This is a genomic window from Polaromonas sp. P4_H1 (assembly GCF_056400945.1).
Genome location: NZ_JBFUKG010000004.1, coordinates 56706 through 113116, shown reverse-complemented (window position 1 = coordinate 113116; position 56411 = coordinate 56706). Strand labels below are relative to the sequence as shown.

At 63.2% G+C, this 56411-nt stretch carries 52 protein-coding genes and 2 pseudogenes (2 of these 54 cut by a window edge); 25 read left to right on the top strand and 29 right to left on the bottom strand.

The genetic code is table 11. From position 1 onward, the window contains the following. From ilvA to AC1DS5_RS07470, 8 genes are all read left to right on the top strand, one after another. Window positions 1-474 carry the end of a threonine ammonia-lyase, biosynthetic gene (gene ilvA / locus AC1DS5_RS07505; protein ID WP_477717627.1) on the top strand. The gene continues 1149 nt to the left of window position 1, outside the view, so only the last 474 of its 1623 coding nucleotides appear in the window; its start codon lies off the left edge, out of view; it ends in the stop codon at window positions 472-474. A 12-nt stretch (window positions 475-486) separates the two neighbouring features. Beyond that, a complete protein-coding gene (locus AC1DS5_RS07500) occupies window positions 487-750 on the top strand; it encodes a cysteine-rich CWC family protein (protein WP_477717626.1) in 264 nt (87 codons plus the stop codon). Further along, window positions 747-1832 (top strand): nicotinate-nucleotide--dimethylbenzimidazole phosphoribosyltransferase, encoded by a 1086-nt coding sequence (gene cobT / locus AC1DS5_RS07495; RefSeq protein ID WP_477717625.1) that lies wholly within the window; start codon window positions 747-749, stop codon window positions 1830-1832. Before AC1DS5_RS07500 ends, cobT begins: the two co-directional genes overlap by 4 nt. Window positions 1833-1894: 62 nt before the next feature. Further along, on the top strand, window positions 1895-2743 hold the full coding sequence (locus tag AC1DS5_RS07490) for an adenosylcobinamide-GDP ribazoletransferase (RefSeq protein WP_477717624.1): 849 nt from the start codon (window positions 1895-1897) through the stop codon (window positions 2741-2743). Window positions 2744-2999: 256 nt separating this feature from the next. Further along, window positions 3000-3548: a histidine phosphatase family protein gene (locus AC1DS5_RS07485; protein ID WP_477717623.1), complete on the top strand. Its 549-nt coding sequence runs from the start codon at window positions 3000-3002 to the stop codon at window positions 3546-3548. A gap of 174 nt (window positions 3549-3722) precedes the next feature. Then, on the top strand, window positions 3723-4709 hold the full coding sequence (locus AC1DS5_RS07480) for a 5'-nucleotidase (protein WP_477717622.1): 987 nt from the start codon (window positions 3723-3725) through the stop codon (window positions 4707-4709). Further along, entirely contained in the window at window positions 4706-6571 is a 1866-nt protein-coding gene (locus tag AC1DS5_RS07475) for an ABC transporter ATP-binding protein/permease (protein ID WP_477717621.1), read from the top strand. Before AC1DS5_RS07480 ends, AC1DS5_RS07475 begins: the two co-directional genes overlap by 4 nt. Window positions 6572-6626: 55 nt before the next feature. Then, window positions 6627-8237: an MFS transporter gene (locus AC1DS5_RS07470; RefSeq protein ID WP_477717620.1), complete on the top strand. Its 1611-nt coding sequence runs from the start codon at window positions 6627-6629 to the stop codon at window positions 8235-8237. A 37-nt stretch (window positions 8238-8274) separates the two neighbouring features. Here the strand turns inward: AC1DS5_RS07470 and queC are convergent, their stop codons facing one another. Continuing rightward, on the bottom strand, window positions 8275-8973 hold the full coding sequence (gene queC, locus AC1DS5_RS07465; protein WP_477717619.1) for a 7-cyano-7-deazaguanine synthase QueC: 699 nt from the start codon (window positions 8971-8973) through the stop codon (window positions 8275-8277). 18 nt (window positions 8974-8991) lie between these two features. Beyond that, complete coding sequence (locus AC1DS5_RS07460; protein ID WP_477717618.1) at window positions 8992-10170, bottom strand: fumarylacetoacetate hydrolase family protein; 1179 nt, start codon at window positions 10168-10170, stop codon at window positions 8992-8994. Window positions 10171-10449: 279 nt separating this feature from the next. Here AC1DS5_RS07460 and AC1DS5_RS07455 point away from each other — a divergent pair, with 279 nt between their 5' ends. The 3 genes from AC1DS5_RS07455 to AC1DS5_RS07445 all read left to right on the top strand — a co-directional run bounded on the left by AC1DS5_RS07455 (window position 10450) and on the right by AC1DS5_RS07445 (window position 12945). Further along, window positions 10450-11604 (top strand): patatin-like phospholipase family protein, encoded by a 1155-nt coding sequence (locus tag AC1DS5_RS07455; protein ID WP_477717617.1) that lies wholly within the window; start codon window positions 10450-10452, stop codon window positions 11602-11604. Between the two features lie 345 nt (window positions 11605-11949). Continuing rightward, window positions 11950-12489, top strand: coding sequence for a phasin family protein (locus AC1DS5_RS07450; protein ID WP_477717616.1), 540 nt, complete (start codon window positions 11950-11952; stop codon window positions 12487-12489). A 228-nt stretch (window positions 12490-12717) separates the two neighbouring features. Then, window positions 12718-12945, top strand: coding sequence for a hypothetical protein (locus AC1DS5_RS07445; RefSeq protein WP_477717615.1), 228 nt, complete (start codon window positions 12718-12720; stop codon window positions 12943-12945). Window positions 12946-13106: 161 nt separating this feature from the next. Here AC1DS5_RS07445 and AC1DS5_RS07440 read toward each other — a convergent pair whose 3' ends face one another. The 10 genes from AC1DS5_RS07440 to AC1DS5_RS07395 form a co-directional block, all read right to left on the bottom strand. Continuing rightward, window positions 13107-13760 carry a response regulator gene (locus AC1DS5_RS07440; RefSeq protein WP_477717614.1) on the bottom strand — a complete coding sequence of 218 codons (654 nt, stop codon included), beginning with the start codon at window positions 13758-13760 and terminating at the stop codon, window positions 13107-13109. Continuing rightward, on the bottom strand, window positions 13757-15043 hold the full coding sequence (locus AC1DS5_RS07435) for an MEDS domain-containing protein (RefSeq protein ID WP_477717613.1): 1287 nt from the start codon (window positions 15041-15043) through the stop codon (window positions 13757-13759). The genes AC1DS5_RS07440 and AC1DS5_RS07435 overlap by 4 nt, the downstream gene beginning before the upstream one ends. Window positions 15044-15412: 369 nt before the next feature. Further along, on the bottom strand, window positions 15413-16135 hold the full coding sequence (locus AC1DS5_RS07430) for a ribonuclease activity regulator RraA (RefSeq protein ID WP_477717612.1): 723 nt from the start codon (window positions 16133-16135) through the stop codon (window positions 15413-15415). Window positions 16136-16274: 139 nt separating this feature from the next. Then, window positions 16275-16616 carry a cytochrome C oxidase subunit IV family protein gene (locus AC1DS5_RS07425; RefSeq protein ID WP_477717611.1) on the bottom strand — a complete coding sequence of 114 codons (342 nt, stop codon included), beginning with the start codon at window positions 16614-16616 and terminating at the stop codon, window positions 16275-16277. Window positions 16617-16639: 23 nt separating this feature from the next. Then, window positions 16640-17335 carry a heme-copper oxidase subunit III family protein gene (locus AC1DS5_RS07420; protein WP_477717780.1) on the bottom strand — a complete coding sequence of 232 codons (696 nt, stop codon included), beginning with the start codon at window positions 17333-17335 and terminating at the stop codon, window positions 16640-16642. Between the two features lie 45 nt (window positions 17336-17380). Next, window positions 17381-17995 (bottom strand): cytochrome c oxidase subunit 3 family protein, encoded by a 615-nt coding sequence (locus AC1DS5_RS07415; protein ID WP_477717610.1) that lies wholly within the window; start codon window positions 17993-17995, stop codon window positions 17381-17383. Then, window positions 17992-19758, bottom strand: a complete 1767-nt coding sequence (gene ctaD, locus AC1DS5_RS07410; protein ID WP_477717609.1) for a cytochrome c oxidase subunit I — start codon at window positions 19756-19758, stop codon at window positions 17992-17994. The genes AC1DS5_RS07415 and ctaD overlap by 4 nt, the downstream gene beginning before the upstream one ends. A gap of 26 nt (window positions 19759-19784) precedes the next feature. Then, complete coding sequence (locus AC1DS5_RS07405; RefSeq protein ID WP_477717608.1) at window positions 19785-20954, bottom strand: cytochrome c oxidase subunit II; 1170 nt, start codon at window positions 20952-20954, stop codon at window positions 19785-19787. A gap of 33 nt (window positions 20955-20987) precedes the next feature. After that, window positions 20988-21476 (bottom strand): hypothetical protein, encoded by a 489-nt coding sequence (locus AC1DS5_RS07400; RefSeq protein WP_477717779.1) that lies wholly within the window; start codon window positions 21474-21476, stop codon window positions 20988-20990. A 63-nt stretch (window positions 21477-21539) separates the two neighbouring features. Beyond that, a complete protein-coding gene (locus AC1DS5_RS07395; protein WP_477717607.1) occupies window positions 21540-22055 on the bottom strand; it encodes a DUF1269 domain-containing protein in 516 nt (171 codons plus the stop codon). Between the two features lie 314 nt (window positions 22056-22369). Here AC1DS5_RS07395 and AC1DS5_RS07390 point away from each other — a divergent pair, with 314 nt between their 5' ends. Beyond that, window positions 22370-23299 (top strand): LysR substrate-binding domain-containing protein, encoded by a 930-nt coding sequence (locus AC1DS5_RS07390; RefSeq protein ID WP_477717606.1) that lies wholly within the window; start codon window positions 22370-22372, stop codon window positions 23297-23299. 180 nt (window positions 23300-23479) lie between these two features. Further along, entirely contained in the window at window positions 23480-25681 is a 2202-nt protein-coding gene (locus AC1DS5_RS07385) for a CHASE2 domain-containing protein (protein ID WP_477717605.1), read from the top strand. Between the two features lie 15 nt (window positions 25682-25696). Here AC1DS5_RS07385 and AC1DS5_RS07380 read toward each other — a convergent pair whose 3' ends face one another. After that, entirely contained in the window at window positions 25697-27655 is a 1959-nt protein-coding gene (locus tag AC1DS5_RS07380) for a TolC family outer membrane protein (RefSeq protein ID WP_477717604.1), read from the bottom strand. A 215-nt stretch (window positions 27656-27870) separates the two neighbouring features. Between AC1DS5_RS07380 and AC1DS5_RS07375 the strand changes: the two genes are divergently transcribed. Then, entirely contained in the window at window positions 27871-28059 is a 189-nt protein-coding gene (locus tag AC1DS5_RS07375; protein ID WP_477717603.1) for a hypothetical protein, read from the top strand. A 66-nt stretch (window positions 28060-28125) separates the two neighbouring features. Here the strand turns inward: AC1DS5_RS07375 and AC1DS5_RS07370 are convergent, their stop codons facing one another. Together AC1DS5_RS07370 and AC1DS5_RS07365 are read right to left on the bottom strand one after the other, a co-directional pair. After that, window positions 28126-28584 carry a FecR family protein gene (locus tag AC1DS5_RS07370; RefSeq protein WP_477717602.1) on the bottom strand — a complete coding sequence of 153 codons (459 nt, stop codon included), beginning with the start codon at window positions 28582-28584 and terminating at the stop codon, window positions 28126-28128. Window positions 28585-28752: 168 nt separating this feature from the next. Then, window positions 28753-30975: a cyclic nucleotide-binding domain-containing protein gene (locus AC1DS5_RS07365; protein WP_477717601.1), complete on the bottom strand. Its 2223-nt coding sequence runs from the start codon at window positions 30973-30975 to the stop codon at window positions 28753-28755. Between the two features lie 488 nt (window positions 30976-31463). On the opposite strand from AC1DS5_RS07365, the gene AC1DS5_RS07360 reads away from it, so the two are divergent. From AC1DS5_RS07360 to AC1DS5_RS07350, 3 genes are read left to right on the top strand one after another with little or no spacing between them, the layout of a single operon-like run. Next, the gene (locus AC1DS5_RS07360; protein ID WP_477717600.1) at window positions 31464-33083 is read left to right on the top strand and encodes a ShlB/FhaC/HecB family hemolysin secretion/activation protein; all 1620 of its coding nucleotides are present in this window, start codon (window positions 31464-31466) and stop codon (window positions 33081-33083) included. A gap of 21 nt (window positions 33084-33104) precedes the next feature. Beyond that, complete coding sequence (locus AC1DS5_RS07355; protein WP_477717599.1) at window positions 33105-35489, top strand: two-partner secretion domain-containing protein; 2385 nt, start codon at window positions 33105-33107, stop codon at window positions 35487-35489. Between the two features lie 12 nt (window positions 35490-35501). Beyond that, window positions 35502-36314, top strand: coding sequence for a FecR family protein (locus AC1DS5_RS07350; protein WP_477717598.1), 813 nt, complete (start codon window positions 35502-35504; stop codon window positions 36312-36314). A 291-nt stretch (window positions 36315-36605) separates the two neighbouring features. Here the strand turns inward: AC1DS5_RS07350 and AC1DS5_RS07345 are convergent, their stop codons facing one another. Together AC1DS5_RS07345 and AC1DS5_RS07340 are read right to left on the bottom strand one after the other, a co-directional pair. Next, a complete protein-coding gene (locus AC1DS5_RS07345) occupies window positions 36606-36812 on the bottom strand; it encodes a tautomerase family protein (RefSeq protein ID WP_477717597.1) in 207 nt (68 codons plus the stop codon). A 139-nt stretch (window positions 36813-36951) separates the two neighbouring features. After that, window positions 36952-37686, bottom strand: a complete 735-nt coding sequence (locus AC1DS5_RS07340) for an SDR family NAD(P)-dependent oxidoreductase (RefSeq protein WP_477717596.1) — start codon at window positions 37684-37686, stop codon at window positions 36952-36954. Between the two features lie 180 nt (window positions 37687-37866). On the opposite strand from AC1DS5_RS07340, the gene AC1DS5_RS07335 reads away from it, so the two are divergent. Then, window positions 37867-38835, top strand: a complete 969-nt coding sequence (locus AC1DS5_RS07335) for a LysR family transcriptional regulator (protein WP_477717595.1) — start codon at window positions 37867-37869, stop codon at window positions 38833-38835. A 50-nt stretch (window positions 38836-38885) separates the two neighbouring features. On the opposite strand, the gene AC1DS5_RS07330 is transcribed toward AC1DS5_RS07335, so the two are convergent. From AC1DS5_RS07330 to AC1DS5_RS07305, 6 genes are all read right to left on the bottom strand, one after another. Next, window positions 38886-39824: an aldose 1-epimerase gene (locus AC1DS5_RS07330; RefSeq protein WP_477717594.1), complete on the bottom strand. Its 939-nt coding sequence runs from the start codon at window positions 39822-39824 to the stop codon at window positions 38886-38888. A gap of 23 nt (window positions 39825-39847) precedes the next feature. Further along, complete coding sequence (locus tag AC1DS5_RS07325) at window positions 39848-41050, bottom strand: mandelate racemase/muconate lactonizing enzyme family protein (protein WP_477717593.1); 1203 nt, start codon at window positions 41048-41050, stop codon at window positions 39848-39850. Window positions 41051-41087: 37 nt separating this feature from the next. Next, window positions 41088-41876 (bottom strand): ABC transporter permease, encoded by a 789-nt coding sequence (locus AC1DS5_RS07320; RefSeq protein WP_477717778.1) that lies wholly within the window; start codon window positions 41874-41876, stop codon window positions 41088-41090. A 70-nt stretch (window positions 41877-41946) separates the two neighbouring features. Beyond that, window positions 41947-42828 (bottom strand): ABC transporter permease, encoded by an 882-nt coding sequence (locus AC1DS5_RS07315; RefSeq protein WP_477717777.1) that lies wholly within the window; start codon window positions 42826-42828, stop codon window positions 41947-41949. Beyond that, window positions 42828-43919: an ABC transporter ATP-binding protein gene (locus tag AC1DS5_RS07310; RefSeq protein WP_477717592.1), complete on the bottom strand. Its 1092-nt coding sequence runs from the start codon at window positions 43917-43919 to the stop codon at window positions 42828-42830. Before AC1DS5_RS07310 ends, AC1DS5_RS07315 begins: the two co-directional genes overlap by 1 nt. An 18-nt stretch (window positions 43920-43937) precedes the next feature. Further along, a complete protein-coding gene (locus AC1DS5_RS07305; RefSeq protein WP_477717591.1) occupies window positions 43938-45131 on the bottom strand; it encodes an extracellular solute-binding protein in 1194 nt (397 codons plus the stop codon). Window positions 45132-45379: 248 nt separating this feature from the next. Here AC1DS5_RS07305 and AC1DS5_RS07300 point away from each other — a divergent pair, with 248 nt between their 5' ends. Then, the gene (locus AC1DS5_RS07300) at window positions 45380-46312 is read left to right on the top strand and encodes a dihydrodipicolinate synthase family protein (RefSeq protein WP_477717590.1); all 933 of its coding nucleotides are present in this window, start codon (window positions 45380-45382) and stop codon (window positions 46310-46312) included. A gap of 5 nt (window positions 46313-46317) precedes the next feature. After that, a complete protein-coding gene (locus AC1DS5_RS07295) occupies window positions 46318-47019 on the top strand; it encodes a FadR/GntR family transcriptional regulator (RefSeq protein ID WP_477717589.1) in 702 nt (233 codons plus the stop codon). Window positions 47020-47043: 24 nt separating this feature from the next. On the opposite strand, the gene AC1DS5_RS07290 is transcribed toward AC1DS5_RS07295, so the two are convergent. From AC1DS5_RS07290 to AC1DS5_RS07280, 3 genes are all read right to left on the bottom strand, one after another. Then, entirely contained in the window at window positions 47044-47457 is a 414-nt protein-coding gene (locus AC1DS5_RS07290; RefSeq protein ID WP_477717588.1) for a DoxX family protein, read from the bottom strand. A 104-nt stretch (window positions 47458-47561) separates the two neighbouring features. Further along, window positions 47562-49214: an AMP-binding protein gene (locus AC1DS5_RS07285; RefSeq protein WP_477717587.1), complete on the bottom strand. Its 1653-nt coding sequence runs from the start codon at window positions 49212-49214 to the stop codon at window positions 47562-47564. After that, window positions 49211-49960, bottom strand: a complete 750-nt coding sequence (locus AC1DS5_RS07280) for a nitroreductase (protein ID WP_477717586.1) — start codon at window positions 49958-49960, stop codon at window positions 49211-49213. Before AC1DS5_RS07280 ends, AC1DS5_RS07285 begins: the two co-directional genes overlap by 4 nt. A gap of 114 nt (window positions 49961-50074) precedes the next feature. On the opposite strand from AC1DS5_RS07280, the gene AC1DS5_RS07275 reads away from it, so the two are divergent. After that, a complete protein-coding gene (locus AC1DS5_RS07275) occupies window positions 50075-50953 on the top strand; it encodes a Crp/Fnr family transcriptional regulator (protein WP_477717585.1) in 879 nt (292 codons plus the stop codon). Window positions 50954-51456: 503 nt separating this feature from the next. On the opposite strand, the gene AC1DS5_RS07270 is transcribed toward AC1DS5_RS07275, so the two are convergent. Beyond that, on the bottom strand, window positions 51457-52491 hold the full coding sequence (locus tag AC1DS5_RS07270; protein ID WP_477717584.1) for an IS110 family RNA-guided transposase: 1035 nt from the start codon (window positions 52489-52491) through the stop codon (window positions 51457-51459). A 134-nt stretch (window positions 52492-52625) separates the two neighbouring features. After that, window positions 52626-53573, bottom strand: coding sequence for a LysR family transcriptional regulator (locus AC1DS5_RS07265; RefSeq protein WP_477717583.1), 948 nt, complete (start codon window positions 53571-53573; stop codon window positions 52626-52628). Between the two features lie 168 nt (window positions 53574-53741). On the opposite strand from AC1DS5_RS07265, the gene AC1DS5_RS07260 reads away from it, so the two are divergent. Continuing rightward, a complete protein-coding gene (locus AC1DS5_RS07260; protein WP_477717776.1) occupies window positions 53742-54740 on the top strand; it encodes a YeiH family protein in 999 nt (332 codons plus the stop codon). 41 nt (window positions 54741-54781) lie between these two features. Here AC1DS5_RS07260 and AC1DS5_RS07255 read toward each other — a convergent pair. Further along, window positions 54782-54955: pseudogene (locus AC1DS5_RS07255) on the bottom strand (LysR family transcriptional regulator); the annotation flags it as partial. A gap of 8 nt (window positions 54956-54963) precedes the next feature. Here AC1DS5_RS07255 and AC1DS5_RS07250 point away from each other — a divergent pair. The 3 genes and pseudogenes from AC1DS5_RS07250 to katG form a co-directional block, all read left to right on the top strand. Then, a pseudogene (locus AC1DS5_RS07250) lies at window positions 54964-55152 on the top strand (hypothetical protein); the annotation flags it as partial. A 172-nt stretch (window positions 55153-55324) separates the two neighbouring features. Next, window positions 55325-56008: an FAD-dependent monooxygenase gene (locus AC1DS5_RS07245; protein ID WP_477717582.1), complete on the top strand. Its 684-nt coding sequence runs from the start codon at window positions 55325-55327 to the stop codon at window positions 56006-56008. A 119-nt stretch (window positions 56009-56127) separates the two neighbouring features. Then, a protein-coding gene (gene katG, locus AC1DS5_RS07240; RefSeq protein WP_477717581.1) for a catalase/peroxidase HPI crosses the window boundary here: on the top strand, window positions 56128-56411 show its 5' portion. Its footprint extends 1912 nt past the window's final position; the window shows 284 of its 2196 coding nt (coding positions 1-284); it begins with the start codon at window positions 56128-56130; the stop codon falls past the right edge of the window.

Genomic DNA, 56411 nt, shown 5'->3' with positions numbered 1-56411 from the left:
CCCGGCGGCCCGCGCAGCGTGACCGAATTCAACTACCGCATCAGCGACGACGAGAAAGCCCATGTCTTTGTGGGGCTGACCACCTCGGCCAAGGGCGAGAGCAGCAAGATCGCAGCCAACTTCTCCCGCCACGGCTTCAAGGCGCTCGACCTCACGCATGACGAGCTCGCCAAGGAGCATATCCGCCACATGGTGGGCGGGCACAGCGCGCTGTCCAAAGACGAACGCTTGCTGCGCTTCATCTTTCCCGAGCGGCCCGGCGCGCTGATGAAATTTTTGTCCAGCATGCAGCCGGGCTGGAACATCAGCCTCTTTCACTACCGCAACCAGGGCGCCGACTATGGCCGCATCCTGGTGGGCCTGCAGGTGCCCAAGAGCGACAACAAGGCCTTCAAGGCCTTCCTGGACACCCTGGGCTACCCCCACGTGGAAGAAACCGACAACCCCGTCTACCGGCTGTTTCTACAGAGCTGAGCGGACCAACGCATGACATCACAAAGCACGCCATCACCAGAAACACCCGGGACCGGCTTGTCCCCCACCTCAACGTGCCCACGCTGCGGCGCTGGCTTTCGCTGCGGCATGGTGGCCGGCGACGCGCAATGCTGGTGCGTCAAGCTGCCGCACGTGATGCCCGTGCCTGCTTCAACTTCCCCGGCGGGCAAAGAGGCAAGCGCTGACAGCGCCAGCGCCGCCTCGTGCTACTGCCCGGCCTGCCTCCAGCTGATCACCGAGAACCGTGTCCGATGACTGCCACCACCTCTTTCCCCCCTGTCTCCTCTTCTCATCCGGCCCTGCACATCCCGGCGATCGCGCCCATCGCCGATGCCGCGCTGGCAGACCGGCTGCAGCACAAGATCGACCACAAGACCAAGCCCTTGGGCGCGCTGGGGGCGCTGGAAGGCCTGGCGCTGCAGCTGGGCCTGATCCAGCGCCGCGAGACCGTCACGCTGCACGAGCCGCAAATGGTGGTGTTTGCGGCCGACCACGGCATTGCCGCAGAAGGCGTTTCAGCCTATCCGCAGGCCGTCACCGTGCAGATGGTGGGCAACATGCTGGCCGGCGGCGCAGCCGTCAATGTGTTTGCCCGCCAGCATGGCTTTGCACTGCACGTGGTCGACGCCGGCGTCGCGGCTGAACTGCCCGCACACCCGCAACTGCTGCAGCGCAAGATCGCGCACGGTACGCGCAACCTCTGCAGCGAGCCCGCCATGTCGCCGGCCGAAGCCCATGCGGCGCTTCAGGCGGGCATGGCCGTCGTGCGGGCCCTGCCGGGCAACGTGGTGGCGCTGGGCGAAATGGGGATTGCCAACACCTCGGCGGCGGCCCTGCTGTTTGCGCGGCTGGCCGGCGCCAGCCTGGAGGACGCAACAGGGCGCGGCACGGGCCTGACCGACCCGCAGCTGCTGCACAAGCAGGGTGTGCTGATGCGCGCCCTGGAACGCCACGCCGACGCCACGCGGCCGCTTGACGCGCTCGCCGCGCTCGGTGGTTTTGAAATTGCCATGATGTGCGGCGCGATGCTGCAGGCCGCCAGCGAACGCCGCGTCGTGCTGGTCGACGGTTTCATCGCCGGCGCCGCGGCGCTGGTGGCCCACGCCCTGGCGCCGCAGGTGCGCGACTACCTGGTGTTCTGCCACCGCTCAGCCGAGCGTGGCCACGGCCTGCTGCTGGCCCACCTGAAGGCCACGCCGCTGCTTGAACTCGACCTGCGGCTGGGAGAAGGCACAGGCGCCCTGCTGGCCTGGCCGCTGGTGCAGTCGGCGGCGCTGTTCCTGGACGAGATGGCCAGCTTTGACTCGGCCGGCGTGAGCGGCAAGGAGAGCCCCTGAATGCGCCCGGATGTCGCCACGATGTCGCCATGACACCAACATAACGCCGCCATGACATCCCCATGAACCTGATCAGCCAATTTGTGCGTGAGTACCTGCTCGCCGTCCAGTTCTTCACCCGCATACCCGTCGTGGGGCGGCTGGCCGACTGGGTAGGCTACAGCCCCGAACTGCTGCGCGCCAGCGCTGGCCACTTTCCGGGCATCGGCATCCTGGTTGGCACACTGGCGGCACTGGTGTATTGGTTATTGCAGGCCCTGCTGCCCGACACCCCCTTCACACCGCTGGTGGCCACCGTCCTGTCCACCGCCGCCACCGTGCTGTTGACGGGCGGTTTTCATGAAGACGGGCTGGCCGATGTGGCCGATGGCCTGGGCGGCAGCCAGGACCGCGACCGCGCGCTGGAGATCATGAAAGACTCGCGCGTGGGTGCGTTTGGCGCCATGGCGCTGATGCTGGCGCTGCTGGGCAAGGTCGCCCTGCTGGCGATGCTGGGCTCGGTCGAGGGCAGCCTTCCCGAGGGCGGGGACGACGCCCCTTTCAGCAATTGGTACATCTGCGCCGCGCTGCTGACGGGCCACGTGGTCTCGCGCGGCCTGCCGCTGTTGCTGATCTGGCTGCTGCCGCACGTCGGCAACACTGCAAGCTCCAAGTCCAAGCCGCTGGCCGACCAGATTTCCCAGGGCAGCCTGCTGGTCGCATTCATCTGGTCATTTGTCGTGCTGGCCCTTGCAGGCCTGGCGCTGGATGCCATCAGTTTGATAACAGCCTGCAGCTTTGCCATGCTGGCGCTGTTGTGGATGGGGGCGCTCTTCAAACGGCGCCTGCAGGGCTTCACCGGCGACTGCCTCGGCGCCACGCAGCAGGTCTGCGAAATCGCCTTCTACCTGGGTCTGGCCGTTAGTTTGTGAATATGGCCCCCACGCTTGTCGCTTCGCGTACTGCGCTGCCCCCCGAGGGGGCGCATTTCGCCTTGGGGCGGCCCGGCGGCGAAACCCTGGCCCCCACGCCTGTCGCTTCGCGTACTGCGCTGCCCCCCGAGGGGGCCGCTGCGCCTGCGGCCCGGCTAAGCCGGTTCCGCGGCCCCTGCTGGGTTAAGACCCCACCTTGCCTTGATAGGCCCCCCACGCTTGTCGCTTCAGAAATGCGCCGGAGGACCTCTCCTCGATGAAGCTCTGGCTGGTCCGTCATGCGCAGCCCTTGATTGGGCCCGGCATTTGCTACGGCCGGCACCCGGTGGCGGCCGATGCGGGCGCGACGGCGCACTGTGCGCAGTCGCTGACCCGCTTGCTGCCTGAGGGCTGCCGCGTCGCCAGCTCGCCGCTAGCAAGGTGCGAGCAGCTGTCTAGGACTCTGCAAGGACTGCGGCCCGACTTGACTTATGAATCAGACCCGCGCCTGCAGGAAATGGATTTCGGCCAGTGGGAAGGCCGCGCCTGGCAGGACATTGCCCCGGCCGAGCTGCAGGCATGGACCGACGACTTTGCGAACTACGCCGTCGGTGGCGACGGAGAAAGCGTCAGCCAGGTGATGGCGCGCGTCGCCTCTGCCTTCGACGAATTGCAGGGTCCGGCAGGCACGCTGTGGATCACGCACGCGGGCGTCATGCGGGCGGTACACCTGCTGGCGCGCGGCCTGCGCCAGGTCGCGCGTGCCGACCAATGGCCGATGGGTGCACTGGCTTATGGACAATGGTGCACACTGGAACTGGTATGAACACCCCCGTTGCTTGCTCACTGCGTGTAGCCGCCTCCCCCCTTGCAGGGGGCGACACCTGCGGCCTGGCAGAGCCAGTTCCGCGGCGTCTGCTGGTATCGCGTCGCACACGGGTGATCAGCGCCAAATGAAGCCATACCCAAAACCGACCTAACAACACCAAGGCATCACAACATGGCAGCAAATCTGGACGGTCAGCTCGTGGTGGCGATCTCGTCGCGCGCGCTGTTTGATTTCGAGGAAGAGAACCGTATTTTTGAAACGGGCCTGATGCAGGAAGCGCCGCCGGGGGCCAAAAAAGATGCGGCCTACATGAAGCTGCAGCTGGAGCGGCTCGACGTGCCGGCCAAGCCCGGCGTGGCGTTCTCGCTGGTCAAGAAACTGCTGGCATTCAATGACGCCCCTGAAAGCCAGGGCGAAGCGGCCAGCCCGGCCGCGCCGAGCCAGCGGGTGGAGGTGGTGATCCTGTCGCGCAACGACCCGGTCTCGGGCATGCGCGTGTTCCGCTCGGCGCAGCATTATGGCCTGAAGATCGAGCGCGGCACCTTCAACCGCGGCGAAGCGCCGTGGCGCTACCTGAAGCCCCTGCATGCCAACCTCTTTTTGTCGGCCCACCTCAGCGACGTGCGCGACGCGCTGGTTGCCGGCGTGCCCGCCGCACAGGTGTACCCGCACTCGGTGCGTGCCAGCGACGCGCATCCGCACGAAGTGCGCATTGCTTTTGACGGCGATGCAGTGCTGTTCTCCGACGAGGCCGAGCGCGTCTTCCAGTCGCAGGGCCTCACGGCCTTCCAGCAGCACGAGCGCGACAAGGCCACGCAGCCGCTGCTGGCCGGGCCGTTCAAACCGCTGCTGGAGGCGCTGCACCGCCTGCAACAGGCGGGCACCTCGCGCATGCGCATACGCACCGCGCTGGTCACCGCGCGCAGCGCCCCGGCGCACGAGCGCGCCATCCGCACTCTGATGGACTGGAACATCGAAGTCGATGAAGCGATGTTCCTCGGCGGGCTGGCCAAGGGCGAGTTCCTGCGCGAGTTCGAACCCGATTTTTTCTTTGACGACCAGACCGGCCATGTGCACTCGGCGGCCCAGCATGTGCCCTCGGGCCACGTGGCCAGCGGCGTATCCAACCAGTTGTCACCAAAAGGTTTGCCAGAATGAATGTTCCTGCCAGCACTGCCAGCACTCCCGGCCCCGCCGGCTTCCTCGCCAAATTCAGCGCCTTCCGGCTGTTCGGCGCACGCGTCTGGGCCCTGTCGGCGCCTTACTTCCAGTCGGAAGACAAATGGAAAGCGCGCGGCCTGCTGCTGGCCATCGTCGTCCTGAACCTGGGCGCGGTCTACATGCTGGTGCTGCTCAATGAATGGAACCGGGTGTTTTACGACGCCTTGCAAAACAAGGACGCGGCAGTGTTCTGGACGCAGCTGGGGCGCTTTACCTACCTGGCCTTCGCCTTCATCCTGATTGCGGTGTACCGCTTCTACCTCACCCAGTTGCTGGAGGTGCGCTGGCGCGCCTGGATGACGACACACTACCTGAAACGCTGGCTCGCCGACCACGCGTTTTACAAGCTGGAGCTGGGCCGCTTCACCGGCGCAGCCAAAGACGCGCTGAACACGAAGGACACCCCGGACAACCCGGACCAGCGTATCCAGGAAGACATCAACCTCTTCACCTCCTACAGCATTTCACTGAGCATGGGCCTGCTCAATGCGGTGGTCACGCTGCTCAGCTTTGTCGGCATCCTCTGGTCTCTCTCGGGTGCTTTCGCATTCACGCTGGGCGGCACGAGTTACAGCATTCCGGGCTTCATGGTCTGGATGGCCGTGCTTTACTGCGCCCTGGGTAGCGTGCTCACGCACTACATCGGCCGTCCGCAGATCAGGCTCAACTTCCTGCAACAGCGTTATGAAGCCGATTTTCGCCACCACATGGTGCGGGTGCGCGAATACAGCGAAGCGATTGCGCTGGACAAGGGCGAAACCGTGGAGCGCGTGCACCTGGACACGCGCTTTGCCGCCGTGCTGGCCAATTACCTGCTGCTGATCAAAAAGCAGAAGAACCTGGTGTGGTTCACCAACTTCTTTGGCCAGGCCGCCGTGGTGTTTCCTTTCATCGTGGCGGCACCGCGGTTTTTCAGCGGCGCCATCCAGCTCGGCGAGCTGATGCAAATCGCGTCGGCCTTCGGGCGGGTGCAGGACTCGCTGAGCTGGCTGGTCGACAACTACAGCAGCCTGGCCGCGTGGCGCGCCACGACCGACCGCCTGACCAGCTTTGAAGACCACATCGCGGCGATGACCGAGCAAGGACGCGCGCAACTGGCTGCCAATTTGATAGCAAACGAAGCCTCCCCGCTGGCCGGCGCTGACACGCTCGCGGCCCGCGACCTGACGCTGGCCCTGCCCTCGGGCGCCACGCTGCTGAGCGGCGTGTCCGTGCAGGCGGCACCCGGCGAAAGCGTGCTGGTGAAGGGCCCGTCGGGCAGTGGCAAGTCCACGCTGTTCCGGGCGCTGGCGGGCATCTGGCCGTTCTCGCGAGGCCAGACACAGTTGCCGCGGGACGCGATGTTCATTCCGCAGCGTCCCTATTTCCCCGACGGCGCGCTGCGCGATGCGCTGGCCTACCCGCAACCGGCCGCGCGCTACAGTGACGAAGCCCTGCAGCAGGCGCTGTCTGACGCGCTGTTGCCCCAGCTGGCCAGCCGGCTGGACGACAAGGATGCCTGGACCCAGAAGCTGTCGGGCGGCGAGCAGCAGCGCCTGGCGATTGCCCGCGTGCTGCTGAAAAAGCCCGCCTGGATTTTTGCCGATGAAGCGACCAGCGCGCTGGACGAAGCGGCCGAGAAAACGCTGTATGAAAAACTGCTGGCGCATGTGAAGGCCATGCATGGCGGCATCGTCTCGATTGCCCACCGCCCCACGGCGGCGGCCTTTCACAGCAGGCTCTGGGAACTGGAAAAATTGCCGCCGGGTGGACCCGTGCTCTACCGGCTGCACGAAAGCCGGCCGCAGCAGACCCTCTGAAGACCCTCTGAAGCCCTACTGAAGACACACGAAAGAAATACGGAAAAGTCACTGAATGCCCGAAGAACCACTCAAGGCAACGCCGCCGTCCGCCACTGAATCGCTTTCGCCATGGACGCCCATCACCTACCCGGTGTTCCGCATGCTGTGGAGCACCTGGCTGGTGGCCAACATCTGTATGTGGATGAACGACGTGGCCGCCGCCTGGATGATGACGTCCATGACCACCACGCCGCTCTGGGTCGCGCTGGTGCAATCGGCCTCGACCCTGCCGGTCTTCCTGCTCGGCCTGCCCAGCGGTGCGCTGGCCGACATCCTGGACCGGCGGCGCTACTTCATCATGACGCAGTTCTGGATTGCCGGCGTGGCCACGCTGCTGTGTATCGCCGTGGTCTCGGGTGTGATGACGCCGCCGCTGCTGCTGGCCCTGACCTTTGCCAACGGCATCGGGCTGGCCATGCGCTGGCCGGTGTTCGCCGCCATCGTGCCCGAGCTGGTGCCGCGCCCGCAGTTGCCGGCCGCGCTGGCCTTGAACGGTGTGTCCATGAATGCCTCGCGCATCGTCGGCCCCCTGGTGGCAGGCGCGCTGATTGCCAGTGCCGGCACCGCCTGGGTGTTTGTTCTCAATGCCGTGCTGTCGGTCATCTCCGGCTTCATCATCATGCGCTGGCGGCGCGACCATGTACCCAGCCCGCTGGGGCGCGAACGCCTGGTCAGCGCCATGCGCGTGGGGCTGCAATTTGTGCGGCAGTCGCACCGCCTGCGGGCCGTGCTGGTGCGCGTCTCGCTGTTTTTCCTGCATTCCACTGCCCTGCTGGCCCTGCTGCCTCTGGTGGCGCGCAACCTGCACGGCGGCGGTGCCGGCACCTTCACGCTGCTGCTGGCCTCCATGGGGGCGGGCGCCATCATCGCCGCCATGTACCTGCCGCGCCTGCGCCAGATGATGCCGCGCGACACGCTGGTGCTGCGCTCCACCGTGCTGCAGTCGGCCTCCACCGCCGTGATGGCGCTGGCGCCGAATGTCTATGTCGCCGTGCCGGCCATGCTGCTCAATGGCATGGCCTGGATCTCCTGCGCCAATTCGCTCAGCGTGTCGGCCCAGCTGTCGCTGCCGGACTGGGTGCGGGCACGCGGCATGTCGATGTACCAGATGGCCATCATGGGCGCCAGCGCCCTGGGCGCTGCGCTGTGGGGCCAGGTGGCCACGGTGACCAGCGTGCCGACGGGCCTGCTGGTGGCCGCGCTGAGCGGCACGGTCACCATGCTGCTGGCCCAGCGCTGGGTCACGGACCTCAGCATCGAGGAAGACCTGACGCCTTCACGCGACTTCAAAGTGCCGGTGGCCAACGTGCCGCCCGGTGCAGGCCATGTGGTGGTCACCATTGAATACCAGATCGATCCGGCCCGTGCCGACGATTTTCGTGCCCTGATGCAGGAGAGCCGCCGCAGCCGCCTGCGCCAGGGAGCGCTCGACTGGGCGCTGCTGCGCGACATCGGTAACCCGGGGCGCTACATCGAGCAGATCATCGACGAGTCATGGACCGAACACCTGCGGCGCTTTGACCGCGTGACCGCCAGCGACGTAGCGCTGCGCGAGCGCAAGCTCGCCTTTCACGTCGGAGAAGAGCCGCCGCTGGTCAACCGCTGCCTCGTGGAAGGCAGCTGAGGGTCTGGTATTGCTGCAGTACGCTGAGCCGTGAAGCTCAGGGCGTCCCCACATAACCGGCATAGCCGCGCGCCCGCAGCTCGCAGGCCGGGCATTGCCCGCAGCCGTAGCCCCAGGCCTGCCGGTGCGTGCGGTCGCCCAGGTAGCAGGTGTGGGTGTGCTCGATGATCAGCTCGACCAGCGCCTGGCCGCCCAGCGCATGGGCCAGACGCCAGGTGTCGGCCTTGTCGATCCACATCAGCGGTGTCTCGATCAGAAAGCGTTTGTCCATGCCCAGCGAGAGCGCCAGCTGCATGGCCTTGATGGTGTCGTCGCGGCAGTCGGGGTAGCCTGAAAAGTCGGTTTCGCAGACGCCGGTCACCAGCACCTGCAAATCGCGCCGATAGGCCAGCGCGGCCGCCAGCGTGAGAAACAGCAGGTTGCGCCCCGGCACAAAGGTGTTGGGCAGGCCCGAGTTTTCCATCTTGAAGGCCACGTCGCGCGTCAGCGAGGTATCGCTCACCTGCCCCAGCACGGCCAGGTCGAGCAGATGGTCTTCGCCCAGCTTGGGCGCCCAGTGCGGAAACCGGCTTTTGATTTCGCGCAGCACATTCAGGCGTGCATCCAGCTCCACCTTGTGGCGCTGGCCGTAGTCAAAGGCGACGGTCTCCACGCGCTCGTATTTGGAGAGCGCCTGGGCCAGGCAGGTGGTGGAATCCTGGCCACCGGAAAACAGCACAAGTGCGGAGGTATGCATGGCCGGCTTCACCCCTTTCTACAGCAGGCCGCGGCGCGCCAGGCTCTGCATCAACGCCGTGACGCCAAAAGTCCAGGGCGCGGCCTTGTCCGACGTGGTGACGCGGTTCACCAGGCTGCCCAGCTGCGGCGTCGCCACCGTCACCAGGTCGCCCACCACATGGGTGAAGCCCTGGCCAGGGCCGTGCCGGTCCTGCGTGGGTGCGAACATGGTCCCCAGAAACAACATGAAGCCATCAGGATACTGGTGGTTGGCGCCAATCGCCTGGGCCACCAGGTCCAGCGGGTCACGGCTGATCAGGCTCAGCGAACTGCCGCCTTTCATTTCGAAACCCTCCGGCCCGGTCACCGTCATGGCCAGCTCACTGCGGCGCACATCGTCCATGGTGAAGTGGTCGTCCAGCAGGCGAATGAAGGGGCCGATGGCGCACGAAGCGTTGTTGTCCTTGGCCTTGCCCAGCAGCAGCGCGCTGCGCCCTTCAAAGTCACGCAGGTTGACGTCATTGCCCAGCGAAGCGCCCTGCACCTCGCCGCGCGAATTCACCGCCAGCACGATTTCAGGCTCCGGGTTGTTCCAGTGGCTGCGCGGGTGCAGACCTACTTCAGCGCCCGTGCCCACCGCGCTCATGGGCTGGCTCTTGGTGAAGATTTCCGCGTCGGGCCCAATGCCGACCTCCAGGTATTGCGACCAGACGCCCTGGACAATCAGCACTTCCTTGAGCTGGGCCGCTTCCGGCGAACCGGGCTTGATGCTGCTGAGGTTCTCGCCCATGACGCTGACCACCGCGCTGCGCACGGACTCGGCCTTGCTGGCGTCGCCGCCGGCCTGCTCTTCAATCACCCGCTCCAGCATGGAAGCCACAAACGTGACTCCCGCCGCCTTGATGGCCTGCAAGTCGCACGGTGCGATCAGCCAGGGCAATTTCGGGTCGTGCGCGTCCGCATGCGAATTGGCCAGCACCTCGGCCGTGCCCGCCAGGCGCGGCAGCGACGGCGCGGCCGCACGCACGGCCCTGGCCAGGTCCGGCAACTCCAGCAGCTGGCTCGCAGTCGGCGCCAGGCTGGAGAGGTCAAACACGCCGCCGGGATTGACCAGCGCCAGCACAGGGCCGGAGCCCTCGACCCAGACCCGGCCGATCAGCAATGCATCGGGGGCGTCAACAGGCAGGGTCGCGGACGGGCTCAATAAATTTTTCATGGTGGTGTGGCGAATGGAACGCGTATTAACGGGGTTACGGGTAATTTACGGGTGGTACGGATAACCGTATTTTGACAAGGGGAGGATGTGCAATTTCATGAGTTGCAACCTCAATGCTAATGCTACAGCGCTGCAAGGCGCCGGCTCATCACCAGGCCGTGCTGCCGGCCATTCAACCTCTTTTTTGCAAGGTTAAGTGAGTTCGCGTCCGCTTATACGGGAAAACCCTATACTGAACCGACACCTGCAGGGCATTTCGCCCGCCGTGAAGGAGTTCATTTGATCGACAGTGGAGCAACACCGCGACGCGCCAAAGCCCCAAAGCAGTCAAGCCTGGCGCGGCTCAAGCGCCTGCTGGGCCCCCGCCTCGCGCCGGCCCCCGCATCCAGCCCCGGCACGGTGTCAAAAAGCTGGCTGGGTCGGCGCTCTCCAGCGGAGCGGCTCAACCTGGCGCTTCAGGGCGGCGGCGCCCATGGGGCCTTCACCTGGGGGGTATTGGATGCGCTGCTTGAAGACCCGCGCGTCCAGTTCGAGGGCCTGAGCGGCAGCAGTGCCGGCGCCATGAATGCCGTGGTGTTTGCAGACGGCTGGATGAAGGGCCAGCGCGAGGGCGCGCGCCAGGGCCTGGCCGACTTCTGGGGCGAGGTCGGAAAGCAGATGCCCTGGAGCATGATGACCCAGGGGCAGGGCGACGCCATCAGCCTGTCGCCGGCCAGCAAGATGCTGGCGAACTGGGCCGGGTATTTCTCGCCTTCGCAGCTCAACCCGCTGGACCTGAATCCCTTGCGCGACCTGCTCAACCGGCAGGTCGACTTCGAGCGCCTGCGCGCGGGCAGTCCGTTCAAGCTGTTCATCGGCACCACGCAGGTGAACACCGGCAAGCTGCGCGTGTTTCGGGAAAACGAACTCACGGCTGAGGTGCTGTTGGCCTCCGCCTGCCTGCCCAAGATCCATCACTCGGTGGAAATCGACGGCCAGCCGTATTGGGACGGCGGCTACTCGGCCAACCCGGCGGTGTTTCCGCTGTTCTACGACTGCGATTCACGCGATGTGCTGCTGGTCCTGCTGAGTCCGCTCGAGCGCAATGGCACGCCGCGCAGCGTGGAGGAGATCGAGGCGCGCATTGTGGAGCTGGCCTTCAACGCCACCTTCATGCGCGAGATGCGCATGTTCGCCCATGCGACGGAGTTTTCAAGCCTGCCCTTCCTGACCACGGGGCGGCTGGAGCGGCGACTGCAGAAGATGCGCTTTCACATGGTCGACTCCGCTGAGCTGGTGAGCCTGCAACGCACCGAAACCAAGCTGCTGGCACACGGCCCCTTTCTCGAACTGCTGCGGGAACAGGGGCGCGAGAGGGCCGGCACCTGGCTCTCGACGCATTACGAGGACGTTGGGCGGCGGTCAACGGTCGATGTGAAGAAGTGGTTCAGCTGAGAGTGGTTCAACTGAGCCGGCCTGCCCCCACCAGCGCCGGCGAGCCGCCGCAGCCCCGGGCGGCTCGCACAAGGCCCACGTGCAAGGCTATCGGCAGAGCTTGTTATGTCGTGGAATCACTACAACTTTTTTCCCAGAATTCATGACATGCGATGAACGGAATTGACGATAGCGCCAGGGCAACCGCCGCCGCACACTCTTCAGACGTTTTGAGCACCACATTCAGCGCAGCAGGTGATCGGACACGGGGCCAGCGAAGCCAGTGATTCGGAGAAGGCAGCGATGAAAACCGGTCATCCAGAGCGCCCTGTTTATTCAACTCCTTATTCAAAAAAAGAGACATTCATGACGCAGTCCAACAACCAGCTTTTCGATTTCCACCGTGCCAGCCTGAAGGCGACAGGCGATACGATCAGGTGGTCACTGGAGGGCGCGGAACGTTTGCGCAGCCATCAGCTTGCCGCTATCACCGAGGCCCTGGCATCCCATGCACAGGCCACCACCATGGTCAACGAGGCAAAGGACTTTGAAGAACTCGTCGCCGTATCGGCAAAGCTCGTGAACATCCAGTCCCGGACGATGATCGGCTACTGGAGCGGCCTCTACCAGATGGCCAGCGAGAGCCAGACCGAGGTTACCAAGCGCATGCAGGCCCAGGCGGAACAGATTCGGGAAAACTCCCGGAAAATTCTTGGCATCAGCACAGCTGGACAGGCGCCGATGCTGGCGGCGCTGCAACCGCTGGTGGACGCGGCCTCATCGGTTTACGACTTGGGCGCGCGCGCCACGGAAGAGGCGACGAAGTTCGCCACAGGCACCTGGAAAACTCCCCGCGCGGGTACGACCCGGGGGAACGGCGTGAATGGGCATCAAAAGTCGGCCTGAAGAAGCCGCCCACTAAGACATCGCCGGAGGTGCTGGAGCGAGACAAATTTGCCGGGACAGCGTGTCGCTGTCACCTGGCCATCCCCATCCAATGTTCTGTCACACCATGAGTTGCCGTCAATAACAAATTTTTCGCGTTTCAGTGGCCAGGTTCTTGCATGTCGTTAATTCAACCACGAAGCCGCGTTCCAGCTTACCCGGAGCGCAGGCTGCCTCAGGAGGAAGCGAATGTTGTCCCATCATGAATTGGCAAAATTATTTCTGATCAGCCGGGCGCCAGAACAGCTCGCCCTGGGCGACCCGGATGTCGGCTCGTTGATCGAAAAAAATCTGGTGGGTCTGCCGCGAATATCCGATGGCGGGAGCAATTTGCAAATCACGGGCCTCGGCATTGCAGTGCTGCGCGCACTGGACCGGCCGCAGCGCAGGCGTTCGGGCTACGCTCCATCTCACTAGCTCGCATCCGGCGATCGCGATGTGACGCGACGCCGTGAGCCTTGGAGCCGCGAACAAAACCCAGCGAAGCGGTCCTGGCCAGGCGTGCCGCCGCAGACAGTGCTATAGCTATAGCACGGCAAGGCGGCACAACGACGCCGTGAGGGTTTTGTTGACGGCTCTTATTGAACCAGGCTATTGTCGATCGCGTAGCGCGTCAGCTCGGCATTGCTGTGCACATCGAGTTTTGCGCAGATACGGGAACGGTAGGTGGTAATGGTACTGGCGCTCAGGTGCAGGCCGGCAGCGATGCGGGCCAGACTCTTGCCATCGACAATCTGCCTGAGGACTTCAAGTTCCCGGTCGGTCAGCGACTCATGGCCCCTTTTCCTGCGGCCGCCGCGTGTGCTACCGACATTGGCGGCCAGCTGATCGACCAGTTCAGCGCTGAGGTACTTGCCACCGGCGTGTGCCTTGCGCACCGCGGCGATCAGGCTGGCGGTGGGGCTGTCCTTGGTCAGGTAGCCGGCCGCGCCGTGTTTGAGTGCCCGCATGGCGTAGAGATCCTCGGCATACATGCTCAGCATCAGTACGGCGAGCCCGGGACACTCGGCGCGCAACATCTTCAGCAACTCCAGCCCGTTGCGCCCCGGCAATGCGATGTCCACCAGCGCCACGTCAAACGCCTGTTTGCGCACCAGGTTCAAGGCATCCCTAGCCGTCGGCGCCTCTCCCGTGACGTCGATGTCGGGCGCGGTGCCCAGCATCAAGCGCACCCCATTGCGCACAACAGCATGGTCATCCACCAGCAGGACCCGGATCCTGGGACCCGTCATTGCCGGTTCCCCGGCGGCCATGGCAGGCGCAGGGCAACCGTCGTGCCCTGCCCAGGCACCGGGATCATCTTCAGTTCCGCGCCACAGTGGCGTGCCCGCTCATGCATGCCGGCGATACCCCAGGATTCGCGCTGCCCCATGCGAACCAGGCCATTGCCGTTGTCCATCACTGCCACAGTCACCGCGCCATCCGCCTGCCGCACCTGGATGTCGACCCGCGAGGCCCCGGCATGACGCACGACATTGGTCAATGCTTCCTGGACAATGCGAAACACCGCATTGCTGGATTTGGCATCGAGCTGGGCGAGAACCTCGGTTTCATCGATGTCCACCCGGCAGGTCAGCCCCGCCTGCTTTTCAATCTGGCTCGCATACCACTCGATCGCTGCCCAGACGCCCAGCTGGTCCAGCACGCTGGGCCGCAAATCCGTGATGATCCGGCGCACGCTGGCCAGCGCGGTATCGGCCAGATCGGCGGCGTCGGCCAATTGCGGGTCTGATGGCAGGCCTCGCCGCACGCAGCGCTCCTGTGCAACCGACACATAGGCCTTGATACCCGTCAGCAGGCCGCCCAGCTCGTCGTGGATCTCCCGGGCGATCCGCTTGCGCTCCTCTTCCCGAATATGCTCCTGGTGGGCGGCCAGGCGACTGATGGCACGCTCAGCCTCCTCGCGCCGCATGATCTCGTGTTCGAGCGACTGCGCCTTGTGCTGCAGGCGCGCCATCGTGCGGTGAAAACGGTCCGGGTCGGCAAGCAGCGCCTGGTACTCCTCGCACGGGCTGACATGCGAATGCGCCGAACATATCGCGTCGAACACCTGCGACGGCGCTTCCGCCCCAAAAGCATCGACCGGATAGGCGCATAGCAGGGAGAACGCATGCTGCGTGGCAAGCTGGTTCCAAAGCTCTTCCAGCCGCAGCGCCGCCTGCGGCTTGCCATCGGCGCACAACAGGGCCACCATCTCCCCGAAAGCGTGCAGCCGCAGCGCGCCACCCCGCGTGGCCTGAGAGATGATGTCGCCCAGAAGAGCCGAGAAGCGCCTTTCGTCGGGCCAGTCATTGACCATGAATTGCTCAAGCGTTTGCCGGGCGTCGAGCGAAATAAACCGCTCGCGCGTATCGACGCCGTCGCGCTGAAGCTGCCCGGCAAATGCCGCGCGATGCACGGGCGTGGCGATCACGATGGCCGCGTCACCTGCGTCCAAGGCAGCGCTGACGTGGCCAGCCACCCTGGCGACCAGAAACGCCTCGTGTTCGTAAAACTGGACTTCATGAAAAGACATGGCTCCCTCATCAATGGCCCGCTTTTATTGCGGCCTGTGATTTTTTTTGATGCAACCGCCGGGATCTGGCCAGGTACCGGACCATAGCCGCCATGGCCGCATCTGCAAGGTGTGAAAAAACGTACGCTCGGATCTTGCGATGGTACGTTACAAAAAAAGCGCATCCATCTTAATGCCATCACAAAAATAGTTGCAAACCACAGGTCTTCCACGCAACGCCCATGGTTGCCCAACGCAGCCAGCGCCCCCGGTCGGACGCGGGCTCCGACGATGCGCTTCGGCCTGCCCGGGCGGGCAGGCACTTCGCGCAACGCACGGACGCCGCGTCAGGAAATCCAGTAGCACCACACGGCCATCGCCAGCGGATGCTCAGGCCCCGCGCCGCCAGGCCTCATAGCGCGTCCGGTTTTCTTCGTTGGGCGGGTACAGGCCGGGCAGCGGCGAGCCCTGGCTCACCTGCTGCATGATCCACTCCTCAAGACGCTCATGCTCTACAGCGGCCTCCACAACCTCGTCGATCAGCGCAGCAGGAATCAGCACCGCGCCGTCGGTATCGACAACGACCACATCGTTGGGGAACACCGCAACACCGCCGCAGCCCACGGGCTCCTGCCAGTTGACAAAGGTGAGTCCCGTAACCGACGCCGGCGCGGCCGTGCCCTGGCACCAGACGGGCAAGCCGGTGTCCAGCACGCCCGACAGGTCGCGCACGACGCCATCGGTGACCAGCGCGGCGACACCGCGCTTTTGCATGCGGGTGCAGAGAATGTCGCCGAAGATGCCGGCATCGGTCACCCCCAGGGCTCCCACCACCGCGACAACGCCCTCGGGCATGGCTTCGATGGCCGCGCGCGTCGAAATCGGGGCGCCCCATGAGGCCGGCGTGGCCAGGTCCTCGCGGGCAGGTACAAACCGCAGCGTGAAGGCGCGCCCCACCTGGCGCGGCTGATCGGGGCGCAGGGGGCGCGTGCCGCGCATCCAGACATTGCGCAGGCCCTTTTTGAGCAGCACCGTGGTCAGGGTGGCAGTGGTGATGCGCTTGAGCGTTTCGATGACTTCTGGGTTCAGCGGGATGACCGGGGTCTGTGGCATTGGAAGCTCCATGGAGGTAGATATAGCAATGATGCACCGGATTTCCGGCGCGCACGTCGCACAGGGTCACGCTCATGCCATCACGCTTCTGCCGTCACTCCCCTGCCATTACTTCCAGGCAGTCCCCTGCCACCCTGCCCTAGCGGAAAAACAGCAACCGGGTGATGAAAGTGTGGTCAGCTTCGGCAGCCATCAGGCCGACCAGCACCAGCACGGCCAGCGGCGGAACCAGGATGGCATAGACCAGCGCCAGCCGCTCCCAGGCCATGTGCATGAACACCGCCACGATGAGCCCGGCCTTGAGCAGCATGAAGACCAGGATCAGGCCCCAGCGCAAGTAGCCCTGGAAGTGGAAGTAATCCACCAGGTAGGACAGCGTGCTGAGCACGAAAAGCAGGCCCCAGACCTTGAGGTACAGGCCGATCGGATGTTGCTGGCCGGAGGAAGATGGCGATGAGGAGGGCGATTGGGAGGAGGACATGGTCAACCTTTCAGCAGGGGCGGTCACCAGAGATAGAACAACGCAAAGATGAACACCCAGACCAGGTCGACGAAGTGCCAGTACAGCCCGGCGATCTCGACGATCTGGTAGTTGCCCGTCTGTTCGTAGCGGCCGCGCAGCAGGCGCGTGGCCACCACCAGCAGATAGATGACGCCGGCCGTCACATGCAGGCCGTGAAAACCGGTGATCATGAAGAAGGCCGAGCCGAACTGGGCTGCGCCCATCGGGTTGCCCCAGGGCCGTATGCCCTCCTCCAGTATCAGCTTGGACCACTCGAACGCCTGCATGGCGACGAAGGTCTCACCCAGCGTGGCAGTCACAATCATCAGCACGGCCGCGTTGATGCGGTCACGCCGGTAGGCGCAGTTCACTGCCATGGCCATGGTGCCGCTGCTGCTGATGAGCACAAAGGTCATGATGGCAATCAGCAGCAGGGGCACCTCGGCGCCGCCCACATGCAATGCGAATACCTGGCTCGCGTTGGGCCAGGGCACGGTGGTCGACACGCGCACCGTCATGTAGCCCGTGAGGAAGCAGCTGAAGATGAAGGTGTCGCTGAGCAGGAAGATCCACATCATCGCCTTGCCCCACGAGACGTGGAAGGCCTCGCGGTCGGACGACCAGTCGGATACCAGCCCGCGCCAGCCGGCCACCGCACCGGCGCTGGCGGCGGCGGCGGTGCTTGGGGGTGAAGCCATCGATATCGTGGTGTCCATGGAGCCTCCAGGAGTTCATGCCGGCCGTCAGCCCGTGCCGCAGATCCAGCGCACGACTTCCGGCGTCAGCCAGCCGAGCGTCGCAAACAGCACCACCCACACTGCCAGCAGGAAGTGCCAGTAGCGCGCGCACAGCGCAACGCGCCAGGCGAACGCCGGGCCGGCCGCGCGGCCCGCGCCGCGCACCGTCACCGCCCAGCCGGCCAGCCCCCCGATCACGTGGAGCCCGTGCATGGCCGTCAGCAGATAGAAGAAGCTGGCCGCCGGGTTGCCGGCCGGCATCACCTGCGCGGCTTGCAGCACCTGCCAGGCCCAGAGCTGCACGCCCAGAAAAGCCAGCGCGCAGGCCCCGCCGGCCCCGAGCAACGTGCGCGCCGCGGCCGGGTGGTCACGCCGCGCGGCGCTGGCGGCCCGCTGCAGGCACGCGCTGCCGGTGACCAGCAGCCCGGTACTGAGCCACAGTTGCCAGGGCATGGCAATCGGCGACCAGTCACCGCTGTCCATGCGCATCGCATAAGCCAGGGTGAACAGCGAGAACAAGGCGGTGGCGACACCCATGAAGGCCCACAGGCCGGTACCGGTGCTGGCCGCGCGGCGGTCCGGCGGCCAGCCGCCGGGGGGATAGGCAACAGCCGTGTTCATGCGATCGCTCCCTTGGCCCTGCCCGGGGCGGGATGCGGCTGCGGCTCCTGGCCACCCGCCTCGGGGGGTGCGTTTTGTGCAATGAAGTCCTGCGGCGCGCCCGGCACACTGTAGGCATAGGCCCAGCGGTAGACCACCGGCAGCTGCGGCCCCCAGTTGCCGTGCACCGGCGGTGTCTGCGGCGTCTGCCACTCCAGCGAGGCGGCGCGCCAGGGGTTGGGCTCGGCTCGCCGGCCGCGGAAGGTGCTCCAGGCGAGGTTGAAGATGAACAGCAGCTGCGCCGCACCGACGATCAGCGCGGCCACGGTGATGAAGGTGTTCAGCGCGTGCGCCGAGGCCGGGATGAACTGGTAGCCGTCAAAGTTGTAGTAGCGCCGCGGCATGCCCAGCACGCCCAGGTAGTGCATGGGGAAGTAGATGGCGTACGTGCCGAGGAAGGTGATCCAGAAATGCAGCTTGCCGATCCGGTCGTCCAGCATGCGGCCCGTGACTTTCGGGAACCAGTGGTAGATGCCGCCGAACACCACCAGCAGCGGCGCCACGCCCATCACCATGTGGAAGTGCGCCACCACGAAGTAGGTGCCCGACAGCGGGATGTCCACGCTCACATTGCCCAGGAACAGCCCCGTCAGTCCGCCGGCCAGAAAGGTCAGGATGAAGGCCAGCGTGAACAGCATGGGCACGGTCAGGTGAATGTCGCCGCGCCACAGCGTCAGCACCCAGTTGTAGACCTTGATGGCGGTGGGCACCGCGATGATCAGCGTGCTGGTGGCAAAGAAGAAGCCGAACCACGGGTTCATGCCGCTCACGAACATGTGGTGCGCCCACACGACAAAGCTCAAGGCCCCGATGATGACGATGGCCCAGACCATCATGCGGTAGCCGAAGATGGCCTTGCGCGCGTGCACGCTGATCAGGTCGGACACGATGCCGAAGGCCGGCAGCGCCACGATGTAGACCTCGGGGTGGCCAAAGAACCAGAACAGGTGCTGGAACAGCAGCGGGCTGCCGCCCTTGTAGCCGGTCACCTGGCCCATCGACACCAGCGCCGGCATGAAGAAGCTGGTGCCCAGCGTCTTGTCGAGCAGCATCATCACGCCGCTGACGAACAGCGCGGGGAAGGCCAGCAGCGCGAGAATCGTCGCCACGAAAATGCCCCAGACCGCCAGCGGCATGCGCAGCAGCGTCATGCCCTCGCAGCGCGCCTGCAGCACCGTGGTCACGTAGTTCAGCCCGCCCATCGTCGTAGCGACGATGAAGATCACCAACGACACCAGCATGAGGATGATGCCCCAGTCATGTCCTGGCGTGCCGGGCAGGATGGCCTGCGGCGGGTACAGGGTCCAGCCCGCGCCGGTGGGCCCGCCGGGCACAAAGAAGCTCGCGATCAGCACGAGCACCGACAGCAGGTAAACCCAGAAGCTCAGCATGTTCAGGTAGGGGAACACCATGTCGCGCGCGCCGATCATCAACGGGATCAGGTAGTTGCCGAAGCCGCCGAGGAACAGCGCGGTGAGCAGGTAGATCACCATGATCATCCCGTGCATGGTGACAAACTGGTAGTAACGCTCGGCGTTGATGAACTCGAACTGCCCCGGGAAACCCAGCTGCAGCCGCATCAGGTTGGACAGCACCACCCCCAGCAGCCCCACGGCGATGGCGACGCAGGCGTACTGCACGGCAATCACCTTGTGGTCCTGGCTCCAGACATACCGGGTCAAGAAGCTCTGCGGGTGATGCGAAGTGTCTTCAGCGTAGGCCATGGTGTTCCTCGTTCAATGGCGCAGCTTCACCGCTGCGCCTTCTGCCCAGGTGCGGGTGCGGGTGCGGCCGAAGCCGCACCGCCCAGGGACTGGATGTAGGCCAGCAGCGCAGCCACCTCGTCGCTGCCCAGGTTCGCCGGCGGCATGATGGGCGGAAAGCCCTTCACCACCTGCGCCTGGGGCTCGAGGATGGAGCGCCTCAGATAGTCCTCGTCGGCCCGTACGGTGGTGCCGTCGGCGAGTGTCCGGGTCGTGCCGTACAGTCCCTTCCAGGTCGGCCCGACCCGGGCGCTGCCGTCCACCGTATGGCACGCCGCACAGCCCCTGGATTGGGCCAGCGCCTGGCCCTGGGCGACCAGGCTGTCGGCACCGGTGGCCGGTGTTGCAGTGGCCGGGCGGCCGGCGCTCGCCATGGTCACCGCAAAGGTGGGCTGCGTCTTCAGCCAGGCCTGGAACGCGGCCTCGTCTTCCACCACCACCTGGCCGCGCATATTGGGATGACCGATGCCGCACAGCTGGGCGCACATGGCCTCGTAACGGCCGAGCACAGTGGGTGTGAACCAGAATGTGCTCATCTGGCCCGGCACGATGTTCATGCGCGCACGAAACGGCGGAACGAAGAAGTCGTGCAGCACGTCGTGTGAGCGCAGCAGCACCTTGACCGGTTTGTTCAGCGGCAGGTGGACCTCGGTGCCGGCGACGAGGAAGTCGTCCTGCCCGACCGGATCGCGCGCGTCGAGGCCGAACGGGTTGGCAGCGCTGACGAAGCGCGCATCGGTCGGGCCCAGCTTGCCGTCTGCGCCGGGAAAGCGGTAATACCACTGCCATTGCTGGCCCAGTATCTCCAGCACGATGGCCTCGCGCGGCGCATTGATGTATTGGGCATAGACAAAAAGCCCGGGCGCCAGCAGCAACGCGATGCCGACCGTGGTGATCCCGATCAGCCAGCGCTCCAGCCTGCTGTTCTCGGGTTCATAGGATGCGCGGCTGCCTTCGCGATGCCGATAACGAAACAGCGTGTAGGCAACAAAAAAATTGATGACAACGAAAAAAAGGCCTGTGACGACCAGCGTGATGGTCAGCGTATCGTCCATCGACTGCCAGTTCGAGGCCAGCGGCGTCGCCGACCAGGGACTGACAAAGTGGAACAACACCGATCCGATGACGATGACAATGAGGACATAAGCAAAAACCATTCGCATCCTCTCGGTTCGGCGCCGGCCACCCCTTCAATGCCGATTGAACTTCCAGTACAAAAATGCAGCCGTCACCCCAAAAATCAGGTGGGTTATCGCGGTTGGTGCGCCACGCAATTCGGCGAACCAGGGAAAGAAGCGGGTCATGCCGTAAAAATTCAGCAGATACAGCACCACGCCGAACACCGCGCCCGCCAGCAACACCATGCCTACCGTCGAATCGAGTCGGAACGGCACGATGATGGCAACGAGTACCAGGCCAAACAGGACACCCAGCACATAGTGAGCCGCGAGGGCCACGGCCACCACCATGACGCTGAAATCTGTCGATTGCAGGGTCTCAGGCCCCGTCACGATCGCAGAGATCATGTATGACACGACCCACGGGCTCTCGCCAGAAACCAGGGTCGACCAGAACAGCTCCAGCACCATCAGCACCGCCCCGGCCGCCAGTCCGGCGACCGCCGCTGCAGGCCAGTCCGGCTGGTGTTGCCTCTGGTAGGAATGCAGATGAAGGTCCATGGCCACCTCCGCCAGTTTGAGGGACTGCGCACGTGTCAGGTGACCCGCGCGCATCCCGGCTCTTCAGGGGAACACCGGGGTATCCGGGTCCTCACCTTCCAGACGCGCTTCAGGGTGCGAAGCCTGCAGCAGGTTTTCGATTTCCTTGACCTGCAAACTCGACACGTCCACCATCAGCAGGATTTCACCACGCTCGATGGCGGCCTCAAAACGCTTGAGCCGGTGGCTCGGCACGGAAATGCCAATCAGACTCGACGACCAGGCCCCGAACAGGGCACCGAGCACACCCAGTATGGCCACAACACCCCATTGCAACGAAGCAAATCCGAGGGGATAGTACATGGCCACCAGGATACCCGCCGCGATACCGATCACGCCACCGATCAGCAGGCCCAATTCGGCCGCGTAAATCACGTCCGTCGTCTGAAAGACATTGGCGGGATGAAGACCCGAGAGATTGGTGCCCTCCCGTCCAAAGCAATGGATATGCTGCACCGGCACACGCGCCACCAGCAAGTCATTCACCGTTTGCCTGGCGCTGGCCACATCAGGTAGTAACCAATAAACTCGTCTGCTCATAAGCCCCCCCTTTTCATCACTCTGTGTGACTGTGGGATACAGATCAAAACGCAATCAATTTATACACCCGCGAACAGGTGAGTGCAAGCTGAGTGCAAGTTGCGTCGTCTCCCCTTCCAAGAACGGCCCCGCGGGCGGGCAAACCGCAACTGGTCAGCGTGACGCGGTGGCAATGGATTGGCGTCCCTATTGGCTTCCCGGTGAGACCTGTTGACTCAAGCGTTATTTGCCTGTCCCGCCGTTGAATTCGACAGCCCTCATGCCCACCGCTATAGTGAAATCACTGTTTACCTGAATTTAACAATTGAGCGCATATGACACCTGAAATTCAACCTGCCGACCTGGGCTTTTTCTCTGCCCTCGCGAGTGCCGGCAGCCTGAGCGCCGCCGCACGGGAACTTGGCATCACCACGCCCGCCGTGAGCAAGCATCTGGCGCTGATGGAGTCGCGGGTGGGTGTGCCGCTGGTGAACCGGACGACGCGGCGCATGAGCCTGACACCGGAAGGCGAGCTGTACCTGGAGCATGCACGCCGCATTCTTGGGGAAATCAATGACATGGCGGAACTGCTCGGCGTGTCGAGGTCCACCCCGAAGGGCCTGCTCAGGGTCAATGCGACGCTCGGCTTCGGGCGCACGCACGTGGCACCGATCATCTCCAGGTTTGTCCGCAAGTACCCGCAGGTCGAGGTGCAGTTGCAGCTGTCGGTCAACCCGCCGCCCCTGACGGACGACTCGTTTGATGTCTGCATCCGATTCGGCGCGCCGCCGGACGCCCGCGTGATCGCCAGACACATCGCGCCGAACCGGCGGCTGCTGTGCGCGTCCCCCGCCTATCTGGCCAAGCACGGCACACCCAAGGTCCCGAACGATCTGACCCGGCACAACTGCATCGGCATCCGGCAGGGTGAAGAGGCTTATGGCGTGTGGCGCCTGGCAAGCGGCCGTGGCCGAAACGTGACCACCGAGGCCGTCAAGACCCGCGGCAACCTGACCACCAACGACGGCGAGATCGCCGTCAACTGGGCGCTCAACGGCCACGGCATCCTGATGCGTGCCGAATGGGACATCGAGCGCCACCTGAAATCCGGCAGCCTCGTGCAGGTGCTGCCTAATTACTACACGCCCGATGCCGACATCCACGCGGTTTATCCGCAGCGCCACCAGTTGACCGCGCGTGTCCGGGCGTTCGTCGACTTTGTGGCGCTGTCATTTACGAAACGCTCGGTGGCAAGCAAGCCTTAGACTCCGCTCGCTAACCATAGCTGTAGCCGTAGCGGCTCAGCTGGCTCAACTCTGGATCCGGGACGCACCGCTCATGCCGGCCAGGCAACCGGCAAGGCCTTTCGAGCACCCGTCGACATAAAACTCCCGTCATCGGGGTCCGCCCCACATAATGGGCAGCAACGTCCACAGGAATCGATCATGTTCCGAGGCTTATCGTTACGCGGGCTGCCCGGTGTCTTGTCCAATGTCGCGGCGGTCACGCTGGTGCTGGTCATCGCCTTGAGCGGACTGGCCCTGTGGTTCACCGACCCGATCCCGGTGCAAAGCCTGCGGCTGGCGCAGTTTGACCAGTTCCAGCGCTGGCATCCGCGCCCTTATACGCCGGTGGCCGTGCGTGTGGTGGACATTGACGAGACCAGCCTGAAAGCCTACGGCCAGTGGCCCTGGCCGCGGACCCGGCTGGCCGAACTGGTGCAGCGCCTGAATGAGGCTGGCACGGCAGCGATCGCGTTTGACGTGCTGCTGACCGAGCCGGATCGCACCTCCCCGGCGGCCATGGCGCAACTCTGGAACAACCCGAAGGTCGGCCCCCTGCTACAGCGCCTGCCCGATCATGACGCGGTTCTGGGCAAAACGCTGGTCGGCCGGAACGTGGTGCTGGGCAGCAGCCTGTCCCGCAGCGGAGCCTCCAGCGCATCCGCGGCAACCACCTCCGACGCCCCCGCCGATGCGCCTTCCACACTGCCCTATCGCATCGTTGGCAGCGGCGCCAGCAACCCGGCGCAATGGCTTCATGGCTTCGATACCGTGCTCTGGCCGTTGCCGGTGCTGCGGGGCAGTGCGGCCGGGCTGGGCGCGCTGAATTTTGCGGCTGATGCCGATGGCGTGGTGCGCCGCGTGCCCCTGTTGCTTCGCCTGGGTCAGCAGATTGTGCCCACCTTGAGCGCCGAGGCCCTGCGCGTCGCCCAAGGTGAGCGCAACCTCTTGCTGCGCAGCAATGAGGCAGGCGTGCAGGACGTGCGCATCGGCGGTGTCACGGCGCCCACCAATGCGCAGGCTGAAATCTGGTTGCACTACACCGAAGATCAACCCGGCCGCTTCGTGTCGGCAGCGCACGTCCTGAACGGACAGGCCGACGCCAAACTGCTGGATGGACACATCGTGCTGATCGGCAGTTCGGCTGCCGGGCTGATGGATTTGCGCTTCAACCCCATGGGCAAAATGATGCCGGGCGTGCAGGCCCATGCGCTGGCGCTGGAACAGCTGTTGTCGGGTCAATACCTGCAGCGCCCCGCCTGGGCCGGTGGCGTCGAGCTGCTGACGCTGGTGCTGGGCTCGCTGGTCGTCGGCCTGCTGGCGCTGGGAACCCCCGCCAGATGGGCAACCGCAGCGGCTGCTGGGGTGCTGGCTGCCTTGTTCGGTGGCGCCTGGTATGCGTTCGTGGTCGAACACCTGCTGCTCGACGCGATCAATCCCGGACTGGTCATCCTGGTGAGCTTCGGTCTGGCCAGCGGTATGCACCATCTGGTCAGTGAACGGGAACAGCGCTGGGTACGCCAGGCTTTTTCACGCTATGTGTCACCCAACAGGGTGGCGCATCTGGTGGCGCACCGGGAACAGCTGGAACTGGGGGGCCAGCGCCAGGTCTGCAGCTTCGTCTTTACCGACCTGGCGGGCTTTACCAGCATGATGGAAGCTGACGACCCGAGCCGGGCGGTGGCCCTGCTCAACGATTATCTGGACGCCATGCTGGCCATCGTCTTCAAGCACGAAGGCACGCTGGACCGCATCGTGGGCGACGCGGTGGCCGTGTTGTTTTCGGCGCCGGTGCAGCAGGCCGATCACCGACAGCGCGCCCTCAACTGCGCGCTGGAGATGGACACCTTTGCCTCGGCCTATGCGACCCGGCTGCAGGCTCAAGGCATTCCCTGGGGACACACCCGCATCGGCTCCCACAGCGGCGAGGTGATTGTCGGCAATTTTGGCGGCAAAACCCTGTTTGACTACCGGGCGCTGGGTGACCCGATCAATACTGCTGCGCGGCTGGAAACCGTCAACAAGCACCTGGGCACGCGCGTCTGCGTGTCGCATGCCATTCTGGAGGGCTGTACGGATGTGCCGGTGCGGCGCGTCGGCCAGCTGGTGCTCAAAGGCAAGAGCAAGCCGCTGTTGGTGTTTGAGCCGCTGGCCACCACCAACGCCACCGCTTGCGCCGCCCCCGCCGACTATGACGCGGCCATGCGCCTGCTGCAACCCGGCGAGATGCATCATCCGACACTCGCCTGTGAATATTTTGAGGCCCTGGCCGAGCGCCACCCTCATGACCCGCTGGTGGCCCTGCACCTGCGCAGGTTGCGCGAGGGTGCGGCAGACGACCTTATCGTGATGGCCGAGAAATGAGCTCCCCCGTCACCGTCAGCGCACGGTTATCTCTGCTCGGCGGTTACGCGGCTCATCGGTATTTTTGGGCGTAGCCACCAAAAGGCTGCGTGCGCCGTTTGACTCCACCACGATCGCCATATTTTTCAGGCCGAGCTGCTGCATTTGCCGGGCAATGGCATTCGCGCGCCTGAGCCCCAGGACTTCGTTCGATTCGGTCGTACCCAAGGTGTCGGTGTGGCCGACCACCGTGATGTCCAGCGCTTTGCGGGCCTTGGCGAGTTCCTTGATGCGCGGCATCACGGCCTTCGACGCTGCCGTCAACTCGGTGCTGCCGCGCTGAAAGTAGAGCGTGAACGATTCGGGCAGCGGTGGGCGGGCGGCCATGGCGGCACCGAAATCACGCTCCACCTGCGCCTTGTTGACATCGAAAGGCGGCGCGCTGCCGTCCAGCAATGCGCCCTGTTGGGCCTGGGCCAGAACCTGCTCGCCCCGGTCGCCTTGCACCACCACGCGGCCCACGCTGTTGTCCGGGCTGGGCAGCAGCACAACATAGGAGCCGGTGCGCCTGGGCGCAACCGCCAGGCGGGCCCTGATCTGATCCATGGTGTCGACCACGGTCTCATCCTGCGGGCACAGCTCGGCCGGGTCGATGCCGGTGCGGTCCTGCCCCGCATCCTGGGCGCCGGGCACATCGGCGCGGTTGACGTTGAGCGCCGTCACCAGCTGCCCCATGCCCGCCAGCGTGCGCGCCTGCGCAATGATCTGGTCGTAGCTGGCGTTGACGTAGGAGCGGTTGGCCTGGAAGTATTCGTTCTGGCTGTCCAGCARGTCCAGCAGCGTGCGCTGGCCCAGCTCGAACTGCTGCAGGTAGGCTTCGCGCGATTTCTCGGTCGACAGSCGGTGCTGGTCGCGGTAGGCCAGCTGCTCGTTGAGGGTCCGCACGTCGCTGTAGGCGATCGACAGGGTCTGGCGCACGTCGCGGCAGGCCTTTTCCTTCAGGTCGCGCGCCTGCTCGTGCAGCTCGACGGCCTGGCGCTCGCGCGCCTTGTCGGCGCCGCCGCGAAACAGGTTGTAGTTCAGCACCAGCTCGACGCCATTGACGCGGGTGGTGCCGGTCACGCCCTGCAGGTTGCGGTCGCGGGAGTCATACAGCCGCAGGTCCACGCGCGGCATGTAGGCGGCCTGGCGCGAGGCGATGGCGGTTTTTTGCGCCCGCACGTTCTCCAGCGCGGCATTGATGGTGGGGCTGTTGGGCAGGCCGTCTTTCATCAACATTTCGGTGGAGGCGGGCATGGGGCCGATCTGGAATTTGGCGGGCAGCTTGGGCAGGACCTCCGGCGGCTTCTCGCCGACGATGCGAAGGTAGCGTGCGCTCACATCGTGCAGGTTGGTCAGCTCGGTCAGCAGGTTGGCCTCGGCCAGCGCGAGGCGGCCGGTGGCCTGCTCGACGTCGACGCGGCGGCCCACGCCGGCATTGGAGCGCTCTTCGACCTGGCCGGTGGTCTGCTTGTGCACGACGTAGTTTTGCGTGGCCGTATCGACCAGCTCGCGGTAGCGCACGACGTCGGCGTAGGCGCGCACGGCTTCGAGCGCGGCGGTCTCGGAGACTTCCTGCAGCTCGTAGTAGCGCGTGAGCTTGGCGTAGCCGAGCCGCTTGACCTCGTTGGGCGTGAACAGCCCGTCAAACAGCATCTGGTTGAGCGTGAGCGTCGTGCCACGGAAGTTGTAACGGCCAAAGTCGGTCAAGGGCGTCTCGCGGCTCTCGCGGCCGGTGCCGGCGCGCAAGTCGATCTGGGGGAAATAGCCGCCGCGGGCCACGTCTCGCTCGTTGCCGGCGGCCTGGAAGCCGTGCCAGCGGGCCTGCACCTCGGGGTTGCTGACCACCGCCTTGCGCGCTGCGTCCACCATGGGCTCAGGCAATGTCTGGGCTTGCACGCCCAGACCGGCCAGTATCGCCAGCGTCAGCACCGAGAATTTTTTCTTCTTGACCATTTCGACCATCCCTCTGCAATGCAGTTAGTTAGCGTATTTTTATCAGTTTTTACATTATTTAACAACAGATAACTAATTTTCACCTGTATTGCTCGCCATTTCGAATGGCGAATTGACTTCAATGTCCGGAATCCCGCGGGCAGCAGATCGGTCACAGGAAACCCGACCTGGTCAACGTCTCGAGTTCCAGGTGAAAGGGTCTCGCGCGCAAAGCGATGCCCAAGGTCATCAGGAGGCAGGCGGTGCAAAAAACGGTGCACCGCGATCCGCACAACACGGTCACGCGGACTGCGCTGTTCTTTTTCTCGACATCGATATTCGAAGACTGTCTTGCTCATGCGCGCCAGGCGGATCAGGCGAAAGTGCGGGGCAAGATCTCAGCAGATCTCAGTAAACCTCAGTGAATTCAGTCAAAGCGGGCTTGTGCAAGGCCACCCAACCAAGCGCCAAACCGAGGCAGGGCGGTTGGTTCAAGGCACTTGTACCGTGGCAACGAACTGCGTACCTCGCACGCCGATGATGCCGGCCGGCGTCTTGACCGTCACGGCATCGGGCTTGAGCTTGGCAATCACACCCGACACATAGTTCAGACTACCCTTCGCCAGGCGCGTACCCAGCTTGAGCTGGCCCTGCGCGGGCGCATACAGATATTCGTCCACCGTCAGTTCGGTATCGGGGCCGAAGGACATCACGGTGTTGTCCTTGAAGGTGACCCCCAGCGTACCGACGGGGCCCGTCTTGAGCTGGCTGCCCTGCTGAATGGGCGTGCCCAGCTGCGCCGGGACGCGCTGCCCCGCCGTGGTGATCCAGGCGTCGCCCTTCACGGTTTTCACGAAACCGACGGGTTCAGTCTGGGCGTGGGACAGCAACGGCGCCCAGGCGAAACCCCAAACCATAAACGCGCTCAAAATGCTTCGAAGATCATTCATTTGCATACAACTCCCCCAAAAAATCATTCTCGTTGACTTGGGCCGTACGGCACAAGTCAATTTTCACGCCATTTGACGCCCGTAACTCCTTGCTTTCCTTCCGCATATGCGCAAGGAAAACGTTTTCTCCCTCCTCCCTCGGATCGGCGCGCGCGCTCTCGACCTGACTCACAGCCGGGAAAAGTTGCTCTGTACGCTGCTCGCCCAGCCGGAGACGGGTTCGCTGGTGCCTTCGGCCAGCAGGGCCGAGGTACTGCGTATCCGGTAAGACAGGTACTTCACGATATTGCGCATCATCTTCAGGGTGGCCTCGGGCTCCCGACTCATCAGTGCCGCGATGGCCTGTTTGTCCAGTAAGACGGCACGCACGGGGCTATCAGCCTGCGCGGTCGCAGACCGAGGTTTTCCGTCGATCAGGCTCATTTCACCGAGGAACTGGCCTGGCCCCAACGTGGACAGCCGGGTGGATTCATCGCCGCCCGACAAGATACTGACATTGCCTTCTTCGAGCAGCCAGACGCCATCCGCCTCACTGTCCTTGAAGAACAGTACTTCACCCTTGGCCACCTCACGGAATTCGCCCAGCATCAACACCTCGGTAACTTCCTCCGCAGTCAGGCCGTCCAGCAGGCTGTTTTCCGGGAGCGGTACGCAAAGCAATGCAGCCGATTTTGTGGAGGAGGCCGAAAGAACCACATCCTCGCAAAGCTCCAGCCCGCGATCCATGTCGACACGGCGTTGAATCCCGGGTATTGCCTGCAGGGCCTCGTGCAGTTCCGGTGACCGGGTCCGGTTCATGCCCGTGAGGACAACCGTCAATTCCCGCTCCACAACAGCCCGGATGAGCCACGTCAGTGCATTCAAACCACTGGGGTCCACATCCAGAACCTGACTCACGTCGATGACAACGGCCGTTGCCTCGGGGTTCAGTTCGTCGACCAATTGAGTCAGCCGGATGCTGTTGCCAAAAAACAGATGGCCATTGAGCTTCAAAATGCCCACCCGGTCGGACGTCTGAGTCAGGAGGTTGCTTTCCTCGAAGGTCCTGACCCGCCGCGAGCGGTAGCGATCGAGATAATTCCACTTCGTGGTGAGGCTGTCGGACACACGCCGCAGAATGACCAGGCACGACAAGCCGATACCCATGAAACAGGCCCAGATCATGTTGCCGAAGTACTCCACCACTGAAATGACCACGGTGGTCCAGAAACCCAGGTCGGACGTCCCTTCACGGCGCCAATGCCGCGTGCGCACGATCTCCGATAGCCGATGAAAGAATTCATGCTCCGCCATCAGAAGGGCCTGCAGGAGCAATATGCCGGCCACCACCCCAACAGGCAAGGCCACCAGCCAGTTGCCAAACGTCAGTAACAGCGCACCGGTGAACACCAGACCCGCCAGCGCAACATGCACGCCACGCCCCCCGGCCAGCCAGCTGGAAATGCTTCGGGAATTGTGACCCGTGCAGGGCACGCCCCCCAGCAGGGCGCTGACCATGTTGGAGCCCCCCAGCACCATCAACTCGCGGTTTGGATTGATGCGCACGCCAAAGCGCTGCTCCATCTCGTTGGCGGCCGTGAAGGTTTCCAGGATCATCACCAATGCCAGGGTCATGACGCCCGGCAAGCCGATCTTGAGCAGGCGCGCGAATTCGTGCTGGGGCAATTCAGGCCACAGCCGCACGGACATCCATGCCCAGTCGGGCGCGACCCACGTGCTGGAGGATGGAAAGGGGACCTCCAGCGGCATGGCGATGGCCAGCCCCACCGACAGGGCCGCCACCACCCCGGGGATGAAGGTCAGCTTTTTCGCCCGCGCCAGCAGACGGGGCCAGACAACAAAACAGGCCACCATGCCCACGGCCGTGACAGCAGCCGTCACGCCGCTGCCCCTTATCGTCTGAATGCCCAGCATCAGCAATAGCAAGGCCGTGCCATTGCTGATACCTGCGGTGACAGGCATGGGAATCATCTTGAACAGATTGCCGAACTTCAACAGCCCGCAGAGCAACACCAGGGCGCTGGCCACCAGAAACATGAGGCTGCCAGCCGCCAGCCCAATGGTTAGCTGCGCTGCCGTCAGGTGCAATTGGGGCGCATGTCCTGCCGCCTCGTCCGCTGCGATGGTCATGCTGATCACGAGCCAGACGTAGGCCGCCAGGGAGGCCATGCGGGCGCCCGGTATCACCGCGGACTGCCCCCTCAGAAGGAGGTTGATGGCGGGTATCAGGGTCGCGGTGATCACGGTTGCCCAAAAGCCCGCGGCCATGGCCTCCGGCCCCAGCATGCTCATGAAAAGCAGCACGGGAGCGACTGTGGTCGTCATGGCCCGCAGTGACGCCTGGATGCCGCCCCGCAGATCGGCGCGATTTATTTTTATCAGTTCCCGCATACCCCGCCCCTGTAGAAGTGAAACCTGTCATGAGTCCTGACAAGCACGTCGCTACCGTTCGGTCCGCATGTTTTTGGGAACATCCGGAAACTTGCGGAGTATGAAGCAAATATCGAACCAGCGCGTCCTCGGTTTAGGGGAGGCGGCGCGGGGATCTGTTCCATCGGACCCGCGCCTCCGCCCGAACGACCGCGAGGAACACGATCCACTGCTCCGGGGCTTTGAGCACTGTCGAAATGCCACCTTCTGCGCTAGCGTGCGCTCACATCAAATCCGGTTTAAGCGCTTGATGGTGCGACATAGCCCTCGGGATACGTCGAAACCTCATGTGAAGCCGTCATCGAAGATGTGGTGCGGCCCCGCCGCCTTTTCGGGTAGCATGCAACAACCTGTAACACCTAACCCTTTTCCCGCGGGGTTTGCGATGAAGGCCTTCATGCGGCCTTTCGCGATGCCGGATCGCCAGCAGACCCAACCTGACCCATCCCATGAAAAAAACCCAAAATGGGGCGTGGCTACGCCGTACCCGCGCACTCTGGATAGTCGCTGCCTTGTCAGCTGCCGGACTGGCCGCACAGGCGGCCGATGAGGCGGGCGGCAGCGGACCGCGTTTTGCCATCTCGCGCTTCGCCGTGGAGGGAAACAGCCTGCTGCCAAGCGCCGAAGTTGAAGGGCTGCTCGCATCCTTCGCCGGCCCTGAACGCAGCTTCGGCGACGTGCGGCGCGCGGTGGAGGCACTGCAGCAGGCTTATCGCCGGCATGGCTACAGCGTGGTCCTCGTGCAGTTGCCCGAGCAGGAACTCGCCCAAGGCGTGGTGCGCATCAAGGTGATCGAGCCGCGCATCGGCCGCACACAGGTGGAGGGCAACCAGCAGTTTTCGACCGCCAACATCCGCGCCAGCCTGCCCGCGCTGCGCGAAGGCACCTCACCCAACATGCGGGACATTTCGGCCAGCCTGAAGGTGGCCAACACCAACCCGGCCAAGCAAATCACACTGGCGCTACAGGGCGCCGAGCAACCCGATGCGATCGATGCCGTGATCCGCGTGACGGAAGAAGACAAGCCCTGGCGGATCGGCCTGACCGCCGACAACACCGGCAACGCCGAGACCGGCCGCACGCGCCTGGGCGTACTCTTTCAGCATGCCAACCTCTGGGACCTGGACCAGGTGATGACCTTGCAGTACACCACCTCGGCCGAAGAGCCGTCCAAGGTCAACGTGTTCGGCGTGGGGTACCACGTGCCGCTGTATGCGCTGGGCGACTCGATGGATTTCTTCGCCAGCCACTCGGACGTGGACTCCGGCACGCTGACGGCCGGTGTGCTGAACCTGCAGGTCAGCGGCAAGGGCAAGGTCTTCGGCGCGCGCTACAACCACAACCTGCCGCAGTGGGGCGACCTGAGCTCCACGCTGATCTACGGCGCCGACTGGCGGGCCTACAAGAACAATATCGACCTCGGCGGCTTGCAACTGGGCGATGACGTCACGGTCCATCCGCTGTCGCTCACCTATGCCGGCCAGCTGGCCCTGCCCTCCGCCATGCTGGGCGTCCAGTTGACGGGCCTGCAAAACATCCCCGGCGGGACGAACGGCCGGGACGCGGACTTCAGTCGCCAGCGCGTCGGTGCGTCGGCCAGCTACCGCGCCCTGCGCTACGGCGTGGGCTACAGCCAGCGGCTGGAGGGCGACTGGCAGTTGCGCCTGCAGTTCAACGGCCAGGCCACCCGCGACGCACTGGTGCCGGGCGAGCAGTTCGGCGCCGGCGGGGCGAGTTCGGTGCGCGGCTTCCGGGAGCGTGAAGTCGCCGGCGACCAGGGCCAGTTCGCCAGCGCGGAAATCCAGACGCCCAACTGGTGCCCGGCCACCGCCGCCATCGCGGTGCAATGCCGCGCGCTGGCCTTCGTCGATGCCGCCAGCGTTTCGCGCAACAAGGCCCTGCCCGGCGAAGAGCAGCGCACGTCCATTGCCAGCGCGGGCCTGGGTCTGCGCTTTGCCCTGGACCGGCGCGCCAGCCTGCAGGTGGACTACGGCCGCGTGCTCGACGGCGGCGGCTCCCGCGCGGCCGGCGACAGCCGGGTGCACGTCGCCCTGACCCTTTCCTACTGACATGACCCAAAGGAAACGCAAGTGAAAACAACCCACGCACACCCTGCACGGGCCTTGCTGGCGGCCCTGGTCATGTCCGCCTGCGCGGCCGGCGCCGGCGCCCAGACCGTCGTCAACGGCCAGGCCAGCTTTCAGCAGCTTGGCAATGTCCGCACGATCACCAACACGCCCGGCACCATCATCCAGTGGCCTGGTTTCTCGATCGCGGCGGGCGAGGTCACGCGTTTCGTCCAGCAAAGCGCCACGAGCGCGGTGCTCAACCGCATCACGGGCCAGGAACCTTCGCTGATCCTGGGCGCCCTGCAATCGAACGGCCGCGTCTTCCTGATCAACCCCAACGGCGTGCTGTTCGGCGCCGCCTCGCGGGTGGACGTGAACGGGCTGGTGGCCTCGAGCCTGGCGATCTCCAACAGCGACTTCCTGGCCGGCAAGATGAATTTCAGCGCCGGCACCGTGGCGGGCCGCGTCGCCAACCAGGGCCGGATCTCGACGCCCGAAGGCGGCCAGGTGATCCTGATCGCGCCGCAGGTCGAGAACAGCGGCCTCATCCATTCGCCCGGCGGCGACATCGTGCTGGCCGCGGGCCGCAGCGTGAAGCTGGCCGACAGCGGGAACCCGGCCCTGCACGTGGTGGTCAGCGCCCCGCAGGACCAGGCCGTCAACCTGGGCCAGATCGTGGCGCAGAGCGGGCGCATCGGCATCTACGGCAACCTGGTCAACCAGCGCGGCCTGGTCAGCGCCGACACGGCTGCGGTGGGCGCCAATGGGCAGATCGTGCTCAAGGCCAGCGGCGACCTGCTGCTGGAGGCCGGCAGCCTGACCAGCGCGAGCGGCGCCGGCACGGGCACCGGCGGCACGATCCATCTTCTGGGTGAACGCGTGGGCCTGACGGGCAACGCCCGCGTGGACGCCAGCGGCGAGTCCGGCGGCGGCACCGTGTTGGTCGGCGGCGACTTGCGCGGCCAGAACCCGGCTATCGCCAACGCCAAGCAGGTCTACATTTCCAGCGACGCCACCATCAGCGCCGACGCCCTGGCGTCCGGCAACGGCGGCAAGGTGATCGCCTGGTCCGACGGCACCACGCGCGTCTACGGCAGCATCAGCGCCCGGGGCGGCGCGCAGTCGGGCGACGGCGGCTTCGTCGAAACCTCGGGCCACACACTGGACATGCGAGGCCGCGTCGACACGCGCGCGCCGAATGGCCGCACCGGCACGCTGCTGCTGGACCCGACCAACATCTACATCGCGAACGACCAGGCCAGCGCCACCAGTGCGGGCATGGTGGGCAGCGACACCTCGGCCGAAACCTTCGTCGCCAGCGGCGCCGTGAGCGATTCGCTGCTGACCGTCGGCACTTTGCAGGCCGCGCTTGCCAGCAGCATGGTGGTCGTCACCACCGACAACGCGGCGGGCACGGGCGCCGGCATCATCCAGGTGGTCGACCCCGTGACGTGGACCAGCGACACGAGCCTGACGCTCAATGCCGCCGCGGGCATCAACATCAACGGCGCCATCAGCGGCGGCCCCGGCAGCCGGCTCGAGCTGCACACCGCTTCGGGTGACATCAACCAGACGGCACCCATCGCTGTGGTGACGCTGTCGGCCCGCGCGGACGCCGGCTCGGTCAATCTCACCAACGCAGGCAACCAGGTACAGCAACTGGCCGGCTTTGCCAACGGGGCCGGTGGATTCAACTTCCGCAATAACAGCACGCCGCTGCTGATCGGCCTGGCCGGTCCGGAAAGTGGCATCACGTCGCTCGGCAGCGGTGCGATCAACATCAACGCTGCAGGCGACCTCATGCTGCTCAGCCCGGTGAGCTCGCAGGCGGGCGACATCGTGCTGGCCTCCGGAGGCACCTTCATCAACCAGTCGACCGTGAGCGCCACCAGCGGCCGCGTGACGGTGCAGGGCACCGTACTTCAATCTTCCCTGGCCGACTGCACCGCCAACCCGGCGCTGGACGGCTGCTCCGCCATGCTGCCGACGCTGGCGCAATGCACCAGCGCTCCCGCGACCGCAGGTTGCTCTGCCGTGCTGCCGACCTTGGCCCAATGCATCAGCGCACCCACGATCGCAGGTTGTTCCAGCGTACTGCCGACCTTGACTCAATGCACCAGCACACCTACGGCCGCGGGTTGCTCTGTCGTTCTGCCGACAACCCAGACCAGTACCAACACGCCCGTGTTCCAGGCTTTGAATGCGACGATCAACATCATCAACGCCAGCAGCACCGTGCTGCTGACCCAGCCGACCACTACACCGCCTGCCATCGCATTTCTCGACACAAAGAAGACGGACACGAAGACGGACGACACCAAGACGGACAAGAAGAGCGATGATGCCGACAACAAGCCGTCCGTGGTCAAAAACGAATCGGCAGTCAAGAAAATGTATTGCAACTAACCGGGGCTGACCATGAACCACCATTCCCCTGCCATTACCTCCATTACCTCCCTCCTGTTCGTGCTGTCGCTCTTCGGGGCCCAGGCGGCCCACGCCGGCACGCCGGCCGGCGAAGTGACCCAGCTCAGCGGTTTCGTCATGGCCGTCAAGGCAAGCGGTGCGCTGAAAGTGCTCTCGCCACAATCCGTGGTCGAAGCGGGCGACACGCTGATGAGCGAGGACAACACCTACGTTCGCATCGGCCTGGCCGACGGCCGCCAGGCCGTGCTGGGCCCGCAGACGCGGCTGACAATCACCAACGCAACCGCGCTGAGCCTGGCGACCGGCCAGCTCCAGGTGCTCGCCGGCGCACAGCCCGGCGCCGGCCGCCTGACCATCGAGGCGGGTGAAACCACCGTCGACGCCGGCACGGCCAGCTTCAACCTCTTCTACCGGCCGGACCCGGCCGCCGCCCTCGCGCAGCGTGCCTATGCACGGGCCAGCCTGGCGTCGGCCACCAGCCCCGTGCAAAGCGATGCCGGGACAGCCCTGCCCGTCTGGGAGAAGGTCGCGCAACTCACGCCTTCCCTGCCAAGCACTCGTTCAGTCCTGGCGCCAGGCCTGTATGTGCATGTGATCGACGGCCTCATCAATCTAACGAACAAGGGGGGATCGATGCAGTACTCGCCCGGGCAGTTTGGTTTTACCCCCTCCTTCAGTCAGCCGCCAGTCGTTTTGCCCGTCAACCCGGGCATGGTATTCAAGCCGCCGCCGGCGTTTTCGTCCCCGCCCATGAGCGGCAGCGGCGGCAACAGAAGCAACACCGTCGACTGCGAAGTGCGCTGACCCCAAAGAAAATCCCCCGGTGCGCATCGCGCCCTACCCATGCTCGATGGGGCTGCGCGCACCGTAATGCTCGGGCATGCGGATAACATGCAGGGCCCGCCGACGACCATAAGATCGTCGCGCTTGACGAACAGACGCGCGCCTCGCAGCACGTTGCCCAGCGCGGCTTTCATCCTGCGCAGCGGCTGGATTGATGTCGCGCCGTCGATCAACCGGGCGCGTCGGTCCCCGCTGACAGTGGCTTCGGCCTTCAGGTCATCGGCTCATGTGGTGGGCGGGGCCGCGGCGGGGCTAGCCTGTGCCGTCCTTGCGGATGGCGGTGGTGGTGCGCCCACCAAAGCCCCAGTTGTCGGTATCGACTTCCTCGATGGCGATGTGAGTCCACTCCGGCGGCTTGTGCAGCACGCGCTCCAGGGTTTCGGTCACTTCCTTGATGACCTGGGCTTTCTGCTCGGGGGTGGTGCCTTCACGGGTGATGCGGATGCTGACGAAGGGCATGACAGGGCTCCTATAGGGTGTAGTGGGGTGTACGGGGATGTACTGGCGAAGGAAATGGAAATGAAATGGCAATGCTCGGGTTGTTGTTCGGCATCCCGGCTGCGGCCGGAGACAGGATCCGGTCGCAACTCGAGGCCTGTTACTTGCCGGCGCTCGCGCCGCCGTCGACTGGCAGCACCACGCCGGTGACGTAGTCGGACTTCGCCAGGTAGAGCACGGCCTCGCCGATTTCGCTGACCTTGGCGATGCGGCCCAGCGGGTGCATCTGGCCCAGCGCGGCGTGGGTCTCGACGGGGTGCATCGGGGTGGCGACCACACCGGGGGCGACTGCGTTGACCGTTACGCCGAACGGCGCCAGCTCCAGCGCCAGGGCGCGGGTAGCCTGGTTGATGCCGCCCTTGAGGGTCACGGCCAGCAGCGCCGGAACGTTGCTGGCGGGCTGGATGGCCAGCGAAGCGGTGATGTTGATGATCTTTCCCTGCTTGCGCCCGGACATATGCCTGGCCGCTTCCTGCGACGGGTACAGCACGCCCTTCAGATTGGTGGATATCTGCTCTTCCACCTCGGCCGGCGTGAACTGAATGAACGGCTTGGCGGTGAAGATGCCGGCATTGTTGACCAGCACGTCGACCTTGCCAAACTTCTCGATGGCTTGCTCGAACACCTCCCGGGCCGACTCGGGTTTGCCGACGTCGCCAGCGACGCCGAGGAAGCGGTCGCCCGCATTCAACCGGGCTGCGGTAGCCCGTAGACGCTCTGGCGAACGGCCGGTGCCGACGACGTTGTAGCCTTCCTTCAGAAAGGCCTCGGCCAGGCCCAGGCCGATGCCGCTGGTGGCGCCGGTGATGACGACGGTTTTGTCTGATTTGCTCATGGATGCACCTCTGCGAAATGGGGGTTGAAAAACGATCTGGATGAGGCCCCGGGGTTGAGCAGAGAACTCGCTTCCGGGCCTGGAGCAACTGTATTGCTGCTGTTGAAATCAATAAACTGGCTTTGCTACACTTGTATTGATACATCATGTAATCAATCATGAAGCGGCAATGAGGCAGCAATGAAGCGCCACTTTGACAATGTCCTCCTGGGGAGCATCGAACTGTTCTGCCTGGCCGCGGAAGCCGGCAGCTTCACGGCGGCCGCTCTCGCCGCCAGCGTGACGCCCGCCGCGGTGAGCCGCTCGGTGTCGCGGCTGGAGAAAAGACTGGGCGTGCGCCTGTTCGTGCGCTCGACGCGCAGCATCCGCCTCACCGAAAGCGGCAAGACCTATTTCGAGCAGTGCCGCCAGGCGCTGAACCAGTTGGTCGACGCCGAGCGCAAGGTCACTGGCGAACAGGTGCAGCCGGCCGGCACCCTGCGCATCAGCGCGCCGACGACGTACGGCCACCACCGCCTTCTGCCCTTACTGCCGGCGTTCCGTGCGAAGTACCCCCTGATCAAGGTGGAGGTGCACATCAGCAACCGCAACATTGATCTCCACGACGAGAACTACGACCTCGCCATCCGCGTCCGCACCCAGCCGGATTCGACCATGACCGCGCGCCTGCTGGAGGATGCGCCGCTGGTGGTGGTCGCCAGCCCCGACTACCTGAAGCGCGCGGGCATGCCGCAGAAGCTTGCCGACCTGGAACAGCACGATTGCATCCAGTTCGACTTGCCGAGCAGCGGAAGGCGGATTTCATGGCTGTTCCACGAGGACGGCCACGAGAAGGAGATTTTCACGATCGGCAACTACGCATGCTCCGAGGATGTGCTCGGCGGCGTGACCCTGGCGAAGGCCGGCGCCGGCCTGTTCCAGACCTACAGGTTCATCGTCGAGAAAGAACTTGCCGACGGGAGCCTGGTAGAGGTGCTCCAGTCGTTCGGCGGGCGTTCACGCCCCTACAGCCTGCTGTATCCGCATGGACGGCTTTTGCCCTCGCGCGTGAGGGCATTCATCGACTTCATCACTGAACGCCTGCAGGATGAGGCAGCTGTCACGCTGCCGCCAAAGGCGAAGCACTCACCCTCGACCAAACTCGTCTGATATTCGGCCAGCCATCCTCTCTCGGTGCACAGTGGAAGCGCCGAAAGGGCTCAGCTGAGATCCCGGGTGCGCAACTGAATCCGTAAACGGCATTCCAGCCGCTGCCCCGGCGCCAGCGTTTGCCAGCCGGTGCCTGCGTACCCCTGTTGCGCCAGATGCGCTGCATTGGAAACATGCGACACGGGTTCGACGCAGAAATATTGCGCACCCGACGGACGATGCAGCACCAGGTGCTGCATCAGGCCACTGGCGGTCATCTGGATGGTCGCGCCATCTGCCGCGGCCAGGGTGGCGCTGCCGTTCCATTCGCTGTAGTACTGGGTCAGTTCGGCGTCGGCCACTTCACGCGGTTCGGCATAGTCGTCCATTGCGCCTGCAGGCCGCGGTGCGCTGCCCAGAAACTGCGCGTCGGGTGGCCAGATGGTAGGCGCGCCGAAGCCGACGCGATGCGCAAACCGGCTTGGAAAGTAAGGGTGAAAACCGATGCCGCAAGGCATGGGCGCGTCGTCTGCATTCGTCACCTGCATGTGCAGGGTGAGGCCTTCATGGTCAAGCGTGACCGTGTGCCCGGCGCGGTAAGACCACGGCCAGCCGTCCTGATTTTTTTGGTGGACGTAGGCCATGGTGGCACTGCTGGCATCGTGCTGCGTCAGCGTCCACGGGCGTTGCTGGCTGCCGCCGTGCAAAGCGTGACGTTCGCCGGGATGCAGCGCTAACTGCACGGTGCGGCCCGGCCAGGCGAAGCTTCCGTGCTGGATGCGGTTCGAGTACGGTATCAGCGGGTAGAGGCCGGCCTTGGGCCAGGAGGTGCTTTCAAAACCGGTGGCACGCACCGCATCGCTGAGCGGCACCAGCCAGTCGATAGATTGGCCTGTCGCGGCATCGGATGAAAACAGGCGCGAGATGCGCCCGCCGGCGGCAGGTGCCAGCACCGCGTGCAACGCGCCATGGTGCAGGCGGGTTTCGGGCAGAACTTGCAGATGCGTCATGGCGTCACTTCATAACGAGCTACTTATAGCTTGCTGCTGCGAATCGTCACGTCCGGCCGCTGCAACAAAGCCGGCGCCAGGGCAAGGCCCAGTCCGGCGCCCGCTGGTACCGTGGCAAAGCCGTCGCGCACTTCCGGCAGTTGTGTGACCAGATCGCGGTACCAGCCCGAGAGGTAGGCGCGTACGACTTCCTGCAGCACGACGTTGGGTGTACTCATGGCCAGATGGAGCGAGGCAGCCAGCACCACCGGCCCGGTGCAGTCGTGCGGCGCGACCGGCTTGTGAAAGGCTTGCGCCATGGCGGCAATTTTTTTAGCCTCGGAAATCCCACCCACCCAACTCAGGTCCAGCATCACATAGTCGACCGCATTGTTATTCAGCAAGTGCAGAAAGGGCTGCCGTGTGGCCAGGGTCTCGCTGGCGCAGACCGGGATGCGCACACGCGAGCGGTACTCGGCGATGGTGTCCAGGTTGGTCATCTGGATCGGGTCTTCGGCCCAGTAGGGCTTGAACTCTTCCAATGCCTGCGCGATACGGACGGCCATTGGCAAATTCCACATCGAGTGGAACTCCACCATGATGTCCATTTCCTCGCCCACAGCGCGACGGATTTCACGAAACGGCCGAAGCGCGGTGTCCAGGTCTTTCGCCGAAATGGACTGCCCCCGGCTGGCCGCCGCGAACGGGTCAAACGGCCATATTTTCATGGCCTTGTAGCCTTCGGACAGCAGGCTTTCGGCAAGTTGTGCGGGACGTTTGACGAAAGCTTCCTGATCTTCGTACGGGCCTTCGGGTGCGAGCTCTGCGCTGCCGTCGGTGACCACGCGGCGCTGGCTGGCCTTGTTGTAGGTGTAGCCGGCGCAGGTGTTATAGACCGGCACGCGGTCGCGCACGGCGCCGCCCAGCAATTGGTACAAGGGCTGCCGGGTCAACTGCCCCAGCAAGTCCCACAGCGCAATGTCGACGGCTGATGCGGCGCGGGTCTCCACGCCGCTGCTGGCAAAGCCGATGTAGCCGTGCAGCAGGTGGTGGTGGTGCGCCTCGATGGCCAGGGCATCCTTGCCCAACAGGTAGGGCGCGGTCAGCTCGTGTATTTGAGCCTGCACCGCCTGCGCGCCGCGAAAGGTTTCACCGAGGCCGACCAGGCCGCTGTCGGTGTGAATTTGCACCCAGGTGATGTTGGGGTAGGCGGCCACATGAACCGTGTCGATTTGTGTGATTTTCATAAGGGTGCCAGGGCGCTTCAGGATGCTTCAGGATGCTTCAGGCCGTTTGAGGATGCTCTTTGACGCGGCTGACCAGCTGGGTCGGATTGACGAACTGCAGCGCAATCAGCAACCATACCAGCGTGATGACCATATAAATAATGGCCATGGCGTCCACCGACTGGGGTGCGCGTACGCCCGCTGCAAATACGGCGTAATACAGCGCGACCACCAGCGTCTGGGAATCAGGCCCGGCCGTGAGAAACGTCAGCTCGAACATGCCAATGGTTCGCACCAGCACCAGAAGCGACGCGGCCAGGATACCGGGCGCCAACAGCGGCAAGAGCACGTGCCAGAACAGCTTGAAGGTACTGGCGCCAAAGACGCGCGCGGCCGACTCCAGGTTGCCATCAATCTGCTCAATAAAAGGCGTCATGACCAGGATCATGAAAGGCACGGCCGGGATCATGTTCGACAAGATAACGCCAAAAATAGTGCCCGCGATATGGGCCTGGTACATCACGGTCGCCAGCGGTATGCCATAAGTGATCGGCGGCACCATCAGCGGCAGCAGAAAGAGGCCCATCAACAAGCGCTTGCCGCGAAAATCGCGCCGCGCCAGCGTGTAGGCGGCCGGCACGCCGATCAGGATGGAGAGGAAGACCACGGCAGCGACCACCTCCACCGTGACCCACAGCACGCTGCCCAGCTGGAATTCATTCCACGCGGTGAGGTACCAGTTCAGCGTATAGCCGTCGGGCAGCCAGGTACCCAACCAGCGGAACGCGACCGAGCTGGTGGTCACCGCGGCGATCATCAAGCCGACGTTGATGAGGAAGAAAGTCATGGCCAGCGCGATCAATGCTTTCCAGAGCTTGGTCAGGAGCTGGTTGGCGCCCGTGTTGTTCAGCGTCATGTCAGCCCTTCCCGCCCGTGACCGGGCCGCGATAAAACATGCCGCGCGCGCTCAGAATGGCGACCACGACCACCAGTTGCACAAAGCCCATCACCATCGCCACCGCGGAGGCCATCGAATAGTCGTACTGTTCAAAGGCAGCTTCATAGGCCGCAATCGAAATCACCCGTGTTGCACCCGCCGGAGAGCCCAGCAGCACGGCGGAGGGAAATACGGAAAACGCCTGCACAAATGACAGCGCAAACGCCATCGCCAGGCCCGGCACCAGCAGCGGCAGGTAGATGTGGCGGAACTGATTCCAGGGCGATGCACCCAGCGTGGCGGCGGCGCGCGGCAGCGTCGGATCAATGCCGGTCACATACGACAGCGTCAGCAGAAAAGCGAACGGAAAGCCCGAAATGACCAACGAGATCAGCACGCCCCAAAAGTTATGCGTCAACCGGATCGGCCCTTCATAGAGGTGAAAAAACTGCAGCGCCTGCGACAGCCAGCCCTTGGGGCCGAAGTAGCCCAGCATGCCCTGGGCAATCAGCACCGTGCCCAAGGTCAGCGGAATGACGAGCAGCGTGGTAATCCATTTCTGGTAACGGCTTTTGATGCGCATCTGGTACGCAATGGGCAGGGCCACGCCCAGGTTGATCACCGTCGCCGGGATGGAAAGCTTGAGCGTGGTGCCAATGGTGCCCCACAGGTTGTCAGTGGTGAAAAATTTTGTGTAATTGGCGAGCCAGCCACCCTCCATGGGGCGAAAAGACAGTTGCAGACCATATAAAAATGGATAGACAAACAGCACCACCATGAACAACGTGGCAGGCAACAGCAGCAACATGGAGCCGTCGAATCCGGCGTTGCCGGAGGACGCTGGAGAAGACCGGCCGGCCATCATGCGGCGCAAGCTTCATCATCCGGGTAAGCCAGCGCTTTGTCCGGGTCAACCGAGAGCACGACTGATTCGCCATTTTGCAGACGTGCGGTGGTGCGCACAATCAGCGGCAAGCCGCTGGACGTTCGCACGTCGACGATGTGGTCGTGGCCGCAGTATTCAACATTGGTAACCTGTACCGCAAAGGCGTTGTCGCCCACTGTCGGGACGATGTTGAACTGTTCAGGACGAATCGCCAGCACCATGTTGCTGGTCGGGGCCTGCATGGAGCGCCCCTTGAGCGTCAGGCCATTGCTCCCAAGCTGCACTGAATTGCCTTGCGCGCTGCGCACCTGCATGGGCAGCAGGTTTCGGTAGCCCATGAACCGGGCGACGTGCAGGTTGGCGGGCTGGTTGTAAAGCTCATGCGGCGAAGCAATTTGCTGCGCCACGCCGTCTTTCAGGACCACCACGCGGTCAGCCAGTGACAGCGCTTCATCCTGGTCATGGGTGACATAAATCGTGGCCCGGCCGAGTTCCTTGTGGATACGGCGGATCTCGGCGCGCATTTCCACGCGCAGCTTGGCGTCGAGGTTAGACAACGGCTCATCCATCAGCACCAGTGGCGGCTCGATCACGATGGCACGGGCAATCGCCACGCGTTGCTGCTGGCCGCCCGAAAGCTGGCCGGGCAGCTTGTTGGCATGCGCATTCAGTTGCACCAGTTCAAGCGCACGACTGACCCGCAGTGCGATTTCGCTGCTGGACACGCCGCGCATCGTCAGGCCAAAGCCCACATTTCGCGCCACGGACATGTGCGGAAACAGCGCGTAGTTTTGAAACACCATGCCAAAGCCGCGTTTTTCGGGCGGCAGCACGTCGATGCGCGTGTCGTCCAGCCAGATGCCGCCATCCGACACCGGCAACAGCCCGGCAATGCAGTTCAGGGCAGTCGACTTGCCGCACCCGGACGGCCCCAGCAAGGCGATAAATTCGCCCCGCTGGATGGTCATGCTTAGCGCGTCGAGTGCGGTGAAGATCGGCGCGCCTTTGCCCAGGCCAAAGCGGCGCGTCATACGGTCAAGCCGCAATTCGGAGAAATTTGAATGCATGGATAAGGGCGCGAAGGCTTACTTGGTTTTTTGTGAACCGATTTCCTGGTCCCAGCGACGGAAGGCGTCAACCATCGCCTTGGTTTCCAGCGGCTGTGCATGGGGGAACTGCGCCAGCCATTGGGCATACTCAGGCCGGCCAAATTCCTTGATCACGTCCTGGCTGGCCTGGGGCGCCAGCGACAGGGGCACATTTTTAACAGCGGGGCCGGGGTAAAAATAACCTTTGTCATAGGTTATGGCCTGCTGCTGCGGTTTGAGCAGGAAAGCCATGAGGTCCAGCACGACGGCCTGCTTTTCAGGCGGCACACCCCTGGGAATGACGATGTAATGCGCATCGTTGACCCAGGTCATGTTCTTGAAAGGCACCACGCCAAAATTTTTAGGCACGATGCCAAGGGCGCGCGGGTTGATGTCCCAACCGGTCACCGTCAGCGTCATATCGCGCGAGCCTTCACCCAGTTCCTTCATCAAGGCGCCGGTGCCTGTGGGGTAGTACTCGATGCAGGAATTGAGCTCCTTCAGGTAGGCCCAGGTCTTGTCCCAGCCTTTCATCGGGTCAGACGGGTCCTTGTCGCCCAGCAAGTAAGGCAGGCCCATCAGAAAAGTGCGGCCCGGGCCGGAATTGGCGGGGCGGGCGTAAATCAACCGGTTGGGATTGGCTTTGCACCAGCTCAGCAATTCTTGCGGGGTGGTGGGCGGCGTTTTGACTTTCTCGGGGTTGTACTCGACCAGGGGGCCTGAAGGCATGAAGGTAATGACCATGCCGTGGTCCTTGGCCAACTCCTGCATCTTGGCGGCGTTGGGCTGGTAGTTGTCTTTCAGCCCAGGAAATTTGTCTGAATAGTTCGGGAAAAGCTTGACCCACAAATTCTGTTCCAGCCCGGCAGCAAGCGCGTCGGTGCCGACGATGATCATGTCGACGTCGCTGCGGCCGGCACCTTGCATGGCCTTGACTTTGGCCGGGACTTCGGGTGCCGGCGCTTTGGTGAAAGTGAACTTTGACACCAGCTTTGGGTTTTGCGCCAGATAGGCATCGATGGCGCCTTGCGTCAGTGCCAGATTGCCGGCGGCGTCCACCACATTGATGACCACGGGTGACTTGGGCATGGGCAGGCTCTGCGCCTGCACCAGCGCGCCGCTGGACAGGGCCATGCCCATCACTGCGCCCAGCAGGGTGCGGCAGGTGCGCGGAATGATCGAGGGATGCATCACGTTGTCTCCTGAAATAGTGGATTGAATCGTCGCGATTTTGTAATACAACTTATTTAGTTGTCAATCAACAATAGGCTCATGTCGCACCATTTTCAGCAGAAATATGAGAAACCAAGGGTAATCACCGGGAACTCTCGGGCTCCAGGCGAATTAATCTGACTGATAACAACTAAAGTTGTCTTACAATTTATTCTGCGCAGCCTAGCTTTCAATTAATCAATACCGCATCAATACCGCGAGACCTCATGAATACATTTCCTTTGTCTGTCGAGGAGTTTTCCAGCTCGGTGCTGGCCGTGCCGCCGCTGGCGCGCCGGGCCGACCTGACGGTGGATGCAGAGCAAAACCGCAAGCTGATTCGCCATATCGAGTCTGGCGGGCTGCGCACCCTGCTGTATGGCGGCAACGCCAACCTGTACCACACCTCGGCGCATGAATACGGCGAATTGCTGGCGCTGCTGGCCGACAGTGCGGCCGAAACGACGCGCGTGATTCCCGCCATCGGGCCCGACTTCGGCAAGATGATGGATCAGGCGCGTTTGTTGCGCGGCACGGGTTACCGCACAGCCATGGTTCTGCCGATGCAAGGCTTCACCACGCCGGAAGGTGTGGCCGAAGGCATCGCTCGCGTGGTGGACTTCATGGGCATGCCCGTCACGCTGTATCTCAAGAGCGAAGCAACGATTGGCATCGAGGCGCTTGGCCGGCTGGTCGACGAGGGGCGTGTGTTGGTCGTGAAGTACGCCATCGTCCGCCCGGATGCCGCTGATGACAACTACCTCAAGGCGCTGATTGAACGCATCACGCCGCAGCGCATTGTCAGCGGCATGGGTGAACGGCCAACGCTGGTGCATATGGCCCAATTTGGCCTGGCTTCGTTCACGACCGGTTCCGGCTGTATCGCACCTGCCGCCTGCCAGCAGCTTTTTCAGACATTGAAAGCCGGCAACCTGGCGGCTGCACGAGCTATTTACGACCGTTTCATGCCGCTGGAAACACTGCGCGACAGCATTTCGCTGATTCGAGTGCTGCACGACGCAGTCAGCTTGTCGGGTTTGGCGGATATGGGGCCACACCTGCCGCTGCTTACCGCCTCGCCGGCCGATCGGCACGCGGAGATCCAGTCGGTCGCCCGTGAGTTACTGGATTACGATCAGGAATTTGCGCGCACGCATTAGCCACCATGAAGCATCTGCCAGCCAGTTCCCCTGCGACCGGTCTTGTTGACCGGGTGTATAGCGAAATTTTGGGTCGTATCGTGGCAGGAGAACTTGTGGAAGGCCAGAAATTGCCCACGGAGCTTGCACTCACCACACGTTTTGCCACATCACGCCCGACCATCCGCGAAGCACTGTCTCGCCTGCGCGCGGACGGCATTATTGCCACCCGCCAGGGATCCGGTACGGTGGTGGTCCGTCGGCCCGACCCGGACTTGTCGCGCTTCACGCCACTGGAAACGATTTCGGACATTCAGCGCTGCTATGAGTTTCGCATCGTGCTCGAGTCTCATGCTGCTGCGCTGGCTGCCACCATGGCCGATGAGGCGGACCTGGCCAACATCGAGCACAGGTTTCGCCAGCTCGATACCGTCATTACCGAACATGCGCTGGGTGTTCAAGAAGATTTCGACTTTCACCTGGCGGTGGCGCGGGCGTCCAAGAACCAGTTCTTTACCTCGGCCATCGGGTCGATACAGTCGCAAATTGTGTTCAGCATGAACCTGATGCGAAACCTCTCGCTGGTGAAGACCCTGGAGCGCCGCAAGCTGGTGCAGACCGAACATGAAGCCATCGTGCAGGCTCTGCGCCGCCGCGATGCAGCAGGCGCGGCTGCGGCGATGCGAGCGCATCTGGAAAACGCACGCGACCGGATGTTCGGGAAATAAGAGCCCGCAAGCTCGCAGCGATCTTCAGGCTGTCTTCTTCGCCAGGCGCATGGCATCCACGCTCCAGACGCCGGCACCTGCCACCGCGAGAAACAAAAACACAAAGCAGAACAGCACGGCAGACTCACCCTGGTTGAGCATGGGCGACAACGCAAAGCCCTTGGACGCATGGCCAATGAAGTAGGCAAATGCCAGCAAGCCAGACAAGACAAAAGCCACGGGACGCGTAAACCAGCCAATCAACAGCAGCGCACCGCCGACGAGTTCAAGGACGCCTGCGGTACCGAGCATGGAAAAAATCTGCAGCCCGTCAAAAAAAGCCACATGCGGAAAGCCCAGCAGCTTGGCCGAGCCATGCTGAATAAGCAAATAAGCTGAAACAACGCGCAGGACTGAGAGTGCGCGTGAAGTGAGTTCGTTGTTGCTGGCAAAAGTCATGGATTCCCTCTGTTAAAAAGGGAATCTGACAGGGGTGGGGCGGAAAAGTTCAATATTGGTTCACAAAACTCCCCGCAGCCGGCTACCCCTTCGCAGCCCTACACTCACGCAGCCAGTTTTGTAATCGCATTGCGGCTGCCAGCCAGCTCCCGCAACCGGAACTTCTGAATCTTGCCCGTGGCCGTCTTCGGCAACTCTGCAAATACCACGCGACGGGGACACTTGAAGTGCGCCAACCGTTCACGACAAAATGAGATCACATCGGCCTCAGTGAGGAGCGGCGCATCCGGTTTGAGCTCCACGAAGGCACATGGCACTTCACCCCATTTGTCGTCTGGCTGCGCGACTACCGCGGCATTCAGCACACCGGCGAGCCGGTACAGCACCTCCTCCACTTCTACCGACGATATGTTCTCTCCGCCAGAAATAATGATGTCCTTCGAGCGGTCCGTGATCTGCATGTAGCCATCCGGATGCATGACAGCCACGTCGCCCGTGTGGAACCAGCCGCCCGCAAAAGCCTTGGCGGTAGCGCCAGGGTTTTTCAGATAGCCCATCATCACGGTGTTGCCGCGTATCAGAATTTCGCCGGTGGCGACGCCATCTCCTGGTACGGGTTCGAGCGTATCAGGGTCGGCAACGCGGAGATTCTCCAGGGCTGCTGCACGCACGCCTTGGCGTGCCTGGAGGCGACCTTGCTGGTCAGCGGGTAGTTCGTCCCATTCGGTCTGCCAGGCACAACTCACCGGAGTGCCGGAAATCTCGGTGATGCCGAAGACGTGGTCAACATCAAAGCCCATGGCCCTGACGGCCTCAAGAACCGTCGCGGGCGGAGGAGACCCGGCTGTCAATACACGCACGCGGCGCGGCAGCGGCCGGCGCTCCGCCTCAGGTGTACTGGCAATGCCAGCCATCACGATCGGCGCGGCGCAGAAGTGATCAACGCCGTGTTCCGAAATAGCAGTGAACACATTAGCCGCCGTCACCTTGCGGAGGCACACGTGCGTGCCTGCCGCTGCGGTGATCGCCCAGGTGAAACACCAGCCATTGGCATGGAACATCGGCAGCGTCCACAAATAAACTGGCGCGCGCGGTAGCGCCCAATCGGTCATCTGCAGGAGACTCATGAGGTAGGTACCCCGGTGGCTTGGCACCACGCCTTTGGGGTCACCCGTCGTGCCTGATGTGTAGTTGAGCGCGATCGGTGTCCACTCATCAGTTGGCCAACGGCCGGGGAATGCCGGGTCTCCGCCGGCCAAAAATGACTCGTAATCGGTCTCGCCGATGGCGGCGCCGGCAGGCGCCTCGAGATCGTTGATGTCGATCACACGGGGTGGGTGGGACACGCCTTGAAGGGCTTTAACTACCAGCGGAGAAAATTCACGATCCACCAGCAACAGTTTGCACTCACCGTGGCGCAAGATGAAAGCAATCCCGTCAGCGTCAAGGCGACAGTTGATGGCATTGAGTACGGCCCCTGACAAAGGAACGCCGAAGTGAGCCTCCAGCATGGCGGGCGTGTTTGGCGCGACGATCGACACTGTGTCGCCGGCTTGTATTCCGAACTTGACGAGTGCGGAAGCGAGGCGATAACAACGGTCGCGTGTTTCAGCCCAGGTTTGGCGGAAGGCTCCATGGATGATGGCGGTTCGATGCGGAAAAACGGCAGCCGTGCGATCGAGAAAATTTAGCGGCGTCAGAGGAACATGGTTAGCGGCATTCCTGTCAAGGCCCTCTGCGTAGGCTTTTGCACTCATGACTCTGTCTCCTTATTTGTAGTTTCGTGAAAGGTGGTGAAGTTGCTGACCACCTCACGGTCGGTAACGAGTGAGTTCTCAATGCGGCTGGGATCTGCGTAACCCAGGCTCATGCCGCAGACAAACATTTGCTGCTCAGGAATAGCCAATTCCCCGGAAATAACGCGGTGAAACGTGGTGAACGCCGCCTGAGGGCAGGTGTCAAGGCCGCGAGCCCGTGCTGCGACCATGATGCTTTGCAGGAACATTCCGTAGTCGATCAAACTACCCCGCCCCATGCCCCGATCAATGGTGAACATGAGTCCGACCGGGGCGCCAAAGAAGCGGTAGTTGCAGCCATGTTGAGCATGCATGCGCTCCTTGTCACTTCTCTGGATTCCAAGCAAGCCATACAAATCCCAACCGACTTTGCGCCGCCTGTCGATGTAGGGGGAGATCCACTCTTGTGGGTAGTAGTCGTAGGGTTCGTCGAGCTTGGCCGCCAGCGATGGATCGTCATATATGCGCATGATCGCTTCACTCAGGCGCTGCTTTGCAGCCCCCATGACGACGTGAACATGCCAGGGCTGCGTATTCACCCCGGAAGCACAATACCGCGCCACATCCAGGATAGCCTCCACATCCGTGCGTGGAACTGGCGTAGGAAGGAAGGCGCGCGTGGCACGGCGTGTCACAAGTGCCCAATCGACAGCGCTTCGTAGCACGTCGGTCGGGATACTTGGCGGTGAGGCAATTCGGCTGCTCATACTCATCTTCCAGGCAAAAATTTAATCAACACGATCTGGTGTGTCGTCACCAAAATTCCATCGAAAACGTACGTGATTTGGTCCGAGAGAAAATTGTCGGAGAAATGGGTAGAAATGAATGTCCTCTGGATAACATTCCTGGCGACGCTGCCATTGCTGGTTAGTATTGCGATCGTTAGTAGTCCTGCCGCTACCCAGCATCGGATACTGCTTCGGGGTGATTGGACGGCCTTGCAAGCCGATCATTCATCGGTAAAACTTTCGATCGGTGGTAATGAAATGAATGCTCACCAGACAACACAACGCAACAAACTGCTGGAATTTCTCGCCTCTTCTCCATGGCGCGAGGGCCTTTCCCAGGATCAGTTTGATCGTGTCTGTGGCGACGCCGTGACGCGTACTTTCACGGCTGGGGCTACGATTTGCCTTCGCGAATCACCCTCTGAGCACTGGCTGGCCGTCGTTGACGGCCTGGTCAAGGTTGACACGGTTTCTGCCGATGGCCGGGCGACGACGTTTGCCGGCGTTCCCGGCGGCGCCTGGTTCGGCGAAGGAGCCGTACTGAAAGGCGAACCGCGCCCGTATGCCGTCGTGGCAATCCGCGACAGCACTGTCGCTTTCGTGCCCCGGGCCACCTTCCTCTGGCTGCTGGATAACAGCCATTCGTTCAGCCGATGGCTTATCGACCAACTGAACGCCCGTTTAGGCTACTACGTGGCGCTGGTCGAAGGCCTACGCCTGGGGGATGTGAATACCCGGGTGGCGTACTGCCTGGCCGAACTCTTCAACCCACAGCTCTATCCGAACACGCAACTCCGCATAGACATTTCCCAGGAGGAGATTGGTCGACTTACCGGCATGGTGAGACAGACCGCCTACCGTGCTTTGCACGAACTTGAAAATGCCGGCCTGATAAGGGTGCAATACGGATCGATCGAGGTAGTGGATCTCGACGGGTTGAAAAAGTTTGCGCTCGGTGCGCAAGCTCAATGATTAAGGGATGAGCGAATGCTGGTTCAGGGCATTCACGCGCCAATTCATCATCAAGTTGCAGGGAATACAGTCGGCATGGGTTTCGACTGAAATCTGGGTCATGTGGCCTGCGTGAACCTCGGGCAGCTGTTCGAGTCGGATAAACAGCTATGCGCGAGTCCGCGGTCCAGCTGGAACCTAGCATCGAGTTGGGCGGGATCCGTCACTTATTGCACTGAAAACGTACATGGACGCTCCCGGTATGCCAAGCTTTCAATTCATGATGACTCGAAGGTATAGATTGCACCCGTACATTCGGACTTTTTGCGTGACTCTTGGTCACTGTCCCTAATGGGATTCGCTGGTTGACGCCCCAATCGAGGGGATGCACTCGAAGTGCTTCGTTTTCAACGGGCTTTGCCAACCACGGTCTGACCTATCTTGCCATCACTTCATGATCGCCTGAGCAATCGGTGGTTCAATTCTCCCTACTCTATTGTCGTTATTCCAATCAGCCGACCCGACTACACCGCCGCCTTAGCGGTGGTGTAGTCGGGTCGGAACTCCCGGTCATGGGCAAGTAATGCCCATACGAGTCGCGCATTCTTATTGGCCAACGCAACAGCCGCCACATTCTTATTGCGCCGATTGACAACTCCGTTGATCCAACTGCATGACTCGGGCTTTTGACCCGCCTGGTAGATAACGGATCGCGCGCCATGTATCAGCAAGGTTCTGAGGTAGGTATCGCCACGCTTGCTGATTCCCTGCAAATTCTGTTTCCCGCCACTGGAATGCTGCTTAGGGACAAGACCAAGCCAGGCCGCCACTTGACGACCGCTGTCAAAGTTCTTCGCGTCGCCAATGGAAGCGACCAGCGCACTGGCGGTGATCGGCCCAATGCCTGGGACCTGGGCAAGCTTGCAACTGACATCGCTGCTGCGATGCCAAGATCGAATCTGCACTTCAAGTTCATCAACCTGACGATCCAGTTCCTTGAGATGGTCCAGCAGCCGTTGAACGAGTACCCGAAACGAGCCAGGCAGCTCGTTGCTGGCATCTTCAATAAGTTCAGGAACCCGAGTGGTGATGTAACCAATGCCCTGTGGGACGATCAGCCCGAATTCACCAAGAAGACCTCGGATTTGGTTGGCCTGGGCGGTGCGCGCTTTCACAAAGCCCTGGCGGACCCGATGCAGTGCCAGCACCGCCTGCTGTTCGACGTTCTTGATCGGCACGAAGCGCATGTTGGGCCGGGCAACGGCTTCGCAGATCGCCTCGGCATCAGCGGCATCATTTTTGTTAGTTTTGACATAGGGCTTCACGAACTGAGGCGCCATCAGCTTGACGGTGTGCCCAAATCCCTGCAGCTTGCGCGCCCAGTAATGAGCACTGCCGCACGCCTCCATCCCTATCAAGCAAGCGGGTAGGTTGACGAAATACTCGGCCACCTGGTCACGGCGCAACTGCTTCTTGATAACGGTTTTTCCAAACTCGTTGACCCCGTGCAACTGGAACACGTTTTTTGCCAAGTCGATGCCTACTGTAGTAGCCTTCATGTCGGACGCTCCTGTCTGTTTAAGTGGTTGATTTGCATCTCCACTTTGGCACATTACGATGCCGTTTAGGTGGGAGCGTCCATCCCATTGAGGGGACCCCGCCTTGGAGGCGAAGTACGCCCCGGACAGATGCGTCAAGGGCCTGTTGAGTGGTTGTGACGGGCGCTGTGCGGCGCGGCGGCGCTGCAGTGCGCCAGGAAGTCTGTGGTCGCGCGGCCCAGCCGCTTTTCGCGGTGCAGCACGATGGCGAGCTGGCGGCTTGCCCTGGGCAGGCGTGTTCGCAATTCAACCAGGTGCCCGTCTGCCACACTTTGCGCCACCGCGTAGCGCGAAAGGCAGCCCAGGCCATCGCTCGCCGCCACCACGCGCTTGATCGCTTCGGTGCTGCCAAGTTCGAAACCGACGCGCACCTGCCCCAGGTTTTTCAGCAACCATTCATCAGCGATCTGGCGCGTGCCGGAACCGTGTTCCCGTAGCACCCAGGTGGCGTCGGCCAACTGGCGGGCCGTCGCGCAACGATTCGCCAGCGGATGACCCGGAGCCGCGAGGATCACCATTTCGTCATCCAGCCAGGGGCGCACGACCAGGTCGGCATGCGTCTGCGACCCCTCGACGAAGCCGATGTCGACGTCCAAAGCAGCTACCGCGGCGATCACTTCGCTGGTATTGCCTATGCGCAGATGGATCTGGCTCTTGGGGTGCAATTGCGTCCATTGCGACACCAGGCTGGGCAGCAGGTATTCGCCGATCGTAAAGCTGGCCGCCACGCGCAAGGGCGCGGCGTGCTCGTCTGTGAACAGGGCTTGCACTTCGGCCGCCTGTTCGACCAGGGCCTGGGCCTTGGGCAACAGCGCGCGCCCGTTCTCGTTAAGCAGCAGGCGTCGGCCGATGCGGTCGAACAGTTCGACGCCGAGCGCGGCCTCGAGTTCGGCCAGCGAGGTGCTGGCCGCAGATTGCGAGCGTGCGATCCGGTCGGCCGCCGCACGCGTGCTGCCACCGCGCGCCGTGGCCAGAAAGACTTCGAGCTGACGCAGGTTGAGGCGCAGGCGCTGGAAGGATTGCTGATTGGATTTATCGATCATTCTTAACGATATTATCCGCTTTTTTCTTTAATGACTTTTGCCTATTATCTAATTCATTGAGGGCATAACCCTCCCACGCGTACCCCACGCGCGCTGTTCGAAAGAGGTTTGCCTGTGTTCAATTTCCTGTCGCCAACGTCAGCCGCCGACACGRCCCACCCCGCTTGGTTGCCGCAGCACCGGCTGCAACTTCTCCCGGGTGTYGCYTTGTCTTGTGTGATTGCGATGGCCGCCACCCTGGTGTCCACGCTGCAYGGCGGGCCCCAGTTTTTGTATGCGCTGTTCTTTGGTGTGGGATTTCACTACCTCAGCCATGACGCCAACACCAGGCCCGGCATCGAATTTTGCKCGCGTACCGTGCTGCGCCTGGGCGTCGGCCTGCTCGGTGCGCGGATCACGGCGAGTCAAATTGCGGGCTTGGGCTGGAGCACTGCGGCCATCGTCATCGCCGCWGTCGTGACCACGCTGCTGTGTGGGGTGCTGCTGGGACGTCGTCTGGGCATGAACCGCGCGCAAGCGGTGTTGTCCGGCGGTGCGGTCGCCATCTGTGGCGCGTCGGCCGCTCTGGCGATCTCGGCGGTGTTGCCGCGCAACAAGGAAAGTGAACGCTTCACCCTGATGGTGGTGGTGACCGTGACCGTGCTGTCTACCCTGGCCATGGTGATTTATCCACTGGTTGCCAAGCTGCTGCATCTGCCGCCCGAGCTGGCTGGCCTGTTTCTGGGTGGCACGATCCACGACGTTGCGCAGGTAGTAGGCGCCGGTTACATGCTGAACCAGGAAACCGGCGACTACGCCACCATCGTCAAGCTGTTCCGTGTCTCCATGCTGGCTGTGGTGGTGGTGGTGGTGTCCAGTCTGTTCAAGCGGCAGCGCGAGGCGAGCGAGAGCACGTCCGCCGACGCCAAGCAGGCCTTGGTGCCGTGGTTTCTGTGGGTATTCGTGGCCCTGGTCATCATCAACTCCATGGGCGGCGTACCGGCGGCGGTGCAAACCGGCCTGAACGATGTCTCGCGTGCCTGTTTGGTCGTTGCCATTGCGGCGCTGGGCGTGAAGACTTCATTCAGGCAACTGGCCCGCGCCGGCTGGCGCCCCTTTGTGCTGCTGCTGGTCGAAACGCTGTGGATGGCCGCATTTGTTCTGGCCGCCATCCTGTTGCGCCACTGAAAACGATAGCCTGCCACGGTTTTTTTTCACGCACACCCTTGGGCGAACTCCGCAATCAGTGGCGCCATGTAGATGGTGGCAAAGTCCACCGACAGTGACGCACGCAGCACGCCGCTGGGCTGCGCCAGCATCTCCCCCAGCTGCTCGTGAGCGATCCGCGCTTCGTCGACGATGCACCTGCAGCGCTCGTAGTAGATCTGCCCGGCTTCGGTCAGCTCGACCTGCCGGTCGCCTGCGGCGCATCTTGCCTGACTGGCAGGCCAGGTCGACGCCGGTCTATGCGCTCACCGAAACACGCTTGCTGCCGGCGAAGACGCAGCGCTTTGTCGAGTTCTTGCGGGAGCGCCTGGGCCAGCAAGCCAGGACGAGGAGCAGCCGGACGAAACTCGTGACGCGTAGCTTCCGGCAGTGACAAGCGCCCCATCGGAAAACGTCCATTTTCTTTCAGGATTCACTCTTCGACAGTAAATCCTGATGCCTTGATAACCGGTCCCCAACAAGGTGTAGCCGTCCGGTGGCGCCTTGGCCACGGTCTCTGCGCCGATCATTGTGTTGGCACCAGGCCTGTTGTCTACGATTACCGGTTGGCCGAACTGGGCGGCTATGCCGGCTACGTCGTCTGGCGAGGGCTCATCGAGGAGCAAACGCTGGAGCGTCCTGTCCCTTGGCCATCGAACGGCGGTCTGTGGATAGAGTTTGTAGAGGGCTACCGTTTGGTTGCCGCGGTGCTTCCTGGTCGCGACGGGTCGGTGGAGATGGGACGGCGGCAGGTCACATTCGCATGGTTCGATGTACACCGGCAGGAGTTGCTCCGCCGCACCAACCGCCTGACGGCGGACGGCTACATAGTGGGAACGCTCGGACGCGGGACGATTGACGAAGATGTCCGGGCAGAACTGGTTGCGCTCATCCCACAGCTTTGGCCGGAAATATGGGCGGAGGCGGTGGCTGCCGGGGTGCGCTCGACAGACGCACTGAGTGGCGCCCCGATCGCCGAATACAAACCGGATCGGTTAGCACGTGGCGCGCTGGCGATCGCGGGGGACGCTGCCCACGTGGTTTCACCAATGACAGGACGTGGCTTCGCGACCGGGGTGGAGGATGCGGCGGTGCTGGCCCAAATGCTGGCAGACCGACGCGCAAACGAGCCCGTTTCCGCCGCTTTGGCCCGCTACGAGGTGGCGCGATTGCCCTTCGTTCGCGCGCTGGTCACCCATTCAAGGCGGATCAGCGCCGACTATCTTCGCTATGCGCAGGCCCAGAAGTAGGTCCGGTGAGTTTGTCAGGCCGGACTATCGTTCCCATTAGCAAAATTTCATTGATCGATCGGTACCCAAACCCTAGACTGGATTGCGTAATCAGTTGCAAACAACCCAAGGAGAAAACCATGTCAACCGAACCCAACTGCCCATTCTCGGGCAACGCTCGCAAGCACACGGTGGCTGGAGCGCCATCGAACGCAGACTGGTGGCCCAATCAACTGAATCTGAACATCTTGCACCAGCATTCCGCAATGTCCGACCCCATGGGCGAGGCGTTCAACTACGCCCAGGAGTTCAAGAGCCTCGACCTGGAGGCCGTGAAGAAGGATCTCCTGGCGCTGATGACCAACTCACAGGACTGGTGGCCGGCGGACTTCGGCCACTACGGACCTTTGTTCATTCGCATGGC

What these genes read in the sequence shown, in the direction of transcription:
- AC1DS5_RS07500 (WP_477717626.1), top strand. Translation starts at nt 487, where the DNA reads ATGACATCACAAAGCACGCCATCACCAGAAACACCCGGGACCGGCTTG.
- cobT (WP_477717625.1), top strand. Translation starts at nt 747, where the DNA reads ATGACTGCCACCACCTCTTTCCCCCCTGTCTCCTCTTCTCATCCGGCC.
- AC1DS5_RS07490 (WP_477717624.1), top strand. Translation starts at nt 1,895, where the DNA reads ATGAACCTGATCAGCCAATTTGTGCGTGAGTACCTGCTCGCCGTCCAG.
- AC1DS5_RS07485 (WP_477717623.1), top strand. Translation starts at nt 3,000, where the DNA reads ATGAAGCTCTGGCTGGTCCGTCATGCGCAGCCCTTGATTGGGCCCGGC.
- AC1DS5_RS07480 (WP_477717622.1), top strand. Translation starts at nt 3,723, where the DNA reads ATGGCAGCAAATCTGGACGGTCAGCTCGTGGTGGCGATCTCGTCGCGC.
- AC1DS5_RS07475 (WP_477717621.1), top strand. Translation starts at nt 4,706, where the DNA reads ATGAATGTTCCTGCCAGCACTGCCAGCACTCCCGGCCCCGCCGGCTTC.
- AC1DS5_RS07470 (WP_477717620.1), top strand. Translation starts at nt 6,627, where the DNA reads ATGCCCGAAGAACCACTCAAGGCAACGCCGCCGTCCGCCACTGAATCG.
- queC (WP_477717619.1), bottom strand. Translation starts at nt 8,973, where the DNA reads ATGCATACCTCCGCACTTGTGCTGTTTTCCGGTGGCCAGGATTCCACC.
- AC1DS5_RS07460 (WP_477717618.1), bottom strand. Translation starts at nt 10,170, where the DNA reads ATGAAAAATTTATTGAGCCCGTCCGCGACCCTGCCTGTTGACGCCCCC.
- AC1DS5_RS07450 (WP_477717616.1), top strand. Translation starts at nt 11,950, where the DNA reads ATGACGCAGTCCAACAACCAGCTTTTCGATTTCCACCGTGCCAGCCTG.
- AC1DS5_RS07445 (WP_477717615.1), top strand. Translation starts at nt 12,718, where the DNA reads ATGTTGTCCCATCATGAATTGGCAAAATTATTTCTGATCAGCCGGGCG.
- AC1DS5_RS07440 (WP_477717614.1), bottom strand. Translation starts at nt 13,760, where the DNA reads ATGACGGGTCCCAGGATCCGGGTCCTGCTGGTGGATGACCATGCTGTT.
- AC1DS5_RS07435 (WP_477717613.1), bottom strand. Translation starts at nt 15,043, where the DNA reads ATGTCTTTTCATGAAGTCCAGTTTTACGAACACGAGGCGTTTCTGGTC.
- AC1DS5_RS07430 (WP_477717612.1), bottom strand. Translation starts at nt 16,135, where the DNA reads ATGCCACAGACCCCGGTCATCCCGCTGAACCCAGAAGTCATCGAAACG.
- AC1DS5_RS07425 (WP_477717611.1), bottom strand. Translation starts at nt 16,616, where the DNA reads ATGTCCTCCTCCCAATCGCCCTCCTCATCGCCATCTTCCTCCGGCCAG.
- AC1DS5_RS07420 (WP_477717780.1), bottom strand. Translation starts at nt 17,335, where the DNA reads ATGGCTTCACCCCCAAGCACCGCCGCCGCCGCCAGCGCCGGTGCGGTG.
- AC1DS5_RS07415 (WP_477717610.1), bottom strand. Translation starts at nt 17,995, where the DNA reads ATGAACACGGCTGTTGCCTATCCCCCCGGCGGCTGGCCGCCGGACCGC.
- ctaD (WP_477717609.1), bottom strand. Translation starts at nt 19,758, where the DNA reads ATGGCCTACGCTGAAGACACTTCGCATCACCCGCAGAGCTTCTTGACC.
- AC1DS5_RS07405 (WP_477717608.1), bottom strand. Translation starts at nt 20,954, where the DNA reads ATGGTTTTTGCTTATGTCCTCATTGTCATCGTCATCGGATCGGTGTTG.
- AC1DS5_RS07400 (WP_477717779.1), bottom strand. Translation starts at nt 21,476, where the DNA reads ATGGACCTTCATCTGCATTCCTACCAGAGGCAACACCAGCCGGACTGG.
- AC1DS5_RS07395 (WP_477717607.1), bottom strand. Translation starts at nt 22,055, where the DNA reads ATGAGCAGACGAGTTTATTGGTTACTACCTGATGTGGCCAGCGCCAGG.
- AC1DS5_RS07390 (WP_477717606.1), top strand. Translation starts at nt 22,370, where the DNA reads ATGACACCTGAAATTCAACCTGCCGACCTGGGCTTTTTCTCTGCCCTC.
- AC1DS5_RS07385 (WP_477717605.1), top strand. Translation starts at nt 23,480, where the DNA reads ATGTTCCGAGGCTTATCGTTACGCGGGCTGCCCGGTGTCTTGTCCAAT.
- AC1DS5_RS07375 (WP_477717603.1), top strand. Translation starts at nt 27,871, where the DNA reads ATGCCCAAGGTCATCAGGAGGCAGGCGGTGCAAAAAACGGTGCACCGC.
- AC1DS5_RS07370 (WP_477717602.1), bottom strand. Translation starts at nt 28,584, where the DNA reads ATGAATGATCTTCGAAGCATTTTGAGCGCGTTTATGGTTTGGGGTTTC.
- AC1DS5_RS07365 (WP_477717601.1), bottom strand. Translation starts at nt 30,975, where the DNA reads ATGCGGGAACTGATAAAAATAAATCGCGCCGATCTGCGGGGCGGCATC.
- AC1DS5_RS07360 (WP_477717600.1), top strand. Translation starts at nt 31,464, where the DNA reads ATGAAAAAAACCCAAAATGGGGCGTGGCTACGCCGTACCCGCGCACTC.
- AC1DS5_RS07350 (WP_477717598.1), top strand. Translation starts at nt 35,502, where the DNA reads ATGAACCACCATTCCCCTGCCATTACCTCCATTACCTCCCTCCTGTTC.
- AC1DS5_RS07345 (WP_477717597.1), bottom strand. Translation starts at nt 36,812, where the DNA reads ATGCCCTTCGTCAGCATCCGCATCACCCGTGAAGGCACCACCCCCGAG.
- AC1DS5_RS07340 (WP_477717596.1), bottom strand. Translation starts at nt 37,686, where the DNA reads ATGAGCAAATCAGACAAAACCGTCGTCATCACCGGCGCCACCAGCGGC.
- AC1DS5_RS07335 (WP_477717595.1), top strand. Translation starts at nt 37,867, where the DNA reads ATGAAGCGCCACTTTGACAATGTCCTCCTGGGGAGCATCGAACTGTTC.
- AC1DS5_RS07330 (WP_477717594.1), bottom strand. Translation starts at nt 39,824, where the DNA reads ATGACGCATCTGCAAGTTCTGCCCGAAACCCGCCTGCACCATGGCGCG.
- AC1DS5_RS07325 (WP_477717593.1), bottom strand. Translation starts at nt 41,050, where the DNA reads ATGAAAATCACACAAATCGACACGGTTCATGTGGCCGCCTACCCCAAC.
- AC1DS5_RS07320 (WP_477717778.1), bottom strand. Translation starts at nt 41,876, where the DNA reads ATGACTTTCTTCCTCATCAACGTCGGCTTGATGATCGCCGCGGTGACC.
- AC1DS5_RS07315 (WP_477717777.1), bottom strand. Translation starts at nt 42,828, where the DNA reads ATGGCCGGCCGGTCTTCTCCAGCGTCCTCCGGCAACGCCGGATTCGAC.
- AC1DS5_RS07310 (WP_477717592.1), bottom strand. Translation starts at nt 43,919, where the DNA reads ATGCATTCAAATTTCTCCGAATTGCGGCTTGACCGTATGACGCGCCGC.
- AC1DS5_RS07305 (WP_477717591.1), bottom strand. Translation starts at nt 45,131, where the DNA reads ATGCATCCCTCGATCATTCCGCGCACCTGCCGCACCCTGCTGGGCGCA.
- AC1DS5_RS07300 (WP_477717590.1), top strand. Translation starts at nt 45,380, where the DNA reads ATGAATACATTTCCTTTGTCTGTCGAGGAGTTTTCCAGCTCGGTGCTG.
- AC1DS5_RS07295 (WP_477717589.1), top strand. Translation starts at nt 46,318, where the DNA reads ATGAAGCATCTGCCAGCCAGTTCCCCTGCGACCGGTCTTGTTGACCGG.
- AC1DS5_RS07290 (WP_477717588.1), bottom strand. Translation starts at nt 47,457, where the DNA reads ATGACTTTTGCCAGCAACAACGAACTCACTTCACGCGCACTCTCAGTC.
- AC1DS5_RS07285 (WP_477717587.1), bottom strand. Translation starts at nt 49,214, where the DNA reads ATGAGTGCAAAAGCCTACGCAGAGGGCCTTGACAGGAATGCCGCTAAC.
- AC1DS5_RS07280 (WP_477717586.1), bottom strand. Translation starts at nt 49,960, where the DNA reads ATGAGCAGCCGAATTGCCTCACCGCCAAGTATCCCGACCGACGTGCTA.
- AC1DS5_RS07275 (WP_477717585.1), top strand. Translation starts at nt 50,075, where the DNA reads ATGAATGTCCTCTGGATAACATTCCTGGCGACGCTGCCATTGCTGGTT.
- AC1DS5_RS07270 (WP_477717584.1), bottom strand. Translation starts at nt 52,491, where the DNA reads ATGAAGGCTACTACAGTAGGCATCGACTTGGCAAAAAACGTGTTCCAG.
- AC1DS5_RS07265 (WP_477717583.1), bottom strand. Translation starts at nt 53,573, where the DNA reads ATGATCGATAAATCCAATCAGCAATCCTTCCAGCGCCTGCGCCTCAAC.